A 57,671-nucleotide genomic window follows, 5' to 3' on the forward strand; every position below is an offset into this window, starting at 1 on the left:
GATTTCAAGATACAGGGGTTAGAAAAATGGGTCCAATTGGTGAACAGTACATTATGAATTTATTGTTGTAAATACATCGGGTAGAGGGGAAAATTGATAATTTGCAAAAGAAACAATGAAGGTCAGGACTGTTTTTTTGATTACGGAGCAGGTTTCTTTAATATAATACTGTTTGTTTTAATATCCTAAATGAAAATGTTCAGCGTTAAGAGTGTAACAGAGAAAGTATTTGCTTGTAATGACGATGTAACCGGGGGGATAAAATTGAGTGAAAAAAAGCCGAGATTAGCATTAACTGGTGCAATTATTATACTAAGTATTTCAATATTATTTGCAGCGTCTAGCATTTCAAGTGCTATTAGAGATGCTTCCAGAAACAATGTAGAGCACGGACAATATCAATTAGAAAGATTTAATAGTAATTTTGAAGACTACATACGGATAATGGAAAACAATATAAATAATTAGTCGAAACAAATATAATTTTAATTAACGGGAGCAGTTGCTCAATAAATAGCAGTGTTTCTTGCACTAACGGAGCAGTTTTATTGAACAAGAATTAAATCTAAATACTGTATAATCAAGGTAATACACACTTTGCTAAGGAGAGATAAAAATGGAAATAAGACAATTGAATCGAATTGATGCTGAAGAATATCTTTCTATAAGGCTTGAAGCACTCCAAAATAGTCCGTATGCGTTTGCATCTAGTTATGAAGAGGAAAAAAACCAAACAGCAGAAAAGTACAAAAATAGGTTTGAAACTCCAATACACACATTTACTTTTGGGGCTTTCGAAGAGTCTCAACTTGTTGGGGTTGTTACGTTAGTAAAGGAGCAACTATTAAAGTTGAGCCATCGGGCAAATATTGTAGCGATGTATATCAAACCAGAAAATCGTGGAAATGGAATAGGAAAGGCTCTAATCTCTAAAGTAATTGAAAAGGCATATAATCTAGAAGGCATTGAGCAAATTTATTTAACTGTTGTAACAACTAATGTTCCTGCTAAAAAGTTGTATACTTCTAGTGGGTTTGAGGTATTTGGGAAAGAGAAAAGAGCATTGAAATTTGATAATACATATTATGATGAAGAGCACATGGTTTTATTTCTTTAAATATATTGTTCTTGAACTAAAGGGTAGCGATAGCTGATTAAGAGTTATCGCCGTTCCTTATTGAAGTAACGGAGCAGTTTAGTTAGAGAAGAAATGCTTTATTTTATTGAATAAATAGAGTGTTTTTTATAATAAATACCGAAAACATTCATAGTTAATTTGAATGTAGTATGACAAAGTAATCCGTAAGTATCATGGAGGAAGAGATGAAGAAAGTAATAAACATGATTAATCCAAGTTCGAAAGTGGCTGGCGTGTCGTTAGTTGATTTGAAAAAAACAGAAAATGCACTTGGTGCTATTTTTCCAGATGAATACAAGGAACTTTTTTTAGAAACGAATGGAGCAAATTTTGGCGATTGGACTTTGTTCCCTATTCAAATTAATGAACAAACGGCATTAACCATTGATATAGTAAAACAAAATCAGAACAGACCCAAAAATCTACCGAGTGATATGGTTTGTATTGGTGAAAAAATGAGTGGTGACAAACTTTGCTATCGAATTAGGAAAAGATTTATGCAGGAACTAATTTATACTTGGAATGACAAAACTGGGTTAGGCAAATATGCGTCTTTATCATTAAGTGAATTTATTGATCGGCATGTGCCGAAAGTGAATACTAATAAGCCTAATAAACTTGGCACTTTTATGGTTGAAAGTGGAGAGCTAATTGTTACTGACCCATACTATAAAGTGGATGAAGAAGCTGAGTTGCAAATCGTACTTTTAAATGTGAAAAATGGTAATTGGACAGCTTCCATTTCTTATACTCCTGATGAAGTTGTTAAAAACTTATTTGTATTTTATGGGGAAAAGAAACCAAGTGGAAAATGGCATGTTTGCGATAAACAGATTGGAGTTGACTCTGCACAAGCAGGAATTTTTGATTTTAAAACATTTGGTAGAGACGAAGCCATCCAATTTGATGAAGTAGTTGCTTCAGATGCACAGGGGGGAGTTGTCTCAGATGGTGCGGTTTCAATGTCTGGTTATGGTGACGGAATGTACGAGGTGAAAGTAAAATATAACATTTCAAAAAAGGTTGTTGGAGTGATGATTGACTTTGTAGATGAGGAATAATGCTATTAACCAACGATCAGTGAAATACACCTTTGTTTATTCAGCTAACGGAGGTGTTAGCACAAGAAGCTATCGCTGCTCTTGCTCAAAGGAAAGGCTAGGGGGAGATCTTATGGAGGATAAAAAAAAAGCTTTAATTATAGTAGATGTACAAAAAGCTTTCGATGATAAGAAATGGGGAGAACGGAACAACCCAAATGCAGAAGAAAATGTTAGTAAGATACTACAATTATGGAGAGAAAAAGGATGGTTAGTAATACATATACAGCATACTTCTGATAATCCTGATTCAGTATTTCATCCGAAGAGTAAGGGGTTCGCTATAAAAGAAATCGTTGAACCTATTGATAAAGAAGTGATAATAAATAAGAAAGTAAACAGTAGCTTTATTGGTACAAATTTAGAAGAGGTTCTAAATGAAAATGAAGTAGCAACAGTTGTAATCACAGGTTTAACTACACCTCATTGTGTATCAACAACAACAAGGATGAGTGGTAATTTAGGTTTCGATACATACCTGATTTCAGATGCAACAGCTGCCTTTGGTATGAAGGACCAAAATGATACATATTATGATGCAGCAGCTATTCATAATATATCTTTAGCTACATTGCACGATGAATTTGCCACAATACTTACTACAGATCAATTTATAAACGAGTTTTTTAAATAGGCTTATGTCACTAAAGGAGAGCGATAGCTTGATAAAGGTTATCGCCTTTATCTTGTTGAAGGAACGGGCAGAAGAGTTGAAGAAGAAGGTAATATATTTATTATGTAGAAAGAAAAATAAATAAAAATATTGTGAGGCTAATCAAATGAACCTAACGATCATCAAAAGTGTGAGAACTAATAATTTTGAAGACGAAGCTATCATGCAAAAGATCACAGAGATGTGGAAAGAGGCATCAAGTGCTTTATTAAATCAGGATGAGGTTACATATGGTTTGTACCATGAATACGAGAGTGATTATAAAGGGGATTATACAGTAAGCGTAGCAGTAGAAAGTAGTAATAACGTAAATACAATTAAAATTCCAAACATAAGTAAATATGAGATTTTTAAAGTGGATTCATTGGATGAAAATGGAATACTTAATACTTGGAAGCAGATATGGGAACGAGAAGAGAAAGGGGATTTAAAGAGAGCTTATTCATTTGATTTTGAAAAATATAATCCTAATGGTCAAATCGAGATTCACATAGCTACTAAATAGCCTACTAAAATTAATAATTAACGGGTGCGATAGCTGATTAAGGGTTATCGCCTTTCCTTATTATTGAAGTAACGGGGCAGGTTATTTCAATAATCTTCTAGGGGTTAGAATGATCAGTTTCGTTCGACTAATTATAATATTGTGCATAAAATCACCACCACTTTAATCAGCGTTAAGTAATAATAATGGTATTATCTAGTAGATCTTAATAATATGGAGGTTTCATTATGCAAGAGGTTTCTTTGGTTCTGGCTTTTGGTGCAGGTCTATTAGCTTTTATCTCTCCTTGTACTCTGCCACTATACCCCTCCTTTATTTCTTACATTACAGGGGTCTCAGTACAGGAGTTAAAAGAAAATAAAAAGTGGAAATTAACACTTGTGCACTCAATAAGTTTTTGTTTAGGGTTTTCTACTATATATTACATATTAGGCTTTTCTGCCAGTGCTTTGGGATCCTCCATTCTAGGATATCAACAACTAATTCAACAATTAGGTGGAATTCTTTTAGTATTAGTAGGTTTATTTTTAATCGGGTTTATTCAACCTACAGCTTTACTAGCAGAGTATCGAATAAAATATAAACCAAATAAAATCTCTTATCTTAATACTTTTGTAATTGGTTTAGTATTTTCTGCAGGATGGACGGCGTGTATAGGTCCTATATTTGGAACTATAATGTATACGGCGATGGCTAATCCAACACAAGCTTTCTATAATATTACAGCTTTTTCATTAGGGTTCTCAATCCCTTTTATATTAATGGGTTTAGCTATAAGTAAAATTAAGATCTTGACGAAGTATTCAAATATAGCAATGAAAATTGGTGGTTGGATTATTATTATCTTAGGAATTACAATTTTCTTCAACAAAATGTATTACATTAATATTTTGGGGCAAAAAATTCAAAATTTCATTTTGAGTCTATTTTAAATATCCCTCAATGTAGAGGTGTTGTTAAATGCGTAAGAAAAGACTTCTGATAAGAACAAGTATTTTATTAGTCATTACTGTAGCTTTGTCTTATACATTCTATTTTAATTTCACTCAAGATAGATCGGTTATACGTACTGGAGATAAATCTATAAATTTCATTTTAGAAGACCTTGAAGGCCAATACTATAATCTATATGAATTAGAAGGGAAAGGGGTATTTATTAACTTTTGGGGAACTTATTGTCCTGAGTGTGTAAAGGAAATGCCCCTTATGGATCAAATGTATCAAGAATATAAAAGTAAAGGGATTGAAGTACTAGCAATAAATGTAGGTGAAACACAAGTAGCTGTAGAAAGATTTACTAACAGGCTTGGTCTATCATTTCCTATTTTGATTGATTATCGAAGTGAAGTCGTTGACGCCTATGGCATTAGTCCTCTTCCAACTACTGTTTTAATCGATGAAAACGGAATAATAGTGGATGTTTATACTGGTCCTTTAACTGAAGAAATCACAAGAAATATGATGGGGAGCATAATAAAACAACTCCTGAACAACAACGTAAACAATTAGAACACATCAAACAGCAAAGTAATTCAACAATATTTGTTGCAGAACAAGAAAAGGGAAAATTGGAGGTGCAGGGCTATCAATCCTCCACAATGATTTGGTAAAAATTATAAAATGCATTGACATAACGTTAATTTATATATAATTGTTAATATGTAAAATAATTAGAAATTAATACATTGGGATAAGGAAAAGATATATTATTTTTTAAAAGGGAATGGGTTAAAACCTTGACGCCATACTATCACGGTACATTAAACCACTGTTCTAGCAACGTGAAGAGTAGAAAAAATATAAAACTAGGTGATGAAAGATGATTCGAGCAATTGTAGTAGATGATGAAATGTTAGCCATGGAGTTTATGAAGAGGAAGTTAAATGAATTAGGTGGAGTGGAGGTAGTAGCAGCTTATACAGACTCAAAAAAAGTCTTGAAAGAAATGCATTATTTGGACTTTGATGTTGCTTTTTTAGATATCGATATGGGTGGAGTAAACGGTATTGATTTAGCCGAGCATTTAATTAACTATAACAAGGATATTCAAATTGTCTTTGCGACCGCTTATCAAGAATATGCTATCAAAGCATTTGAGTTAAATTCCATAGACTACCTACTAAAACCAATTAGAAAGGAACGTCTTGTTAGAACCGTTGAACGTTTGCAAAAGAACAACATACACCAAAACCTAAAGAGGAAGGAAGCAGCAACTCTGTCTGTCACTTCACTAGGCGAACTTTTAGTCACTTTTTCAGGTGATTTGATAAAATGGAAAACGGCCAAAGTTAAAGAACTTTTCGCCTATCTTCTTACTTATCATGAATCTTATGTCGACCGGGATATATTAATTGAGCATCTTTGGCCGGGATCTGACTATCATAAAGCAAAAATTTATCTACATACATCAATCTCCTACTTGCGTCAACTATTAAAAGGATTCGGATATGAAGAGGTCATAATGTATCAAAATAATAAATATAAATTAAAATTAGGCCGGTTTATTTGGGACCTACACTTATTTGATTCTGTGGAGAAAATACAACAAATTACATCAAAACACGAGATTGAAAAAATAAAAAATATTCAAGATGCTTATAATGGAGATTATTTGCAAAATGAAGGGTACGATTGGGCGAAAGAAAAAGCAGAATGTATTAGAAGTGAGTACATAAGACTGTTAGAAATGCTATATGATTATTATTCAGTTCATAATGAAAATAAAAATTGTATCAATATCCTTAATAGGTTACTTAAATACAACCCTTATTCTGAAACCTACATCAGGCAACTAATGATAGCTTATATAGAGTTGGGAGATCGGGTAGAAGCTATAAATCTTTATCAAGATTTTAAGAATAAATTAGATGAAAATCTAGGTATTCTTCCTGACAAATTAACTATTTCCCTATATGTGTCTATTTTAAATTAAAGATTGACAGGCCCTATTCGTGGTCTAGTCAATTTTTTTTATTAATATTTATAAGAAATTTTTAAGAGGTCTTCTATATACTATGAACTAATTGAAAAAATTGTGGAAATAAGAAACATAACGTATGACATAAAGCCGTTTGTAGGAAGGCAATGACAGGCAAAAATACGAAAAACAAGATGTTAGATAACATAGTAGATCCTAAGGAGTGTTAATGTGAATAGTAGATTGAATAGACTACTTTTATTAATAGCTTTGTTAATAGCTTTATTTCTCCTCCCAGTATTGCTTTGGTTTATTGAGAGAAATGATCCAATTAATGTGGCGATTATTAATAAAACAGTACCAAATGAAAGTTTTCAAAAACACTTTGGTGTAACTTGGATTTTAAATCATCACAAAAAAACCTCAGAACGTTTAGATCATACAAAAGATTATTTTGGTTTCATACCGGATGAAACCAAAGAGGCGTTCAGTATCAATCAGTTACCTAGGAGTTACGATGATGTAGATCTGATTTATATTGCAGATACATATGGTGTATATGAAGATGATTTTTTCGGGAAGGAAAATCAAGAGCATCCTAGCCAAAGTTCTTCCCTAATATATGGAGGACTGTCTGTGGAAGAGTGGACCCCCATTAGAAAGCATATTAACACCAAACCGAGTACCTTAATTGTAGAATATAATTCCTTACCTTCTGCTACCAGTACGGTAGAACAAGATATGAGCAATCAACTCAATATTAGCCGTACCGGCTGGACCGGACGTTATTTTAAGGAATTAAACCCAGAATTGAACCATGATATCCCACAATGGTTGATTGACCATTATCAAGAGAATTGGGAGTATCATGGCTCCGGGTTTGTTATGGTAAATGAAGAGTCAGAAGAAATTCTTGTATTAAAAGGAGAAGAGCATTTTAAAGGGGAAGGGGTTAAACTTCAATTTACTGAAGCGGGACAACAGGTATTTGACCTTAAGCAGAGTACTCAATACACAGATTGGTTTGATATAGTAGTAGAAAAAGACTCATCAGAAGTGCTTGCTTATCATGAATTGGATTTAACAAACGCAGGAAAAGACATTCTCCAAAAACAGGGGATTCCACATTCTTTTGCTGCCATTATTAGACATGAAAAAGCCCCCTCCATAAATTATTATTTTGCCGGCAGTTATAACGACTTAATAAAAACGACTAGTTATTACCAATACAAATGGCTTACTAGTATTCTGAAATGGATTAACCTACTCTCAGATTCCCCAGATGCTTTCTTTTGGGATACATATGCCCCTATGATGAAGACAATAATAAATGAGGAAAAAATACTAAGTGATAAAAAAAATACTCGTACTTCTGAAACTGTAACAGAGAATCAATTAGATTATTCTGCTAAGATTAATGGGGACAGTTATGAGGTGCTAGTAAATGGATCGTGGGAGAAATTGTTAATTAAAGGGGTTAACCTCGGGATGGCAAAACCGGGGACGTTTCCTGGTGAGGCAGCAATTACTTATGAAGAATATATGAGGTGGTTTAAGCAAATGGGAGAAATGGACGTAAATACCATTCGAATCTATACTCTTCACCCACCTGATTTTTATAATGCACTAAAAGACTATAATGAAGGAAGAAGAGATCCGCTTTATCTTTTCCATGGTATTTGGATAGACGAAACTCCCCTCGAGGAAACTTTAGATGCGTTTCATCCGTCTAATATTGAAGAGTTTCAAAATGAGATGAAGAAAGTCGTTGATGTTGTTCATGGAAATGCAGAAGTCCGTGCTAAACCAGGGCATGCACATGGTTGGTATGATGCAAACATCTCTCAGTATCTCATCGGATGGATTATTGGGGTAGAGTGGTATCCTCATATGGTAGAACAAACGAACCACACTCATACTGGTATAGGTGAATATGAGGGGCGGTTTATCACCACTGAAGAGGCTGCTCCATTTGAATATTGGCTCGCAGAACAAATGGATTTACTATTAACCTATGAGGCAAATGAATACCAATTTATTAGACCTGTAAGCTTCACTAACTGGGTTACAACAGATCTCCTAGAGCATCCTGCCGAACCGAGCCCGGAAGAAGATATGGTTGGGGTAAATCCGAATGTAATACACATGGAAAAAGAAGCACGTGTAACGAATCAATTTGCCTCATATCATGTATATCCTTATTATCCGGATTTTCTCAATTATGAAGAAGAGTATATAAAGTACAAAGATCATCGTGGAAATTACAATAACTATGCAGGTTATTTGCATGATTTACATAAATCTCATGACATACCTATTCTAATCGCAGAATTTGGAGTGCCAAGTTCTAGGGGGTTAACTCATGAAAACCCATTTGGATGGAATCAAGGGTTTTTATCTGAAAAAGAGCAAGGTGAGATAGTAAAGAGCTTGTTTGAAGATATAGTTCATGAAGGTTTGCTAGGTGGGTTGGTATTTACTTGGCAGGATGAATGGTTCAAACGAACGTGGAATACAATGGACTATGATAATCCTGATAGAAGACCTTTTTGGTCAAACGCACAAACAAACGAACAACAATTTGGTCTCCTGAGTTTTGATCGTCATAAAATTAAAGTTGACGGACAGTCAAATGATTGGAAGGATAATACCCTGTTGTATTCACAAAATGGTGAGCTTCTCGAATCGTTATCTGTGGACCATGATGAACGATATCTATATCTAAAGATAGAAGGAGGAAACGAATTAAAACAGAAAATATTCAAAGATATCACACCTATGATCTTATTAGATACTATACCTAGACAAGGAAATCATCATTTTAAAGAAGTCGAAGACGTTATAATTGATTCAGGGATTGATTTTGTTATTGACCTTCAAGGGAAAGAACAGTCAGCAGTTAAAATCGACCCTTATTATGACTCTTTTAAATATGACTATTGGTATGAGTTCAGTAACACACCGTACCAAGCTACAAAAAACAGTGGAGAATTCAACCCTATTTATCTAGCTTTGAATCAGGAAATGCTAATTCCCAATCAAAATAAAGTAGTGCCTTTTAGTTACTACGAAACGGGGAAACTCAAACATGGTGTAGGAAACCCTGAATCTGCAGATTACAATTCTTTGGCTGATTTTTATGTGAATGAGACATTGGGAATCATTGAATTAAGGATACCTTGGATGATGCTGAATATAACCGATCCGAGCAGCCTTGAGGTTATTGATGACCTCTTTATCCATAACGGTGCCGAAGGAAGGCTGACAATAGAAGGAATAAATGTTGGGGTCCTTCTACTAGAAAACAATCAAATTATTGATTCTTTTCCTACAATGGAAGAGGAAGAGCTACCGAAGTTGCATAAGTATTCTTGGGAAGAGTGGGAAATCCCTGAGTACGAAGAAAGGTTAAAACAATCCTATTATTATATCCAAGAAGCTTTTAAGACGATAAACTAATCCATATGGACTGCAGAGTATACATATTCTGCAGTCCTTTGAATATTTACGTGGGAATTTGAAACGAAAACGTTGATCCTTTTTTGGGTTCACTTTTTACATTGAGACTATGACCATATAGTTGGTTTAATCGTTTGTTAATGTTAATAAGTCCCACTCCTTTGCCTTCTTTGTGGGAAGGATTGAAAAGTGAGTTCAAGACATTTTCTTTCATTCCAACACCATTGTCTTCAACTGTAACTGTAACGTTATTCCCCTCCTTGAGAATACTAATAATTATTTCCCCTTCCTTTGAACCATTTAAAAATCCATGTTTAATCGTATTTTCAATGAGCGGCTGGATAGTTAAAGGGGGAATAGGAGTTTCCATTAAAGCATTTTCAACTTCATATGTTACTTTAAAACGATTGTTAAAACGTTCGTTCATTATAAATACGTAAGCTCTCACAACATCCAGTTCATCTTTAATAGGCACCGTTTGATCAAGGTTATTGAAGCTGTAACTCATTTGTAGATAATAGCAAAAAACTTCAAGTAGTTCTTTTGTTCGTACCGGGTCTGTTTCTATCAGCATTAAGATTGTATTTAAAGTATTAAAGAAAAAATGAGGTTTTATCTGAGCTTGAAGCCAGGCAGCTTCTAAACGAATTTGTTCATCAATTGATTTTTTTAAATTTGTTAAAGATTGTACTCGAGCATGCAGCTCTATGGCATCTACAGGTTTAGTAACATAGTCGTTTGCCCCTGACACAAAACCCATATAGACATCTTTTGGCTGATTACGAGCAGTCAGTAAGACCACAGGCAGCTCTGAAATCGTATAATGTTGGCGTATCCTTTTCGTTAATTCGTATCCAGACATATGGGGCATCATTACATCAGCTATAATTAAATCCCATTTTTTGTGAAGTAATGATAAGACAGATTGGCCATTTGTGACTGTGGTTAACTCATATTCATCCTCCGATAAGATACTTTTTAAAACTGTAATATTAACAGGGTCATCGTCCACAGCAAGGATTTTGGGCTTATTGTTCACCTGCTTATTGATAAATTTATCAGGAAGATCGCCTGTTATCACGCTCTTTACAATAGAGGGAGCTTCAACAGCCGCTGCTGTTTTGTTGTCTAGAGGTAAAGTAAAGGAAAAGGTTGAACCTTTCCCAGGTATAGATTGAACCCACAAAACACCTCCGTGCATTTCTACAAGTTGTTTACAAATACTTAGCCCGAGTCCAAGTCCGCCACTTTCATGATAATAAGAATGGTTTCCTTGTTCATAGGGTAGGAAAATTCTTGATTGCATCTCCTTATCAATCCCTATTCCAGTATCTTTTACAGCGATAATTGCATAAGTGTTGCGTTGGCTCACTTTAACAGATATTCCACCTGTATCAGTAAATTTCACGGCATTATGAAGGATATTAAATAGGATTTGGTTCAATCTATTAGGATCAGCTAACACCAGGGGGAATGTTTTTGGAATTTCCAGCTCAATATTAAGGGGTTTTTCTGTGGTCATGATCCTTTGCATTTCCACTACCGATTCAATAATTGGCTGGAGGTTAATAGTTTTTATATTTAGAGATATTTCATGCTGTTTTATTTTAGTGACATCGATTAAATCATTTAATAAATAAGACATTCGCCGCCCAACTGTTATTAATAAACCAAGTTGTTTTTTACTTTGCGAGGTCAACTGTTTTTCTTCCTTTGTCACAATGCTTTGTGCAATGTTAATCATACCATGGAGTGGATTTCGTAATTCGTGCGATGTATTCGCTAAAAATTGATCTTTTGCTACATGCTCTTTTTGAAGTTGATTTACAAGCGAGACATTTTTATTACTCGTGTGGAAAAAGTGTATCAGCCAATAGGTTGAAAAAAGTAAAGAAGCAGCTATTAAATCTATTGGGTAATAATTAGGGTCAAAAATGGTTGCCCATTGATCCGGAAGTAGGGCTGGATTTTGTTTTAATGTTGACCATAAGATACTTGAGCCTAGACTAATAGCAGAAAGTAGAAGGAAAATGGAATCTTTCTCCCCTCCCTTTATCACTTCAAAAAATAAACTGGCAATAATAACAAAGGAGGTTATTAAAACAAAAAATAAGAGAAAAGACCATGGTTGAATGCTAGCAGCCGGAAATAATAAAACAAATAAGCTGTATATTGCACAAAAAATAAGATGAACGTTAATAATTCTAATTGGTCTTTTTAGTTCAACGAGTTCTTTCACAAATAACAAGAAGAATATGGACAATCCCGTATAAGAAAGATAAATCAAGTTAACTAACCATTCGTAATTAATTGATATCCAGTTTGCTAAAATACGATCATCGCTTACTACAATAGAAATCGTAGCAAAAATGCAGCCAATTGAAAAATACAAAATCATTTTATTTTTAGGGTTTAATAAAAACATAATTGTTGCATAAAAGCTCAGGAATGCAATATGAAGAGCTACAATTAATTGCATAGAGAGGGTAAAGTAATGATCATACATAATTGCCTGTTCGGTTCCAAATCTTATGGGCTTACGTATCCCGCCTTGAAATGATTGATTAGTAATTTTATAGGGAATTAACAAGTCAATCATCCCATTTTCATCTGGACTCACACTGATGATAGTTGGAAGCATAGCCTTTAATTGCTTGTTATCTGTTTGTGTCTGGCCTTGTTGAACTATTAATTCTCCATTAGAATACACTTCAAATTCTGAACGGATTTGACGAATTTTTAAGGCGTACGTAGTTGTTTTATGGGGAACATGGATTTTTAGATGATACGTTCCAGAATGTGAGCCCACTCTTTCTTTTTTATTGATAGTTGGGGCTTTTAATTTTTCTCGGTTTTCATGTTCAATCTCTTCAGGCGTTAGAAAAACTTCAGGATAGTAAGACCATTCACCACTTAATAAATAAATTTCGTGATTTGAAAAATTAAAAGAAGATAAATCCATTAACCCGTCTTCTATTAATGGCTGTTCAGAGAAGATTGAATTTTGAAACCACACAATGCGTAGAGATGTGATAACGATAAAAAATAAAAACAAAATAGTATATAGATTTGTTTTCTTTCTTTTCATGGGGAATTTCACCCTTGCTTTAGAATGTTTAATTATATAGCGATCGGCTTAATATAAAAATCTACCCAACAATTTATATAAAGTAATAATATTTTCCAATATATGTTTCTATTATACCGTAAAAAAAAAGCAGGACCATCTTTGGTCCTGCTTTTTTAAGTGGTTAATAAGTGAAATGTAAGAGAAGTGTTAGAGCCCATATATAGAATGATCCATAGAATTTGACTTCTGTGGAGGGAATATAATGGATATTTTAGAACTGTTCATAGCCAGTTTGCTTTTATTTTTATTGTTTTTGTGGTTTTTTGTAAGGCCCATGTCTGTGTTAGTTTCAGGATTATTTAAAAAGAAAAAAGAACGAACTTTACACTATGGTACGGGGGTATCTGTCATCGTTCCATGTCATAACGAAGCCGATACCATAGAAAAAACGGTTGTATCAATACTTAATCAGAATCTTAAAATACCATTGGAAGTAATACTAATTGAAAACAACAGTACAGATAATACGTACTTTGTTATTCAACAATTATCAACAAAATACCCTCAAGTGGTCCCTTTATCCATTGCAACGCCGCGGGCGCATAATCCGATTAGTTTCTCATTAAATCACGGAATAAACCATTGCAAATACGACATTGTGGTAAGACTTGATGCTGATACAGAATTAGCACCGACTTCAATTCAGAAGGCCATAGCACCAATTATTAATGGGGATGCTTCAACGACTGCTACAAATATAAGATTAAGTAATCTTAAGGAAAATTTATTGACTAGATTACAAGGGTTGGACTACTATTTCTCAATGGAATTGGATAGACGGAGTCAAAGACTCTATAATGGTGTACTATGCTGCAGTGGGGCAATGCAAGTATTTAAATTATCTGATCTAAGAGAAATTGGAGGATATAACAACCAAAAGGACATGGGGGAAGATATGGAAATTACCTTTCGGATGCACGACAAAGGAAAGGTTGAAATGACCCCGGAAGCAATTGCTTTTACTGATGTACCTCATACTATAAAATCTTTGATACATCAAAGAGCGTGGTGGATGAAGATTGGTATCGTCACCACCTATATGCACAAAAAAAAGATCGGTAAGAAGTATGGGAGAAAAGGCATGTTTGGTTTAGTGGCCTTACCCATTAAAGTCTTTACGACTTTCCAAGGATTGATAGGGGTGGTCATTAAATTAATTGGGGCTTTAATACTTTCCCAAACTAATACGGGGGGAGATTTTATTAGTGGATTTTTATGGTTTTCGATCCTGCATATAGGTCTAAATTTATTTAGCTTATTGACCATAGCTCCTGTTACACACAGTAAACAAGGGCTAGGACAGTGGTATCTCCTACCAATTTATTCGTTAATCTACCAGCCTTTCTTAGCGGTTATAAGAGCATATGCCGTCTTACAAGGGATTTTATTAATCTTAAGAATGAAGAAAATTTATCCAAGTACTACTTCTGCTGACTATGTAAAGTGAAATAGAATCTAGTAAGAATTCATCGAAACCAACCTGACACAGGTAACTGGGGAATATATATTTGGTTATGTTGATAAAGACAAAGTTCCAGGAATAGATTGTATATATTATGATAGTTGTGCTACGTAATTTCTTATAAGGAAACTCTTTGGTAAATAGTATTAGACTCACTAAAGGTGCTTGAGATTCATGGTTATGAATGACCAATTCACGTATACTTTTATAACGAAAAGGTTCTTTTAAACAATCTTCTTAATGGGATTGTACTTTAGTATTTTTATATTATCAATCAGACATTACGATCTCTCCTATGTTGTGGACAAATACACTTCCATAAAAAGTTTAGCTTCATATGATGTAGTAGAATTAGAAGCTTAACAATCGAGGGGTGGAATTATATGACACATGGTAGAACGCTTAACTGGAGTGGTTATACTTGGAATGTTAAGGATTCTTCTAGTAGTAAATGGGGACCTGGACCGAATTATTTTTCAAGTAGTAACGAGAATGTTTGGGTCGATAATGAAGGAAGACTTCATTTGAAGATAACAAAGCGTAAGGGTAAATGGTATTGTGCAGAAGTATATAATATCCAAACGTTAGGTTATGGAACATACCGTTTTTTTATTGATGGACGTCCTGACAAATTAGATCCGAATATCACGTTAGGTTTATTCACTTACGATAGCATTTCTGCAGATGCGGCAACAAATAACAACCGGGAAATTGATATTGAATTTGCAAAATGGGGAAACTCTAATGCATTAAACTCTCAATATGTTGTTCAACCATATACGAAGTCTTCTAATATTGAACGATTTCAAACATCCCTCAATGGATACCGCTCAACACATACCTTTAAATGGACATCATCGGAGATAAAGTTTATGTCCCTTCATGGCCATTATTCAACACTACCCAGTCCGCTAGAATGGTACCTTATTAAGGAATGGTCATATAATGGAGAGGATATTCCTAATACAAACAATGAAAAAGTGCGCTTGAATCTGTGGTTAATGGGCGGCGGGGCTCCTTTAAATCAACATGAAGCTGAAATTATTATAACTAAATTTGAATTTATCCCGATGGAAAATTAGAAACAAACAGTCATTGTATTTGGTTTTTCATCCTAATATCACTTAATAACAGACAAAACCTTCCAAACATACAGTAGTGAAGGTTTTTTTGCATGCTTTTTATAAGAACTTCAAGACGTTTTTATGTAATATCTAAATCCTGGACATTGATACTCATAATTTAAAAAAGCTGTCGTGGATAAAGAAACAGATTATGGAAGCTTATCGCTATCTTTCTTTGTTAAAGCTAAGGTAGCATCTTCCCTACAACCTCAGTTTTCGTAATTTAGTCGAAATAATAGAAGAGGGAGGCTATGCGTTAGGTATTAACCTCAATATGGACTTGAGAAGGCCAAACTCCGCCCAGTCTGGCCAATACGAAATTGGATGCTTAATTAATTTGTTTGGAATTGGACTGTAATCTAGTCTATACAAGTGGTTTATGCAATAGAATGTGATTTGCAGATAAAGCTTGATTCCATCCAAACATGTATTCATTTGACTGCAGATCTTTGACTTCAGTTTCTAAACCTATTTATGTTTGGTGTTGTTCATTATCACCTTTTTTAGTTAATATTTTAAAAACAAAAAGTTTCTTTCTTAGGGGTTTATAAATTCTTTATAGCTTTGATAATAATGAATAGCGAAACCGTCGAAGCTTCGATAATTTTCGTAGGTTTTGGTAACTTCAGATAAAGCTTTCTCTAATTCTTTTGGAGATTGGTTATAAAAGCTGACGTGAGACTCCGGTAACTTTTGAGTTTCAACTCCTACAATTATAGATTTATTTAACTTATTTGCTAGTAGTACTTCCCTGTTTATTAAATGGTTTATACCATTAGCTCCTTCCGCGAAATTCCTGTAAGCCATTATGGTTATTTCATCAACATTTTTAATAATCCAATCACTTAAAACTCCAGAGCCATGAGATGAATTTGTGTAAGAAACGGTATCAAACCAAAAGGGAATGTCAACTCCGAAAACCAATGTATCATCTATAGTATTTTTTAGTTTCATTAAGACATCTTGGTATAATTCTATACTATGTTCTATATCCTCTTCCCATTTGTTAGTTAAATATGGCTCAACATCAATATGAATCCCTTTAAAAGCTTCTTTTGGTGATGCTCCTTTTTCATAATCCATTACCCATTTGCAAAACTTAGCCACTTCTTTTGTTTCATAAATCCAGTTTGGGGAGCCTCCCAAAGCATAGACAACTATGTTGTTAGAATTAGCCTTTTTAATAAATTTCTTATAGTTTTCCACTTCTAATGTCGGGTTAATATAAAGATAAACTGTATTAAAGTCTTGCTGGTTTAAAAAATGGATGATTTGATCTTCATTTGATATAATTTCTGTCGTTTCCCATATCCAAATGGCTCTAGTGTTGTCCTTAGCCGAGAATAATACCTCAAAACATTTAAATATTAGGAAGGAAAATATGAATATTAAAAATAATTTTTTTATTGCTGGACCTCCTAACTGTATTTTACGTAGATAAAGTACAAATAATTGTAGTTACGCTCGTGTACGCTACTTGACACGGTTCATCTATGGACATACTCCTTTAAAGGGTATGTGATGGAGAACAGCACCTTCCCTCTCCGTGGTAAGTTGTAGCGAAATTTTGTCTTTAATCTCTGCCCTTTTGTTAGAAATACTAGATTTTATTTATATTTATGAAAGGGCGCCCTAAATTATACTAATTTCACCATTGGAAAGGAAAAATACTCAAATAACCTAATCTCTACCGAAAGTATCTGTTTAGGCAAGATTTATAATGAAAGTCATCAACTCTACTTCTAAAGTGATGATTGCATAAAAGAAAAAATAGACGAGGTGTACGTACTTTGGTATCACCTTATAAAATAACATGGCGCGAGGGATGCTGTTGGAGTATACATAAAGAGCAGGAGACGGTGATCAAGTTGCCGGCTGGGAATATTAGGAATGATGTGCAGGACATATGAGCTTCTTATGTGAATTCTTGATAATTGTATAGACATATAACAATTAAACCCTTATAATCATTAAGGCTATTTAGCTTATTTTTAATTTTAAAAGCAAGTCTAATTACAGACATGAAAAATCCATTTAGAACGTGATAGAATTCATCATCCAGTAATACTCACCAGATCGCCTTCAAAATTGTTGTCAAGAGTAGTGTCTGCTAGGAGAACCGATGTTTAAATTTTTGGTACAAACCTAGAAGAAACTATGAAAGTGAGGTAAATCTATGAGCCTTAAATATATCAATGATGCAAATTTGTTAGAGTCTTACCGAACAGCAATCCAACTTAAATTAGACGATGATTTTGTAAGCCTACTTAAAGAGGAATTAGCTAGAAGAAATTTGTTGCCAAATGATCATATTTCTAATTAAATCTAACTCATTTTCTTTTAACCTTCTACCTAACTTAGATTCAAAATACTCAATTAAAGCACTTACTTCTTCTTGTGATTCCAATTGAACCCCTCCTAACTACACATATTATATCTCTGGATACAAATTTCGACAATTAATAGCCCAACCTATGTTAATTCAAATTTATTGCACTTCACTTATGAAGCGCTTAGAGAAATGATGAAGTAGAAGGTGGTTAAGGTAAATAAAGTTTAGTCTTTTTAAGTCCAACACATACTGTAATATCTTCAATTTTTTAAGTGAGTTTGATCAAAAGGAATATTTATCAATATGTTAAAGAGAGCGTTTATTAATTCACTATCTAGCAACATGGAAGAGTGTGTATCGAACGATCAATCAGGGCTAGAGGATCCTAGTAACGTGACTCCATTGTTAAATCGACATGTCGTTTGGTATAGTGTTGTCTTTTTTTGAAAGGGTCTTACATGATGCTAATCATCTTAGGCTGACAACAATGGTATCCTTATTTCTTTAACAAAGTATGTTAGATTGGACTCTAGTACAGAGAACATTCCCGTAAACTCCCTCTTGAAGTACATCTAAAAAGGGGAAAGTAAATTCAAGAAATATGTCTAGTATTAATGAATAATTTCTTTATAATCCCTACCTTTGATGTAACCTTTAGTTTCTTTTTAATATTGTAGATATTATTGTTAACAGTATGCACACTAATATAAGCTTTCTTTGCAATATCTTCTGTCGAACACCCATGGTACATATAGTAAACAATTGCTTTCTCTGTTTGGTTAAATGTTGTAAAGGGTTCATGGGTAAATATTGGTCTGTCTTCTTTTCTAACCTTTTTCTGCACACACTTCAAAAGGGGGTCTTGAAAAGCCAGAGATATATAAGGGTAATATAAAACCGCTAATTTTAGTTCTTGATCAATATTCTCCATATTAGCAGGGATAATACTTGCCTCGTAATTCTTTAGAATGGATCCTAAGAGATGCATTTCTGTATCATCAATCATCCAGACAATTAGGGTGTTATCATCCAAGGGAACTTCCTTTATATACGAGATGAGCTGTTTCTGAGGTAGACAAGTGATTGAAACGTTTTGTGATGACGCTGCAAAGTAACGTCTAATGGCGGGGGAGAGTGATCGATTGGTAGTAATAAGGGTGATGTGTGGCAGGTTTTGACTTGCGGTCAAACTATTCAACTTCCTTTCCTTCCTTTCCGGTAAATCTTAGCAAAAAATCGACTTTACATGAATTTTAACCCATTTTACGCAACCTAAGAAATATGCCAAAAGTTGTGTATTCGTGTTAGGTCTAATAATGTATACCATGTAAATAGTGTTGAATCAATTAAATGGTTCACCTATAATGGTGATATGAACAGAAGTGTAATGAATCTTGCGCTTTTTCTCTCCTGAAAATAGCCTGTACGCAGTATCTAGCTGTATACAGGCTATTTCTATAATATAAGATCGATTAAGAAGGCCTCACATCTTTGATATTAAGGATGAGGTTGCTAGTATATATTAAAGTAAACTATATGCTGCTGCATAGGTACCAACAAATAACGGGAGTTATCTTGGGCCCTGTAGGACGTTCTTGAAACATGAAATCACATCCTTTATGGCTTAATAGTAATAGTTTGTTAGTTGACAGGTTGACTAATGTAACGGAACTCGATCGTTACACCTGGATCCTTGTTATACTGTTCGCAGGGAGAACACCAGCTGATGTCCTCATAAATTTCAAACCATCCATTAGAGACCATCTTATCTAGCTGATATGCGGAACAGTATGAGCTAGACCGTCTCCTCGATAGCAACAACAAAATCTTCCGTTTCGTCTGCAGTCAATCTTAAGGGGCGTGGTCCAATGGAAGGCATGCAAAACTAAAAAAGCTGAGGGAACATCCCTCAGCTATTTTCTTAAAAGTTCAACAAATTTATTCAATCCATCTAAAAGAATTAGATTCTGATTACATCTATGACTGTCACTGCAAATGTAATTACCTCTATTTGTATACGTTTCTTTTCCAGCTTTCACTTTAGACATGAACAACCCAATATCTTCATGGTGGTTACATAATGAACAAATTCCTTTGTTATTCTCCTGAAAACTCCCTTGTATCCCCTTTAATTTTCCATTGTAATCAACAATAAGAAATTTTCTTTCTGAACGAATATCATACCAACCTAAATAAGAGATTTCCTTGAAATCTATCTCTTCAAGAGGGGGACCCTTCAATTTCTTAGCTTTAGGAAATAGTTTTGTTATCGTTTTTTCCGTAATATTTTTAAATGGGGTTACATAATATTTTAGTTCAGATAAAAATGATTCGGCTTGATAATCTTTTTCGATAGAAACTACCTTATTTAATAAAGCCTTTTGGCTTTCATTTATATTAGGTAATAAAGTATATATTTTATCTAGTGAACTTAATTTTAAGGCATTCAGAACTCCTTGATCCTGAGTGGTTAAATGAGCATGAACAAGGTTTTTTATTTGAAACTGAATAAAGTTGTATTGGTCATTTCTTATGAAGGGTACATTCTTTATTGTTGAATTTATTTTGTTTGTCATTTCTCTCAGCTCCTTATTATATAAAAAATGGAATTGATAATAAGGTGCAAAACCGCTTATCAGAAATGAGGTGGCGATGAAGTTGCCTTCACCTCATGCAAAGTATCGCCGTTCTAACAAGAGGCTTTGCATGAGACGTTACAAACTTTGGCTGATGTAAAAACATTCTCGCCATTTTTATATCACCTCCTGTAAACCTAAAAGTATTATACAATATCTTGTATTCGGTTTCATACCTTATTTCTCCCCTAAAAGGTGCAATCCTTTAGGTGTCGTTTGATAAAAGGGAAGTTCATACTGTCTTTGAAGAGCAGATTCCTTCTAAAAAGATTATTGAAAACTTACATCTCTTTTACCGTATATCTTAGCAAAAGCACTTACGAGCTTATCGTTTAATTCAAATATAGTTTGAGGATTTTCTAATCCTTTCAAATTAACGTTTCCGATAATGGAATTCACTACTTCAATGTAATGGTCCATATTTGTCGTCATGTTTTAAGACGTCCTTTGCTTAGTTGTTCACATCGTACTAGCGACAATAATAAATATTAAAACTCCCAAATTTCCATTTGAGTACGCGGAACAGATTTAACTATTACAGTATTAATCTGTACGATGTGAAAAAAGGGAATGGTTGCAAATGTGGTACTGGATATTTTACAAAGAGAGAATGATGAAATACGGAAAACGATTACACTTTATTCAACCATATTTATATAAGTATGGCATGAAAACTCAAGATAGGTTCTCTGCTGCCACTTCAAGTTGGTCCGTACCGTCGGGGACTTATTATTTCCGTTGGACAAAAGCAAATGATAATTCAACTTTAATAGGTCGTGCTACTATTACTAACTAATCTTGAAAAGCCAAGGAGTTGCTATTGGTTATCTTATATATTTAATATTAAGACCATTAATCACACCTATAATTCTCAATGAAATAAATGAATCTACAATGATTAAATAAAATTAAAAAGTACAGACAAAAGGATTAATGAACTAGGCCCCTTTTGTCTGTATATTTTTGGTCTTTAGTTTTTAACGCCTTCTATAGGAGATCTATATAATCATATTGAAATGAAGTGTACAAAGATGAACAATCTCCTTAGTGCAAACAGCTTATCTCCCCACCACTCAATTAATGAAGTAACCAACTTTTTAATAGAAACCTCAGTAAAACACGAAGGTGAATATGATGGTTTAATGGAACTAATAAAAGTGAGGTCTTGGTAGATATCAGCTAAAAGGAAATTAATGTTAAAATAATAAAAAAGAGTATTAATATATACAAGCAGTTGAAAACCGTATTCTAAAATCTATTACTATACAAGGAGATAAAGAATGAGAAAGAAAATGTTTATAATCTTATTAGCCCTGGTTATTTTGGTCCTCGTTGGAAATTGGAATGTAGATCAAGAAAATGCTGATAAAGATGCTCAATTGGGTATTGAAGAAAGGTTACTTATAGCGAATGAAGAAATAAAAGATTTAAAACAACAAAACGCTCATTTAAAAGAAGAAAAGGAGCGAATAGAAATAAAGCTCAAAGATGTGATAATAGAATTAAATGCTGAAGATGAAATTGTATATCAGGAAATTTATTAGAATAAAGGAAAGAGATGCTTTATAAATTCATCGCTTTCCTTCTTCAACGAACGGAGCAGTTTAGTTGAAGAAGGAAAGATATAATATGTTATAAATTGTCCAATAAGAAACTTAGGTTTACGGGAGGTGCAAATGATTAAATTAATACATAAAAAGTCTGATACTGTAATCATTGTAATACACGAAATTTATGGGATTAACCAACATATGAAGATTTTTTGTGAGTTTTTATCAGAACAGAATTTTGATGTTTTTTGTCCTAATTTATATGAACGTGATACTCCCTTTGATTATTCTCAAGAGGAAGTAGCTTATCATCATTTTATGGAGAACGTAGGTTTTGAAAATGCATTACATAAAATAAAAGATGTTTTGTCAGATATTAAAAATGAATACAAAAAAATATATGTCATCGGATTTAGTGTTGGTGCCACTATAGCTTGGTTATGTAGTGAGGACGAATCTGTTGATGGGGTAGTGGGATACTATGGTTCACGTATTAGAAATTATGTTGCCATATTACCAAAATCTCCAATAATGCTATTCTTTCCGCAAGAGGAAAAATCATTTAATGTGGATGAGTTAATTTCAACTTTGGATAAAAAGAATATTAAGATATATAAATTCAGTGGTCAACATGGATTCAGTGACCCGTACTCTTCAAAATATAATGAGAAGTCAGCACAAAAAGCATATAGACAAATGATGGATTTCTTTCAAAATATACATTATCTCAACTGACTCCTTATTGAAGAAACGGGTAGCGATTGCTGAACAAGTAGCAGTCGTTTTTCTACTAAACCAGCTAATAGTTTGTCAACATTTTTCAATAAAAAAGTTAAAATATAAATGATATACTAAAAATGAGTGCACCATATAACCTACCATTTCTCACCACTTGGAAGGTTTTGGACTATTTAGTTAGACGTAGTGATTACACTGCATGAGCAAGGGTTGATTCTAGAGGATTATATTGCAAAAGAATTAGAGGTTAATGTTGATGAACAGCTTATTAAATTTAAGGAACTTAATGGTTGGATATGGGTTAAAAGGCTAACTAACTCAGAAGAAGGTTGGGTACCTAAAGAAAACGTAAAAGAAGTAAGTGATCACTAACCAAAAATGTTGCTAACAAGTTCTTAAATTTAATGGAAGGATTTGTTGACTTGGTTCTTGGTGCTTCTTCAAGCAGGATTGTGAAATAAATTTATTGGTTTTATATGGTAAATGCAATAGACAATATAAGAATGTATGTTCTATAATTGACTAAGATTAAAAGGAGGTGGAGGATGTGAGACCGAACCTAACAAAAGAAATTAGTATTAAAGATTTCGATAATTACTATTGGTTAAAGGAAGAATTACAAACGTTTTGTAGGGAAAATGGAATAAGTGCATCTGGTTCAAAAATAGAAATTTTTGCTAGGATTAAAACTTATCTTCTTACAGGAGAAATTAAAAAGCCAATTAGGAAAACAAAAATAAACAAAAAGATAGAAAATAAATCAGAATTAAGTCTTGAAACAGTTATTACTGAAAACCACCGTTGTAGTCAAGAGGTAAGAGCGTTTTTTAAGACAATCATCCCTAAATTTCATTTTTCTACTTATATTCAAAATTACATTAATAATAACATCGGAAAAACATATAGTGATGTTGTAGTTGCTTGGAATGTGGAAGAAGAACGAAAAAAAGACCCTACATATAAGAAGAACATCGCTCCTCAATTTGAATATAATCAATTTATTAGTGATTTTTTTGCTGACCCCCAAAATAAAGAGAAAACTCGGAAAGAAGCGATTGAAGCCTGGAATAGAATCAAAAGACTTCCAGGAAGTAATAAGTATAAGCCCTAATTAACTCTCTAAGTTAAGACATATAGATAAATCTTACCTTGTGAAAAGATACACTTAAACTAATGGGGGCTTGATAATTGAACAAGGAATATGGTAAATCAAGAAGGAAAAGGGAGTGTTTATTTGGCTCTATGGAAAGGATATGTTATTACATTTGTTGAAATAGTAATCTTTTTGTTTATTGGTTTTATTCTTACAGAAAATGTATTAAGCGTAGTATATGAAAGTGTTGGTATTTCTTATTTAGGCAATGTGGGTAGTGTTATCTTTGGTCTTTCTTTTTTATTATTTTGTTTATATACGTTATTTAGTACTTATGTATTATCTAATAAAAATCTACTCTTGAACGACCGGATTACTTCTCTTACTTTTTGGATAGTGTTTGTTTGGTCAATCTATTCTGTATTTTCTCCTTTTGTGAGGGGGGAAATTTAAATTATTTAAGTAACGTGCGATTGCTCAATAAAGGGTAATCGCTTCTTCTTGTTGAAGTAAAGGGCAGGGTAGTTGAATAAGGTATTGAATTTTTTAGTCTTTTAATTGAAATTAGAGTATAGAGTGGAGAATACTATTATGAAATGTAAAGTTAGGAGTCGAAGTATTTTTTATGAAGTTATTGGTGAAGGTACTCCTATATTAATCCTTCATTCCTTGGGAACAGATCACCGTTCTATGAAGGCTTGGGTAGAACCTATTTTCAAAGATATTAATGGGTACAAAAGAATTTACATAGATCTACCTGCACACGGAAATAGTGTTATTGATGAAAAACTTAGGTCAACGAATGATATGCTTTTAAATATATTGGATTTTATAGATACCGTATTGCCTAATAAGATCTTTTCTTTAATAGGTTTTTCTTTTGGGGGTTATTTAGCTCAAGGGATATTGCATTTAAGACAAAATCAAGTAAAGAGTATCTGTTTGCTTGCCTCTGCCCTTCATTTAAAGGAGAGGACATTACCTGAAAAAGTAACCTTAGAAAAAGATGATGGTATACTTACTGATTTTAATTCGGATATAAGGAGTGCTTTTGAAACACTGTTTGTATACCAAAATAAAGAGAACCTTGCCTGTTTTTTGAGAGAAATTCAACCTGGACGATTATTAGCTAACAGAGAGTTCTTAACTTCAAATTGGAGGGAAAAGGGGTACTTTCTCCCTGAAGAACCTTTTCATGATGTTTCAGAGTTACAGCATCCAGTTTTAATTATTCTTGGTAAACAAGATAATATCTGCGGGTATAAAGATTATGGTATTTTCCTCAAGAAGTTTCCTAATTCAACCTTTGTTGTATTAAATAAAGCAGGACACATGCTTCCTATTGAAAAACGCAAAATCGTACAGCAACTAGTTGAAGATTGGTTAGTATAAATGAATTTGTTCTAATCTGCGATTGCGTGCGTTAGCAGATTAGAGCTAACTTGACACAGGTACATTTGATATTGACCCAAATACATATTTTGGATCCTCAGAAGTTGAAAGAAAAAACATAAACGATGTAACGGTTGAATTAACGGATTACACCCATCATCAAGGTACTAATGATAACAAACAAATTAATGTAGAATCCTAATTAATGCGTCTCCTGTTTTTATTACAGGAACGCATTTTTTTATAATATATAAAAGGAAAGTTAGTGTTAAATTTAAAACAACAGTTATTAAAGTAACGGGTGCGATCCTTAAAGAAGCAGGGACTGGCATGCAAAAGGGAAAGATCTAGCAAAGTTAGTTGAAATAGCAAATCTAAAAGGAGAAGAGAAGGTATTAGATATAGCAACTGGTGGGGGCCATGTAGCTAATGCGCTAGCACAAGATGTGGAAAGTGTAGTTGCTTATGATCTTACAGAAGAAATACTTGAAGCAGCTAAATCATATGTAGAATAAAACGGAAATGTAAATGTTCATTTCGTTCAAGGTGATGCAGAGAACTTACCGTTTGATGACTCTGAATTTGATGTTATTACATGTCGCATTGCTGCCCATCACTTTCCTAATTTATTATCCTTTATTAAAGAAAGCTATCGAGTTTTGAAGAAGAATGGACAGTTTTTATTGATTGATAATATCGCTCCAGAGAAGGAAAATTTTGATAAATTCTATAATAAAGTTGAGAGTATCATAATAAATTCCGCATAAAAGTAGTAGATGGTCAAGTCCACTCCTTTGTAGGAGAATCGATTCTTCTTAAAGCTGTGAAGCATTTTGAGAAGTAGTTACACATATAAAAGACGTCCTATTTTGAACTGGACGTCTTTTTGTTAGTAGTATGGCTTGCTCAGAAAGAGTTGAACTCAAACATTATGAATTTAGTACTATGTTACTCGTTATTTAACCTCGATGCCCAACCGTTTCTTCCAATCGATCGCTTTGTTTTCCAGAGCTGAAGGGCTTTGGAATATGGGGGCGATCGACACTAAATGGGATGGCTGGTGCTACGCTAGGTTGGCCTAACTGAGCCCACATACGTTCCTTGCTACCATCGAATGTTCCAGTTGATACAGATCCCATCTTCACACCATTGATTTCAGCATCAGAATCAATCCAATACGTGCTATCATCATAAGCTGGATCTTGATCCTCTGAAATTTTAACTAAACGTTGGATATTGATTTTGCCAAATTCGTTATCTAATAGGTTCTGTGCACGATCCAAGCGATTATGAGTAGAAAGGTACCAACTCCATCTTTCATTTGATGGGTCCGATTCAAGAGTATCAAACTGCTCCATGCCAGGAAGGATATAATGATTTGTATGAGCCATTGCCTCGTCTACTACCCAATGTGCGGCTGAATGATTAGCAGTTGTTTCAACCCAAGCAGCTTCATCACGATCAGCCACCGCATAGACAGAACCAGAGGCACGCTGAAGGTTCTCGATGTAATCAACCCCATCTTTGGCATTAGAAGCCGCTTCTAAAGCTAGACGAATCACAACTAAATTTCCATAGCCGCTGCCAGTGTCCCATGTTGATAAGACATTGTTTCCAACAGATACTCCATTTTCGTTGATCCCCATGGCAATACCTGTTGAGCCAGCACTCGTAATTCCAATATACGTATAACCATTTTCAGGTTCTACTTGAACGACGACCTGTTTAGAGCCTCTATTTGCATCGCGAGTTTTGTGATAATACGCATTTCCGCTTTGTGTAGCAGCACCAGTGGCTAACATAGTTGTGCAACCATCTCCCATAACCTCTTCTTCTAATGCATTAAAAGCTAGTAAATCTTCATATCGAACGTTAGCGTATGTAGTCATTGCTTGTAATTGTTCAAGAAGCTCAGGGTTTTCCACTGCTAAAAAGTCTTCATAGTCGCTAGCAGCATTAATAAGATCCTCTTCTGTTAAATTGGCCAGAGGGGCCATTGTTTGGAAGAGACTAATATTTTCCTTGATTTGCTCTTTAGCCTGTTTCCCGTATTGCTCACCGATTTCTTTAGGACTACCTTTTAGCGTAATGTTTGCATCATTACCCTCGGCTTTAGCTTCAAAAGAACCAAAGGCTCCAAATGATAGAAGTACAATTAGTGAAAATAGTAGAAACTTAATTCTCATTGTCCGCATCATCTCCTATAGTTTTATGATAAAGCTACTGCTCAAAAAGCACCTCCTTCTACTTGGACTAAATAACTACTTTCTGTGCTTACAGTCATGTCTACTTTAATGGTAACGATAATAGAAGACGATTGTAACCCACTAAACGGAGGATTTTTCTGATTTTTACCGTGGGTGATTAATACCATATAATGTTAAAAAAACTAACGACTGGTAGGGTTAATGACTTATAGAAAAGAACGTAATCTGACGTGAGAGAGTAGTTCTTAGTTACTTCTGATAGATGGTCCGCAAAGGTTAAAGGAGGTCCAACCCGCTTATATGCAAGCTAGTATCTGCATTCAGTACATTAGGAATTTCCCTAATCCTGTGTTAAAATAGTCTTACGGGGTATACGTATGAGGAGGATGGTTATGGAACCTAAGAAAACAGTCCAACCTAATAAGCAACAAATATTAAACAGACTAAAACGTATTGAAGGCCAGGTGAGAGGCATTCATAATATGATTGAAAATGATCGTTATTGTGTAGATGTTCTGACACAGATATCAGCTATTCAAGCTGCTATTAATAAAGTCTCCTTAGGGCTTGTAGAGGATCATACTCGTCATTGTGTGGCAGGTGCTATTAAAAATAATAATGGCGAAGAGGCCATTGATGAGTTAATGGGTGTTATGAAAAAGATGCTTTAATGAATCACGTAATCAGCATCAACTCAAGATATCAAAGTAAGAGCGAACAGGGGAGAGAGAACGCATATCTGTTCTGAGAAATTACTTGATATATTTTTATTACTTGAATACTATACCCGTGTATAGTATATTGGTGTTGAGGTTACTTATATCATTACTGGAGGTTATAAATATGACACAAGAAACACTAACAGTTAAAGGAATGTCTTGCGGGCATTGTGTAAATTCAGTTGAAGGAAGTGTAGGCGAATTGACTGGGGTAAACTCTGTCAAGGTTACTTTGGATAAAGGTCAAGTTGAAATCTCTTATAATGACAATGAAGTGAACCTTGATAAGATTAAAGAAGTCATTGAAGATCAAGGGTATGATGTTGTATAAATAGCGAGTTGAGAGGATGATCGTGCTTACTAGTGGAGCACGATTATTTTCTCAAAAAAATATACCTATATGGGGTATAGAGGTTAGGTGGGATTTACGTTGGAACAAAAAGAAGTTTCGTTAAATATAGCGGGCATGACCTGTGCGGCCTGTGCCAATAAAGTGGAAAAAGGATTATCAAGAATGGAGGGGGTGGAAGAAGCTAACGTCAACTTTGCCCTTGAAAGAACAACGATCAAGTATGATTCTTCTGTAGTGGATACAAAAGAATTTGAAGCTAAAATAGAAAAGCTAGGGTATCAAGTGATTCATGCCAAGACAGAGTTTGATATTTCCGGCATGACCTGCGCTGCTTGTGCCAACCGTATTGAGAAAAGAATGAATAAACTTGAGGGTGTGTCAGCGGCCAACGTCAACTTTGCGTTAGAGACTCTATCGGTGGAATATGATGATCGTGTTGTAAAACCAAATGAAATGAGTGAAGTCATTAAAAAATTAGGCTTCAGTTTAATTCCTAAGCAGGAAACGAGAGAAACGGTCGACCATAAAGAAAAAGAAATAGATAGACAATATGGGAAATTTATTTTTTCGGCGATTTTAACCCTACCATTGCTATGGACGATGGTAACTCATTTTGAGCTGACTGCTTTTTTATATATGCCAGGCATGTTCATGAATCCATGGGTGCAATTAGCGCTGTCCACACCTGTTCAATTTATCGTAGGAGCTCAGTTCTATAAAGGGGCTTACCAGGCTCTCAAAAACAAGAGTGCCAATATGGATGTATTAGTGGCTCTTGGTACGAGTGCGGCTTATTTTTACAGCATTTATTTAGGATGGGAATGGATGAGAGCTGGCAGTCAAGGAATGCCTGAACTCTATTTTGAGGCTGCTGCGGTTATCATTACCTTGATTGTGTTAGGGAAGTTGTTTGAAGTACGTGCAAAAGGTAGAACAAGTCAAGCGATTCAAAAACTGCTAGGCTTGCAAGCAAAAACAGCTCGAGTTATTCGAGACGGAGAAGAAGTAGAACTTCCTGTTGAAGAAGTGATGGCAGGAGATACAGTCGTGATCAAACCAGGAGAAAAAGTCCCAGTTGATGGTGAGATTTTAGAGGGGCGATCTGCGTTAGATGAATCTATGATTACTGGTGAAAGTATTCCGGTTGATAAGAGTATTGGCGACCCGGTAATTGGAGCTACAATCAATAAAAATGGATCGATTAAAGTAAAAGCAACTAAAGTAGGAAAAGATACAGCTCTTTCTCAAATTGTTAAAGTAGTTGAAGAGGCTCAAGGATCAAAAGCTGATATTCAACGTATGGTAGACAAAGTATCAGGAATATTTGTACCAGTCGTAGTGGTCATTGCCATTGCTACGTTTTTGATTTGGTACTTTGTCGTTACACCAGGAGATTTCCGTTCTGCGCTAATTCCGACGATTTCTATTTTAGTCATAGCTTGCCCGTGTGCCTTGGGGCTTGCTACACCAACCTCCATTATGGCGGGTTCTGGGCGCGCTGCGGAAATGGGATTATTATTTAAAGGTGGAGAACACTTAGAAAATACACAGGTGATTCAAACCGTTGTATTAGATAAAACAGGAACCGTTACAAAAGGTCAACCGGAACTTACGAATGTTTCTGTTTCAGGTCGCTTTGATGAAAAAGAAGTATTGTATTTCGTTGGTTCTGCGGAGAAAAATTCTGAGCATCCCCTAGCGCAAGCAATTGTAAATGGAATTAAGGAGAGAGGGATATCCCTTAGTGATTCAAGTGACTTTGAAGCAATACCTGGCTATGGTATTCGTGCTATTGTCGATGATAAGGAAATTCTTGCAGGAACAAGAAAGTTAATGAATCAACACTCAATTCATATGGAGAATGCAGACTCTTTAATGGCGGAGCTTGAGAACGAAGGTAAAACAGCGATGTTAATTGCCATAGAGAAAGAATTTGCTGGAGTCATTGCAGTTGCAGATACAGTAAAGGAAACGTCAAAAGAAGCGATCAGCCGAATGCTTGATCTAGGGCTTGAAGTGATTATGCTTACTGGCGATAATGAGCGCACAGCAAAAGCAATCGCCAAACAAGTCGGTATTTCTAACGTAATTGCTGAAGTCATTCCAGAACAAAAAAGTGCAGAAATTGAAAAGCTTCAAAAGCAAGGAAAGAAAGTCGCTATGGTAGGGGATGGGATTAATGATGCCCCAGCGCTGGCTGTAGCAGATATTGGAATGGCTATTGGAACAGGGACAGATGTAGCAATCGAAGCCGCAGATATTACGTTAATGCGTGGCGATTTAAACAGTGTAGCAGATGCCATCCACATGAGTAGAAAAACGATGAGAAATATTAAACAAAACTTATTCTTTGCCTTTATCTACAATACAGCAGCTATCCCCATTGCTGCTATTGGGCTGCTGGCACCTTGGGTAGCAGGTGCTGCAATGGCGTTTAGTTCGGTTTCAGTTGTCTTAAACGCGTTACGGCTGCAGAAGGTGAAATTTACTAAGTAACATAGGAGGAGCCTATTATGAGCAGTAAAAGAAACTGGGCGTTAGTGGGTGTTGTCTATGTGGCGCTTGTTATGGTGGGATATGGTTTTATCACCGGGGAAGACCCGTTTGAGAGAGGGGATCTGCACGATGATCATCCGCAAACAGAGACTGAACACGGAGAACATTCATGATCTTAATCTCATGAAAGCAATACATGGCCAGTGTATAATTGGATACAAATCAATAATGTCTAGTAGCTGTGGTCTGAATAAGACCCAGCTACTTTTTTTTGCTGTTTTTTAAGAGGCATTCCTTTCTTCATACTTTCTAAATATTTACCCTTTATACTTGATCATTATATTAATATATGAGGTGTAATAATTGATGCAAATAGATACCAACTTATTTTGTAAGCTTAATAGCAGACAGGATATCACTCTTCCAAACTCAATAAGAAGTAAATTACTTATCTTACCTGGAATGATTGTAACGATTCGCTTATTGCCAGGAACCAATGATATAAAAATCCAACAAGACTCAGTCTCTACATTCGATAATAAAATGGTTGTTAGTGAAAATGGATCGATTCGTATACCTTCAGAGATCATTAAACGAGCACGGATACGTAAAGGAGATCGGTTTCATATCTTTATTGCAGAAAATGATGAATCGTTACTACTAAAGAAAGTGAATGTTTAGATGCTGCATATAGTGCTTTTGTATCTAATTCCACTCTCCTTTTGATCTTCATACTTTCTAAATATTTTTCGTTTATATTGATTTTGTAAGAGACCGAAAAACCATTTGTAAAAGGGGTAATGAAAAATGGGTAGAAAGCTTACTGTAACCGGGTTGGCGGCAGCTTTAGCAATCGTCATTGCAGGCTGCTCCAATGAGTCTGTTGATCATTCGACAATGGGCCATGAAGAACCGCAAGAAGAAAAGGAACAAACCATTCAAGCAGAAGTAAATGAGGATGGAGAGAAGGTCTTCGATCTTAGGGTAGAAGAAACCCATTGGATGTTCAATGATGAAGTGATGGATGATGCATGGACATACAATGGAAGCTTACCTGGTGAAGAGATAAGAGTGCAAGAAGGAGACAAAGTACTTGTAAATGTAGAAAATGCATTGGATGAACCAACGGCTCTGCATCTTCATGGGTTCCCGGTTCCAAATGAAATGGACGGGGTGCCTGGCATTACGCAAAATGCTATTATGCCTGGTGAAACATTCACTTATGAATATCAAGCAGACATCCCCGGAACCTATTGGTATCACTCACATCAAGATGGTGCTAGACAAGTGGATAAGGGGCTCTATGGGGTTTTTATTGTAGAACCGAATGACGGGGAAACGTACGATGTTGATGAAGTCGTTGTAATTGATGAATGGTCTTCTATGGGAATGGGAGATATGAATCACGGAAGCATGGACCACGGGAGTATGGACCATGGAAAGATGAATAATGAAGAAATGGACCATGGAGGTATGAATGATGGTGGTATGACTCATGCAGAAATGATGAATCAAATGTATGATACGCCTTTAATTAATGGGAAAACGGCACCTCAAATTGAAGCTGTTCAAGTTGAGGAAGGTGATAAAGTTAAACTCCGCTTTGTAAACGCGGGACTCTTTACACAAGTCGTTTCTATACCTGACCATTCATTTAAAATAACTCACTATGATGGTCAGCCTGTAAATGAACCAGAGACTATTAACGATACATCATTTCGGATTGCTCCTGCTGAACGTTATGACATTGAAATAGAAATGGAAAATCCTGGCGCGTGGGGAATTCAAATTTTTGCAGAAGAGAATCAAAAAAGATTAGAAGCAATCGTTCCGGTTATTTATGAGGGATATGAAGAGCGTGATCTACAGAGCTCTGAAACAAGTACTTCCTTCTTTGATATGACCTCGTACGGGGAATCAAAAGAGGTGGATTATGGTACGGTTACAAAAGAGTACGATATGATCCTTGGAACGAATGACAACGGTGAAACCTTCACGATTAATGATAAGCAATTCCCGGATCATGAAAGCTATGAAGTGGAAGAGGGGGACGTTGTGAAGTTAACGATTGTAAATGATACAGACGTAGATCACCCTATGCATTTACATGGTGAATTTTTCAGTGTGATGTCAAAAGATGGCTCTCCAATTTCTGGCTCGCCTATCGTTAAAGATACGTTAAACGTAAGACCAGGGGAAGAGTATGAAATTGTATTTGAAGCGAAAAATCCTGGGATCTGGATGTTCCATTGTCATGAATTTCATCATGCAAATGCAGGAATGATGGCAGAAGTGCGATACAAAGGATATGAACCTGATTTCACTCTAGACCCGAGTGTTCCAAATAAACCTGAATAAGCTTGTAAGAGTCACCCGAATAACGGGCCTGATGCCGCTTTCTGATAGGGTCTGTTGTGCTTATAATCAACCTGTTCTTCCATTTAGTTGTAGATTGTCTGCAAACTTATGCTTTACAAGGAGTTATTATGAGTGATTTAACGATATTATTAGGGTTAAGCAACTTGTTTTAAGCGGTCAGAGAGTAAGTTAATAAAAAAGAGGAATTCCAGTTATAGGAATTCCTCTTTTTTATTTATAGGCTATTTTAAATACCTTAATAGTGATGATGTAAGCACTCTTCTGCATGCTCCTTGCAGTGACATAAGTGTAAAAAATATTGACATATTTAAAACAGAGCACATATACTTATATATATAACTATATAACCATATAACGAAGAGGGATTCGCAACCAATTCCAGATAGAAAGGCGGTGGTGTCTGTTGACTCAATTTCATGATAAGAAGCCCATTTTTTTACAGGTTAAAGAAAAAATCGAAGACCAAATTTTTAAAGAACAACTAAAAGAGCATGAACAAATTCCGTCAACTACGCAAATGGTCCAATTTTATAAAGTGAATCATATTACGGTATCCAAAGGGATTAATTTGTTAGTGGAAGAAGGCATTGTATACAAGAAGCGAGGTGTAGGGATGTTTGTAGCTGAGGGAGCAAAAGAAAAGCTAGTTCAAATTCGAAAGGGAGTCTTTGCGAATCATTATGTCTCACCAATGCTGATAGAAGCAGAGAGATTAGGCTTATCAGAGAATGACATCACAACCATTATGAGGGAATTAAAGGAGCGTGATCATTTTGAATTTTGATGTGGAAGTAACAAACGTCTCGATGAACTATAAAGACTTTGAGGTGCTTAAAGATCTTTCTTTTTCACTTGAACAAGGATTAATCTATGGACTAATTGGTCGAAATGGAGCTGGTAAAACGACCTTGCTTTCCTTATTGTCCTCATTTATGGAACCTTCATCAGGTACGATAAAAATAGGAGGAGAAGACCCGTTTGAAAATCGTAAAATCATGGCAAATGTGAGTTATATTTATGAAACAGATTACAGTTATGAGTATGAAAAGGTAAAGGATTATTTTGATTTTTCTGAGCGTTATCGACCTAACTTTGATCGTCAATATGCAATGGAATTAGCGACACGTTTCAAGCTTCCACTAGATAAACCAATTCATAAATTTTCTAATGGAATGCAATCTGCATTAAATGTCACACTCGGACTCGCCAGTCGCTCGATGGTAACCATTTTTGATGAAGCGTATCTTAGTATGGATTCCCCAACAAGGGAAGTGTTTTATAAAGAAGTGCTGGAAGAGCAAGCCAGATATCCAAGAATCATGATTCTATCTACGCACCTGGTATCTGAAATGGAATATTTATTTGACCATGTCCTAGTGTTGGATAGTGGATACTTGTTAATAGATGAACCATATGACAAGATCATTAGCCGGGGTGCCTCCATTACCGGTGATTCTAGTCAAGTCGATGAGTTTGTGAAAGGAAAGAATCAACTAAGTACACAACAACTTGGAGGCACAAAATCGGTGATGACTTATGGTGAGATCAGTGAGAGCGAGTACAATCTAGCGGAGAAGCTAGATCTAGAAATTGGTCCTGTTTCTCTCCATGAATTATTTATCCATTTAACGAATAAGGAGGAGGGCGATCATGAGAGCAAACGATAATCCGTCAAAATTATCTTTAGATTTATTTTACATTCAAATGAAGTGGTCTCTTTGGTACATTCCGATCACCTTTATCATTTACCTCATTATTGTACAGTTTGTTCCTGAGGTAGAAGAAATGGGTTTAAGCTTTATCTCATTTTTTTATGAACCATCTAAAATTTATATGCTCGTTATCGGGATCATCTCTTGTTTTGCCTTTTTAGGTTACTTTGTAAGAAACGGTCTCACTCGTAAAGATTATTTTATAGGTTCAGCAATCGCCGCTACTGGAGTAGCATTTAGCTTGATGATGATTTCAGCCATTTTAACAGGTATTCTATTGTGGATTGGAACCTTTACAGCATATTCTCCGTTAAATGGCCATGTTGCTTTTCTTGATACGAATTCATTTTGGATAGCGCCTGTTGTTTCACTGAGTTTGATTATATTATGCTACTATATTGGTGGCTGGATTATTGCTGTAGGGTTCTATCGATTCGGAGGCTGGGGTGGTTTCGGGTTCATTTTGATCGCGATTTTCTATATGTCTATAGCCGATTTGTTATGGACAGGAGAAATCACCCACCCATTAGCAAACTATCTTAATATGTCAATGCCAAACATGTCATTAGGTGCATCGATTTTTGGCACATTGATTTTAATTGGAATTGGCTTATTGCTTATTCGTAAAGTAACGAAACGAGTAACGATTAAGTTGGAATAGAAAAAAATGAATTTAATAGAAGTTAATTTGTAAAATCGGCACCGGGAGATGAGTGCCGATTTTTATATTATGAGTCCATTTGAATCCATAATAAAACGCGCTTAAAAAATAAGGGCGTAATCAAATTAATTATTAAGATCATTAAGACCTGGGGCATGCTCATTAGGCATATCAGGCATTTCTGGAACTGGATACCCTTTTGGCGGGGCTGTGACTGATAATTCGCCCCCATTTCTACTTGGAGTGGTACCTTGGAAGATCTCCCCCATACGTGTATCATCTAAGCGGAAGTTGAATTGTGCATTATGGAAGCCCATCTCTACATACTTACGGCATTCAGGGTATTTATTTAGATCATAATTGGGAATCGGAAATAGTTTACCCCAATCGACACCTAGTGTTTCTAATGCCTTTGCAAACGCGTTCTGATGGGCATTATCTCTCACAATTAAGAAAGCAATGGTTTCTCTTAGTGTTTTATTATTGCTCATTTCGTAAATTCTTGACTTCTGAAGAACACCGGTAGACTCAAGTACGACATTGTTTAGGAGATTGGCGACTAAATTTCCATGGTCATAAACCCACGAACCATTCCACGGGTTACCGCCTGCATCAACCGGTAGTGAAGACTTAGCTCCCATAATATAATGATGTGGATTTGCGCCAGCTTGGATGACATCATCTAATGGAGCACCATCAGAGGCCTGATTGCCGGGCATATCACCACCAGATTCATTTAAAAGTTGATTAATGGTCGATTGAACGAGTTCAACATGACTGAGTTCTTCTAAAAATACCCCTCTAATAAGGTCGCGATATTGTTTCGCTTTTCCTCTGAAATTGGCGCTTTGGAAAGAGAACTGCATCAACGTTCTCATTTCGCCAAATTGACCGCCAAGAGCTTCTTGTAGCACCTTAGCAGCATGAGGATCTGGCTTATCTGGTACAATCATATTAATTAAGTCTTCTCTGTAAAAATACATCTAAGTCACCCGCCTTTTTATTAATCCTCTATAGCATGCCAAAAAAGAGGAGAGGTATTCTGGGAAGGACTTGCTAAAGGATTTATAGAATCAATAGACGTAATGCATCTAATTTGCGAACAGAAAGGAATGAACATCCATGAAACAAATAAACGAATACATAGATTCAGTCTTTCATAAACAAGATCAACTTATGGAGGAAGTGATTTCTTCGATTAAGGAAAATGGGATGCCTTCGATTTCCGTATCGCCTTCTTCTGGAAAGTTTCTCAGCATGCTGATCTCACTTTCTGGGGCGAAGGATGTCCTTGAGATTGGAGCTCTTGGGGGCTATAGCGGCATATGGATCGCGAGAGGCTTCGGGAGTGAAGGGAAATTAACCTCCCTTGAATTAGAGGAAAGTTATGCAAAGTTGGCACACAGCAACCTAACAAAAGATGGCTTTGGTGATCGGGTTTCTTATTTGACTGGGCCAGCATTAGAAAGTCTTAAAAAGCTTCATGGTGATCAGCAGACATTCGATTTCTTCTTTATTGATGCTGATAAAGAAAACTATGGAAATTACCTTGAGTATTGCATTAAGCTGGCAAATCCCGATGCAATCATCGTTGCAGATAATGTTCTTGCGGGTGGTAGTGTAGCTGACGAGGCCGCTAAACCTAGACAGTATACTGAGTTTATGAAGCAATTTAATGTCACGGTAGCGAATCACCCTCAATTGGAATCCATTCTCGTTCCAATCGGCGATGGCATGACGGTGACACGGGTAAAAAAATAAACAGACATTTAAACGAAGATCCCGATGGTATAGACAAAGGGATCTTTTGTTTACATTTATCGGCAGGGGGACAAAAAATAATGATCAGAATAGAAACAGAAAGGTTGATCATAAGGCCGTTTACAGAAGATGATATTCCTGCTCTTTATACGATCTTCTCTGATTCTGAAACGATGCACTATTACCCAGCGCCATTTAGCTATGAAAAAGTAGAAGATTGGGTGAAAAGAAATCAACTGAGATATCAAGAGGATGGTTTTGGGTTGTGGGCCGTTTGCTTGAAAGGGCATAACGAGCTAATAGGAGACTGCGGGCTTGTTTCCCAAGTGGTAGACGGGATAAGGGAAGTCGAAATTGGTTACCACATTCATAAAACCCATTGGTCAAAAGGATACGCTACAGAAGCAGCTAAGGCCTGCAGAGACTACGGTTTTCATCAATTAAATATCAATAAATTAATGAGTATAATTGATCCTAGGAATGAACCGTCGATTCGGGTGGCTGAGAAAATTGGTTTTACGAAAGAAAAAGACGTGTTCATCTTTCATAAGAATCATGAGATCTACTCAACTTTAAAAGATGAACGATACAAATAGAAGGGTGAAGGTCCTATGGAGACGAATCTAGTGATTAAAAAAATGCTCCCTGAAGATTGGGAACACGTAAAATCAATTTATTTGGAGGGGATTGCGCGTGGACATGCTACTTTTCAACAAGATGCCCCTTCCTTTGAAGAGTGGGATTGTAGTCATGATACAGAGGGTCGCCTAGTTGCTCGTTTAAATGAAGTCGTAGTAGGATGGGCGGCACTGAGCCCTGTTTCAAGCCGTTGTGTGTATGCCGGTGTGGCGGAAGTGAGTGTATATGTTGGCGAATACCATGAAGGCAAAGGGGTGGGCCGATTCTTGCTGGAGTCCTTAATTGAACGGAGTGAGCAGAATGGGTTTTGGACCTTACAATCTGGCATTTTTCCAGAAAATAAAGCAAGCCTTGCTATACATAAAAAATGTGGGTTTAAAGAAGTGGGCCGGCTTGAACGGATCGGCAAAATGAACGGTGTATGGCGTGATACGATTTTGTTAGAAAGACGCAGTCAGGTAGTAGGACTCATGTAGTCATTTCCAATGTAGGAAAAAAAGGTACGTGACTAGGCAAACAATAGAAACTCATTTATAAGGTTTCTATGTCAAAAACAGTAGTAGAACGTACAGGTGATCAAAAAATTTTTTATCGAATCTTTCTAAAAAAAGAAACAACCGTTACAATATCAACTAATGATAGTTTGGAAAGAAGGATTCATAATGGTCATGAAAAAATTAAAGCTTCGTACTGTGATCTTACTGCTCGTTTGCACGGTGGTTTTGTTATCCTTGTTCATAACTGACCTCCTAGTCTCAAGGTCGATCAATGAGAACAGTATGCGGTATGAAGAAGAAAAGGCACTTACTACAGCGCGGATTGTCGCTGATTCTGACATTGTTCAGAACGGCTTACTAAATGAAGAGGCCGATGTGGTGCAGGAATACGCCAACGGGGTTCAGGAGTCAGCTGATGTGCTGTTTGTAGTCGTATTAGACATGAATGGCATCAGGTACTCACACCCTAACGCGGAGCTCATCGGCGAACCATTCGAAGGCGGCGATGAAGCTGATGTATTTTTAAATCAAGAGTACAGTTCCATCTCAGAAGGGACATTAACGACCTCCCTCAGATCCTTTACACCAGTCTTGAACGAAGCTGGGGAACAAATTGGAGCAGTGGTCGTTGGAATTTCGCTTGAGCATATCCAGCGGATCATTGACCAGAATCACAAAAATATCTTATTTGGATCGCTGCTTGGATTGATTGCAGGATTAATAGGAGCCTTATTTATTGCGAGGTACATAAAGAAGACATTATTTGGACTTGAACCAGAGCAGATCGCAAGTATATTAGGCGAACGAGATGCGATGTTGCAATCAGTCCATGAGGGAATCATTGCTGTTGATCAAAAGGGCGAAATAACCCTTGTGAATAAATCAGCTAGAAAGTTATTAAAGAAGGCAGGACTATTTGAAGAACCGATTGGTAAAGAGATTGCTGCATTCCTTCCGATGACAGGGCTTGAACGGGTTTTAAAGACCGGCAAAGCGGAGCTTGGTGATGAGCTGACGATTAATGAAATGACTTTTATTGTGAATCGTGCTCCGCTGATGGTTGAATCTAACGTTGTTGGAGCAATCTCAACCTTGCGTGATAAAACGGAAGTGAAGGAGCTTGCGCAGCAATTAACAGGAGTGAAACTATACGTCGAAGCACTACGTTCGCAATCGCACGAGGTGAAAAATAATCTCCATGTTATCTTAGGGATGTTGCGGATTGGAGCGTATGATCAATTAAAGGAATTCATCCTAAAATTAGTCGACCACAAAGATCATGAAATCAGTCAAATTCAACATGTGCAAGATCCAGTCTTATCAGGTTTTCTTTTAGGTAAACTAAGCTATGCAAAGGAATGTGGTGTGACTTTAACGATTAAGAGTGATACACCTATACGCAAACCAGCTAAAGCAGAAACCATTCATGAGGTCATTACAATCCTTGGTAATGTCATCAATAATTCGATCGAAGCTGTTGAGGGTTCCCCATTTAAAAAAGTAGAAGTAAACCTTTCGATACAAAGAGACACATTGCAAATGAAGGTGAAGGATACGGGGCCGGGGATTGAAACTGAGCAACTTAAAGAAATATTCAGCAAAGGCTATTCAACAAAAGGAGATGGCCGCGGTTACGGTTTAGCTAATGTGAAAGAAAGCATAGATGAGCTCTCAGGTCACTTGACGATTGATACGGTCGTAGGGGCAGGAACCACGATCATGATTGACATACCTTATCAAACAGAGGAGAATGACGGTGATTAACGTACTTATTCTAGACGATGATCCAATGGTAGCAGCATTTAATAAACAATATTTGCAGGAAGTTAAGGGGTTTCACCTTATCGGTCTGGCAAAATCATTTGATGAAGCGAAGCGTCTTTTAGAGGAAAATGAAGTGCAGTTGTTGCTTCTTGATATTTATATGGCTGGGAAAAACGGACTTGATTTGCTGCAATATATACGTAAAGAGACAGAGTATGATGTCGATGTCATCCTCGTGACCGCCGCTGATGATGTAGATAGTATTCAAACGGCATTGAGATACGGGGCAGTGGATTACATTATAAAACCATTTGAATTTGAACGGTTTAATAAAGCGCTGACCACCTACCGCGAAAAACACAGCATCCTCAGTGCTCAGCAGTCATTACAACAAGAGGAGTTGGATGCAAGAATTCTTCATCAAAATGAGAAGAAGCATATGTCTCTTCCAAAAGGGCTAACGCCTAATACATTGCAGGTAATTGTAGCTGCAATCATTGAAAAAGAAAGTGAATCATTTACAACCGATGAAATTGCAGAAGCCGTTCAAATCTCACGTGTTTCGGTGAGAAAGTATATTAAGTATTTAAAAGAGATCGGAGCCCTCGCTGAAAGAATGACTTACGGGGCGATTGGGAGACCTTTTTATGTGTATGTAAACAGAAATTTAACGAAATCGACCTTTCAAGATTTAGTGTAAGCAGCCTTTGTGGCTGCTTTTTTTAATTACAAAAGGTTACTTATCTTTCATAAACTATTCGACTTAATGGGATCCGTATAGACTTAGGTTTAAGATCATTGAAACCGATTACACCAAGGAGGAATACTTCATGACTGAAAGCAATCTTCGTGATAGAGCGATTCGATTACATAGAGAAAATAACGGAAAAATTGAAATGGTGAGCAAAGTAGACATTCTTACTGAATCTGACCTAAGTCTTGTTTATACACCAGGAGTAGGCGATGTGTGTAAGGAAATTGAGAAAAACCCTCAAGAACTGAATTCACTCACATCAAGGGGAAATTCAGTAGCCGTTGTCACAGATGGAACCGCTGTCTTAGGGCTTGGTGATATCGGACCCGGAGCAGCGATGCCTGTAATGGAGGGCAAAAGCATGTTGTTTAAAAAGTTTGCAGGTATTAATGCCATCCCTATTTGTTTAGATACAAAAGAGGTCGAGGAAATTATCGCTATTGTGAAAGCGCTCCAACCGACTTTTGCCGGAATTAATTTAGAGGACATCTCCGCACCGCGCTGTTTTGAGATTGAAAAACGATTAAAAGAAGAGTTGGATATCCCTGTTTTTCATGATGATCAACACGGGACAGCCATTGTTGTGTTAGCAGGGCTTTTGAACAGTTTAAAAGTGGTTAAAAAGCATATGAACAATGTCAAAGTAGTCATAAACGGAGCAGGAGCAGCAGGGATCTCCGTTGCAAAGTTACTACTTGAAGCAGGCTTTCGTGATTTGACCCTTGTCAGCTTAGAAGGGGTTGTTTGTGAGGGAGAGTCATGGCTGAATCCAAGTCAAAAAGAAATGGCGGACGTAACGAACAAACGCCATGTTAAGGGAAGTTTAAGAGATGTAATCGCAGGAGCAGATGTGTTTATTGGTGTGTCAGGACCGGCTGCCCTAAAAGCAGAAGAAGTCGAAATGATGGCAGAGAACCCTATTATCTTTGCGATGGCAAATCCAATTCCAGAAATATATCCAGAAGAGGCTCTTCGTGCAGGAGCAACAGTGATCGGCACAGGCCGTTCTGATTATCCAAATCAAATTAACAATCTATTAGCATTTCCAGGGATCTTTAGAGGAGCTATTGATTCAGGAGCAGCAGATATTACGATTGAAATGAAGATTGCTGCAGCCTACGCGATTGCTAAAGTCATTCCAGAAAGAGAGCTCGCTGCAGATTATGTGATCCCGCATGCACTCAATCAAGAAGTGGCAAAAGTGGTTGCAAGAGCGGTAGAAGATGAAGCACTTAAAACGAATAAAAAGGTTATGCAAACTAGCTAAAAGGTGAGCAGAGTAGAGAGGAGTTTAGGAGATGGGAGAATCAGCTAAGAACCTTCAATCAAGGGAATTGTCGACCAACGAACTGAAAGTGTATGAGAAAAAAAGAAAAGCACAAACGACGGTTATGGGGCTGCCCCTGTTTTGGTTTTCAATCTTTTTAGCTATTACACTGGTAACGGTCTATACAGGAAATCTACCAGCTGGCATGATTGGCAGTCTGCTGGTGATGGTCGTCTTAGGGGAAGCGCTTGGGTGGCTGGGTGATCGTCTACCGATTATTAAGTCTTACTTAGGCGGAGGAGCGATTGTTGCTATTTTCGGCTCAGCTTACATGGTGTATGCGGGGTTATTGCCTGAGAGTGTGATAACTGGTGTAGACGAGTTTATGACAACCGGTGGATTTCTTGATTTCTATATTGCTGCCTTAATCACAGGTAGTATACTAGGAATGAATTCAAAAGTATTAATGAAGATTGGTGTACGTTACTTTGTGCCGATTTTTGGTGCAGTGATCGGTGCGATGTTGATTGCCGGTATCGTAGGATTTCTCATTGGCTTTTCCGTTCAAGATGCAGTCTTAGTCATTGCTCTGCCGATCTTAGGAGGAGGTATGGGGGCTGGTGCGATTCCGATGGCGCAAGTCTATTCAGAGTTTTTAGGAAATCCCCCGAGCTATTATATTTCGATCCTTGTACCAGCATTAGCGCTAGGAAATGTATTCGCGATTATTTTTGCAAGCTTATTAAACTCACTTGGAAATAAAATGCCGTCCTTATCTGGGAATGGCCAGTTGATTCCAGGTTTTAAAATCGAGGAAAAGAAATCTAGCTTTGATATTTCTAAAATGGGCATAGGTCTCCTAGCTGCTCTATTATTCTTTGCTTGTGGACATCTTCTAGGAGCGTTTATACCGCTTCACCCTTATGCATTGATGATCATTTTAGTCGCATTAGTGAAAATACTAGATCTTATACCTGAAGCGGTAGTAGAAGGAGCAAGCCAGTGGTATCAATTTGTCGCAAAAACATGGACACTTGCTTTGTTATTTGGAATCGGTGTAGCTTTCACTGATCTTAATTCAGTCTTATCCGCATTAAGCATGCAGTATATCTTACTTGTTGCTGGGGTTGTCTTCGGTGCTGTTTTAGGTGCAGCATTACTTGGACGTTTAGTTGGATTTTATCCGATCGAGTCAGCGATATCAGCAGGTCTTTGTATGGCAAATATGGGCGGAACCGGGGATGTCGCCGTTCTATCTGCAGCTAAACGAATGCAATTAATGCCTTTTGCACAAATAGCTTCAAGACTTGGTGGAGCACTCATTCTTCTCTTAGCCGGGTTGATTATTCCACTGCTCGTCTAATAGTATCTAGTAAGTTTAAGAAATTTCATAGAAGGCTTGCCTGAACTTTTTCAGGCAAGCCTATTTTATTTACACAATACTGTTTTAGCCGATGGATGACATCTGCTTGAACATAAAGCTGATTGCATGAGGGGGGCTATTTCTCATACATGATCGCTATGGTGAGATGACTCATATAAACACATTAATACCATTTCCATGTTTGGATAGGAATGGAAGAAGGTATTGAGAAAGGTTAGGATCTTTAGAAGGGGTGATGGATATGAGGAAACTCTTTAAAGGTGGTACCGTTCTCACTTTAGATAAGAAACTCGGAAACTTTGAAAAAGCGGATATTCTGATCGAAGGATCAATTATTGTTGATGTGAAGCCTACGATAGAGGCAGAGGATTGTGAAGTCATTGATGCAACGGGTATGATCGTGATGCCAGGGTTGGTTGATTCGCACAGACATACATGGGAGTCGATTATTCGCAATATTGGGGCAGATTGGTCATTACAAACCTACCTCAGTAAAATCTATTATGGAGGATATGGATCCTTACGCCGTCCACAAGATGATTATATTGCTAATTTGGTAGGCGCACTGGAAGCTTTAGATGCCGGAGTCACAACGATGCTCGATTGGTCGATGATTATCTCACCTGATCATACAGAAGAGATGATTAGAGGCTTGGATGATGCTGGGATCAGGGCCGTTTTTGCGCACGGTTGTCCTGGTGATACCGAGTATTGGAATGCAGAAAGTACGATTGATAATGCCGATGATGCACGCAAGATCAAGGAGAGACATTTTTCATCCCGTGATCAACTGTTAACGATGGGCCTAGCCATTAGAGGACCAGAGTTTAGCGCGTGGGAGACAAGTGTCAAGGAGATCAAGTTAGCCCGTGAATTAGATGCTGTATGTAGCATGCATCTTGGATTTGGGACATGGGGCTCCACTGCTCGTTCGATTGAAAGGTTAAATGAAGCCAATTTATTAGGCCGCGACTTAAATTTCGTTCATGCGAATGCAGTCAGTCCAGAGGAAATGAGGCTATTAGCCGAAAAAGGCGGCAGTGTCTCGGTCACTCCTGAAGTGGAAATGATGATGGGGCATGGCTACCCAGCAACAGGATTGGTACTTGAAAATGGCGTGAGGCCAGCACTAGGGGTCGATGTGGTCACCTCTACAGGAGGAGACCTATTTGCCCAATTGAAATTTACGCTACAAGCGGAGCGAGCAAGAGTCAATCAACAGCAACTAGACAAAGGAGTCATGCCTGGACCAGACCTTCACCTCTTAGCTCAGGATGTGCTAGAGTTTGCGACAATAGAAGGGGCTAGGGCTCTTATGCTTGAAGATAAAGTCGGCACATTAACGCCAGGAAAACAAGCCGATCTCATCATGGTCCGCACAACCGATTTGAATACCTTCCCTATTAATGACCCTATTGGTACAGTGGTTCAATGTACAAATCCAGCCAATGTTGATTCCGTTTATGTAGCAGGTAAGGCTGTCAAAAAAGAGGGGAAACTGCTTAATGTAGACTTAGAAAGCCTGAAAAAGCGTGCGAATGAAGCACGGGATCACCTTTTAAAAGAATACAGCGAGCTTGTTCATCAACAATAAGAAGAAGAGGCTGGGACAAAAGTGATTTAACTAAATGAAAATCCGAATAGTGATAGATGTGGACATAAGCCGTTCCTGAAATAGACTTCGCTTTCCGCAGGAAGCCGGAGAGCCTCCTCGTGCAATGGCACTACGGGATTTCACCTTTGGCTTTATCATCCTGCAGGAGCCTACGTCTATTTCATCCACTCATTCATCGCTTTATTCGGGATCCCAGTTAACTACTTTTGTTATGTCCCAACCTCTTTGTTTGCTTTATTTCTTCATTAATAAATACATAAAGTAAGGTGCACCAATCAAGGCCACCATAATCCCTGTTGGAATCCCATTAGGTTCGACTAAGTTTCGTCCGACCGTATCCGCAACTATTAATAGCCATCCGCCAAGCAGGACGGCTACTGGAATAAAGAGCTGGTTGCGAGGTCCTACAAGGGCTTTTGCGATATGGGGAGCCATTAATCCGATGAACGCAATCCCGCCCGTAACCGAAACCGCAGATGAGGCAAGCGCGACAGCCGTTAAAAGAAGAACAAAGCGTTCACGCTCCAATCGAATACCAACACCAATGGCAGCTGGTTCGCCAAGCCCCATGATGTTCAGCCGGTTTGCTTTATAAAGAGTAAACGGGATTAACACAACCAGCCAAGGGAGAATCGCCCAAATAAACGGCCAGTCGGCACCCCATACATTTCCTGCAAGCCACCTCGCAATAAAATCGACTTTAAATGGATCAACAGATGAAATGAGCAAGATCATTACACCTGATAAAGCCATCGAAAATCCAACCCCCGTTAAGACTAAGCGCACAGGCTCAAGCCCAGTCTTTCGGTTATACGAGAATAGGTAAATCGCAATCGCTGTGAGTAGGGCTGCGACAAAAGCAACGACCGGTAGTAAGAAGACAAAGCTGCCATCACTTACTGGGAAAAATAAATAAAAGACGGCCACCCCAACCCCTGCACCCGAGTTGATCCCGATGATACCAGGATCAGCCAAATCATTTCGCGTGATCCCTTGTAAGATCGCACCTGATAGAGCAAGGGCCATTCCAGCGAGCAAGGTGATGATGATCCTTGGCAACCGGACGGAAAACAAAATAAATTCCTCTTTAAATTCGCCTTGACCAATTAAGGTAGGGAGGATGCGGTCATACGGGAGAGGGGAAGGACCGATTCCGGCACCAATCACAAAGGTTCCCACAATCAGAGCGGATAAGATCGCGATAATGAGTCGTTGTTTTCGAATAAGACTAGGATGAATCATACAAATGCCTTCCCTTCTTTTCGTACAATAAAGAGGAAAAATGGTAGTCCGATAATCGCCACGATAGCTGCTACTGGCGTTTCATAGGGCGCACTGATCGTTCTGCCGACTAGGTCTGCAAGTAACATAAATCCAGCACCGAAGATCACGGACATCGGCAACACATAGCGATAATCGGTCCCAACGACCGTACGCACGATGTGGGGGATCATTAAGCCAATGAACGCCATATTTCCAACAAGAGCAACGGCGGCCCCTGCTAGCACAATGATGACTAGAAACAGCATCACTTTAATTTTCGTTGTATGCTGACCAAGCCCGACTGCAACTTCTTCACTTAAGCTGAGGATCGTAAGTTGTTTTGATAAGAAGATCGCAATGAGAATTCCTACTACTATGAAGGGGATGACAATTTGAAGCTGACCCCAAGAGGTACCAATCAATCCACCAGCGGTCCACATTGAAATGTCCTTAGAAATTTTAAAGAAAATGCCAATCCCTTCAGCAATCGCTGTTAAAAAGGCAGTGACGGCAGCACCAGCTAAGACAATTCGAAAAGGAGAGAAGCCACCTTTTCGAGCAGCCCCAATACTCAGTACCATTACCGTACCAACAGCGGCTCCGATAAAACAGGCAACCATCAATCCAAAGTAGTTCGCAGCAGGAATAAAGGCAAGCGTAATCGCAAGTGCGAGGTTGGCGCCAGCTGTAATGCCAAGTAGTCCTGGATCAGCTAACGGATTTCGTGTCAATCCTTGAATGATGGCACCCGATACGGCAAGGGCTGCTCCAACAAAAATAGCAGCAGCCGCACGTGGGAAGCGGATCTCACGCAGCATCGAAAGTTGATCTCCGGTTGCACTCGTCACGAGTGCCGCCCATACTTCACGCACGGTTACTTCAGCCGCACCAAAGACCATCGACATAAAAAAGAGCGCGACTAAGCCCACTGTTGCAAGGAGAAACAGGGATAATTTAGATGTCATTAATCGATTTGTATGTATCATGGCTCTCATCTCTTCTTATATAAAGTAATAGGAGGAATCTACGAAGATTCCTCCCAATGGATTAGTTGCTACCTAGAAAACTCTCTGTGAAAAAGTCTAATTGGAAGTCTAGCGTGATCGGATCATTGTAATAAAACTCAGATGCATTCGCTGTGAAGACACGCTCATTCGCTACAGCAGGAATGTTCTTGTATGTTTCTGTTTCTTGATAAGCCGTATCGACCCCATCAGAGCTAACGATCATATAATCCCCTGCGTATTCTGGTAATACTTCAACTGATAGTGCGTAGTAGCCTTCATTTAACGCCATTTCTTTCACTTTCTCAGGCATCTCAAGCTTCATTTCTTGATAAAGAATTTCTGTTCCACGGCCCCAGTTATCGCCAAATACATAAAGCTGTTTATCAAAGTTCTCCATGACGGTGACCGTTGCATCTTCCCCAATTTTTTCTTTTACTTCTACGCCAGCAGCTTGTGCACGCTCTTTAAAATCATCGACCCAAGCTTGTGCTTCTTCTTCTTTATTTAACAACTTACCGATTTCAACATGCTGTGATAGGTAATCCAATTCACCATACGTATACGTAACCGTCGGGGCAATTTCACCTAATTTATCAAGGTTATTGCTTGTTGGAGCAGCAATGATTAAGTCTGGATCAAGCTCGATGATTTTCTCTAAGCTCTCATCTGTTACTTCCTCAGCATCTTCAATATAAGGCGCGTAACGCTCGTTCATTTTGGCCCAAGAATCGACACCGACAAGATTCACATCGAGTGCCATAACACTTCCTGCATTAAAAGCGGCTAAAACAACGACACGCTGAGGGTCAGCTGGGACTTCAATCGGGCCATTTTCTGATTCATACGTAAACGTTTCTGCTTGTTCTTCCTCTGCTGTTGCTGTTTTCTCTGAGTTATTGCCACAAGCACTAATAACTAGCACTAAGAGCATAAGGAACGGAATGATGACTGTTTTTTTCATGGTTGGTTTCTCCTTTGATTAAGTTATATGTGACACACATTGGTTTATTGGTGATAGGATCTCGGCCGATGAGGGCATCAATGCCGAACACCTTTTGCAATACGTCATTTCGAATCACTTCTTCACATGAACCTGATTGAACGATCTCACCATCTTTTAGGGCAATGATATGATCAGCAAAACGAGCAGCTTGATTCAAGTCATGAAGCACCATCACGATCGTCCGACCTTGTTCTTTGTTTAATTGTTGCAAAAGCTCAAGGACTTCTAGCTGATGCGCCATATCGAGATAAGTCGTCGGCTCATCCAGAAAAATGATCTCGGTGTCTTGAGCCAGAGCCATCGCAATCCAAACGCGTTGACGTTGACCACCGGATAAGGCATCGACCGAACGATACTTATAGTCAATCGTTCCTGTGACGGTTAGAGCCCAATCAATTTTCTCAATATCTTTTTTTGTTAGTCGACCAAATCCTTTTTGATAAGGGAAGCGACCATATGAGACAAGCTCGGCAACGGTTAAACCGCTTGCACTCTCAGGCGTTTGCGGCAACGTAGCCATTTGTTTGGCAAGCTCCTTCGTATTTTTCGTGAAAATACTTTCGCCATCTAAAATGACGTTACCAGATTGTGAGGAGATCACCCTCGTAATCGCTTTTAACAACGTCGATTTTCCGCAGCCGTTCGGGCCAATAATCGTTGTGATCTTCTTATCAGGAATCTCTGTAGTCAAGTTTTTCACAATCAATTTCTCACCGTAACCAATACTCAAATCATCTGTATATAAGCGGTTCATTGTATGTATCCTCCAATCCCTCCGTCTAACTGAAAACAATTATCAATATCATTTATGAGTATTACTATAAAACCAACTGAGAAAGCTGTCAATTGTTTTTTGTGAGTAGAGTAGGAGAGGATGATTGAAAGGGAGAGTGCTCATGCGTAGAATCTGAAAGGGATTAATACATGCAAGTTTGTGTCGTGGGAAACGAAAAAGAGAATGCAGTAGCTGCATTCTCTTTAGTCATTATTCCTTCGTTATCTCCAAAATGAAAACAGCCCAATAGCATCAAGAAATACGATGATGATCGCAAATGGTGTTACATATTTTAAAAGGAAATACCAAGCGATAAATAGCTTAGACCCCACTGAAGAACCTTGTTTTAATTCATTAAATAGTGTCGTTTTAGACATTTTAAGTGGAACAAACAATGAGATTAATAGGGCCCCTAAAGGCATTAAGATATTACTCGCTAATTGATCAGCTGCATCAAAGAAGGTCCGGCCGAAGATCTCTACATCTGCCATCACTCCAAATGATAAACAAGCAGGAATGCCGCATATAAATGCTGATAGTCCTATTATCCAGCTTGCTTTTACGCGTTTGGTCGAATCTTTTTTCACTCGTGATGCAACGATGATTTCTAGTAGTGAAAATGCCGACGTAAGTGCTGCGAACAAAAATAACACAAGAAAGGCGATTAATAAAAATTGCCCAAATAGCATCTGTTCAAAAATTGCTGGAAGGACGACAAAAATTAATTGCGGACCTTCACTCGGTTCAAGACCAAATGTAAACACTCCAGGAAAAATAATTAACCCAGCTAAAAGAGCAACAAAAATGTTCATGATCCCAATTGAACCAGCTGCGAGCGGCAAACTTTGCGTTTTTGGCACGTAGGAACTGTACGTAACCATAATCGAGATCCCAAGTGATAAAGCAAATAAAGCCTGTCCGAGTGCAAATAAGATCGTCTCTGATGTGATGCTTGATAGATCAGGCATCAATAAGAATTGTACACCCTCCATCGCTCCCTCTAGGGTAAGAGATCGGATGGCGATAATGATTAGCAGGATAAATAATGCAGGCATCATCAGTTTACTTGCTCGCTCAATTCCTTTTTGAATTCCTTTAGATACAACTAGTACTGTAAATAAGATAAATAGTAATTGTGCAGCCAATGTCGCATATGGATTGGCAATACTATTTCCTAATTGAACCCCAAGTTGATCAACACTTAAACCAGATAGTTGCCCTGTTATGGCGTTGGCTAAATAGATCAAAATCCAGCCACCAACTACGCTATAAAACGTAAGAATAATAAAGCATGTGATGACACCAATCCAGCCTGTTGCTACCCATGTTGATTTTGGAGCTAGCTCTTTGTATGTTGATATGGCATCTTTTCCGGTATGACGACCAAGGATGAATTCACCTATTAAAAGCGGCAAGCCAATTAACAGAGTAAACAAAATAAATAATAAGAAAAAGGCGCCTCCACCACTCGTTCCCGCTACATAAGGGAATTTCCAAATCGCTCCAAGACCGATTGCTGTACCTGCCGTCGCATAAATAAATCCTATCTTAGACGACCATTGTTCGTTTTGCGTTTCCAACCCTTTCAACTCCTACTTCTTTACTTTACTGTTTTAAAATAAAAAAATTTTCAACCTACTTATAGTAACAAAGCCACACTGCCAGAACAACCGGAAATTTCTTACCATTCTAACTATTATTTATAGAAGAAAGAGCGACTACCATATTCAGTAATCGCTCGTTGTGTATTCTTATGATTAATGTCTTATTCTTTCCAAAACAATTCATCTAATGTTTTATCTAATGTCTTACAGATAGCAAGGCATAAATTTAACGTAGGGTTGTATTTCCCAGCTTCAATAAGACCAATTGTTTGTCTTGTGACGCCCACTTTTTTAGCCAAGTCTTCCTGGGAAAGGTCATGTTCAATACGAGCCATTTTTAATTTTATATTTTTCATCCCATCACTTGCCTTCATCTTCATCTAATTGCTGTTGATTGATTTGATCACTCTTCTTTTTGGCAGCCGTATGAGTTACCCATATAAATAAAATAAAAAAAGGAGCGTAGATAATTAGGGAAACACCAAATACGAGAGCAAAATAATTAATGGCTTGCTGGGTGCCCTCTGCATAGTTGATGGCACTGTTCGTTGCGAAAATGAGCGCAAAGATAACACCAAAAGCAAGACCACCATAGAAATTCTTCTTGCTTCTTTTCATTTTACTATGGGTATCATGTAATTCTACTTCATCCGAATAGATCCCGAGTGTCGTAGCTCTGACTAAATAATAGATAGAGGCACCAAGCAGAATGAGAAATTCAGTTAATACGACTTGCATAGTTACTTCGATTGTCATAAATTTTACCACGACTGAGACTAACGCGATCAGCATCACAAGATGATAAATTTCTCGGTAAATCTTATTTTGCATATTCGTCACACGTTCATCGACAGGCTTCTTCTTCCATAACGCCAACTCAAACACCTCCAGAATTTGTATATTGTTTATTGTACAATATATTTTATATTATGCAATATATAATTAACATTGTGACGAATATATTTTACAAAATTAATATTAAAGCTTTTTAGAACAAGATGCTCAATCAGGCATGCGTCAGCAAAAGGAAAAAATCAAGCTGAGGTGAGCGGACAAAGTGAAATAGCAGCGGTGGTATTTACCCGAACAAATTTATGCCTGATTCGAACAAGGTAGCGAATAATTCAACGAAACTCAGTGATAATTCAACGAAACTCAGTGATAATTCGACGAAACTTAGCAATAATTCGGCAAATGGAGCAAGATATTGGAAAATGTTGAAGGCCTCATGATTGGGTGGCCTTGTATGAAGTTATGAAATTATTAAAACTGCAATTAGTACATTATTAATGATAAAAAAAGCGAACAGTGTCTGGCACTGTTCGCTTTTCTACCAATATGAAGTAAGGTTTCGGTAATCAACCCTAACGTCATGCTTGCAACAAAATCAAAAAATGTCATTTGTGAAATTTATTTTTTTCCTAATATTCTACAAAGAGTGTAGACGATGATGAAGGTTATTACACAACGAATCATCATTTCTGTAAAAGACAGAGGAGTTCACCTCTATTATGTATAGAAGGACACTTTTTCCAAAGAGGGGAAAACGCCAGTAATAGGCGTCTTCCTATTTTTTATTGATTAGTACGGTTGTTGTTTTGGTGCTTCTTGTTTTGTCCAGTCATTTTGTTTACTGCATTTTTTGTTCCGTCAACAGCACTCATTGCAATGTTTTCTGTTGCTTCTAAAGCATTATGCATGGTCTCAAATGCAGAACCTGCTGTGTTCTTAATGCTTTGAGCGACATTATGATTTTGCTGCTGGTTGTGGTTGTTTTGTTGTTGATTTTGATTTTGATTTTGGTTTTGGTTTTGGTTTTGTTGGTTAGCCATGATGATCTCACCTCCTGCTATCTATAGGATGTGAAATTTGGTGGTTGTTTATCCCATGTTAAGGTTTAATGCTAACGAGATGATTTCCATTTTCCATAATGGACCATTTGTTGAACCAATTTATATTAAAATGTTTTAATATTCTTCTCTCAGTGTAAAGAACAATAAGCCAAAAAAAATACAAGGAGGAGATAAAGATGGAACATGTCAAAACGTTACTCATCAAAGGAGTAGCAACACTAGTCCTTTTATACTTGGTACTTGGTCTAGGGCTTGGAATGGCGTTTGAATATGTCCTGTTCATTACCCTTGTGTTAGGTATAGGATCTTATATAGCAGGGGATTTAATCATTCTGCCTAAAACGAATAATAAGATTGCCACCGCATCAGACGGGGGATTGGCATTTGTTGTTATTTGGCTAATGGGTATAGCATATGGTTATTCAATTGGAGCCATGGCCATAACAGCTCTTGTCGCCGCTGCTGTTATGGGTGTATTTGAATTTTTCTTCCATTCCTATATTGCCAAGAAAGAAATAGGGAGGAACGGTTCAGGAAGTCCAAAATGGAAGACGGAAATTGAATAGAGCTATTAAGTATCAGAGTAATAAATCTCTGATGCTTTTTTGTATGATGTTATCGCAATAACAAATACAATTATGAAGTGGGAGATAAAGTTCCCATTAGTAGAAGAAGAGGTCTACAATATTCTTCAAATGGGAAAAAAAGAGATGATTTAAGGAAATTAAGTGGTGAACCAAGCTGTTGTAGGCAGACAGCTTGTTTTTTTATGTGAAATGGTAGTAGTGGGGCATTTATTCGAACATGTTTATTGATGATTCGGAAAAGGTAGCGGTTAATTCGTTCAAGTTTGCAATTAATTCGAGCAAATGGAGTAATATATTAGAAAATGTGTTAATTGAAATTTGATATGACTAAGAAAGCATTTGAAGTGAAAGGGTTGAGATTATTAAAATGGGTGATACGTTAATGGCCTTATTTTAAGCTGTTTGAAATGTTGAAAAGCCCCTCTTTCTCAAGAGTGGCTTCGCAATCGTTAGTATATGAAACAAACGAGGAGGGATGGTAGTTAGAAAAGGTCAGTTAGCCTCTTGATTGGAACCAACTAGACCCGGCCAGCTACACCATTCTCAGGTGACGATTATACCTCTACTGCAACGATATCGTCACAACAGATTTTAATAATCCTCACTTTATCTCTTCTCTCACAGCGCTTGTGATGATGGTCTTTATGATCATGACACTCAGCTCTTGCTAGAAAAACTAAATCTCCACGAGTATCAATAAACTCGCCAAATACAATCCCGCCACCTTTTAGATACACCTTTACTTCTTCACCACGTGAGATATCTTTAAAAAAGGTATCGCAATTGCACCCATTTTTATCTCGTCCATAACCATAAGAATCCGAATATCGACAACAGTTATTGTTCCACATTGTTTTTTCCTCCTTTTATTTGGAAAGTCACTTACACGATTACTATATGTAAGAAAAGATACTCTGCTTGGGTGCATGCCAGTCATTCATAGAATCCCTCGTAATTTTCCACTGCTGCCCCTCTAAAGATTGTGCTAAGCCATGGAAGCTGGCTTTATTTTGATGATTCCAGCTAAATGGTTGGATAAAGGCTCAACTAAAATCTTTTTCAATCCCACCCATTTCTCCAAAACGACCCCCTCCACATCCATCAAAATCTCATTTTGCTCTAGGACAAAACGTCTTTTTGACCTCTTTGCACCTCTTCATTTTGCCTTTTTACTAAGATGCTCTTTCTTGGACTGTGCGGTACGCTATGGCTATCAAATGAGAGGAGGCAAGCATCATGAAGGCGCATTTCCACACAGAAGACTCGTTTCAAAAAGCCGTGCAGCTCCATCTAGCATTTTCTTCAAATCAGTTCACAAAGAGTGAGCGCATCGCACTGGATCAATTGATTCGCTCAAGCAGCAAAAATCATGGTGTATCGGATGAGAGAATTTGTAAAATGGTGCAATCCACGCATAACCGAAAAGGAGGGATTTCCAGATCGACCTTTGAACGCATGCTAAGGAAAGCTCAGAAGCTAGCCATCATTGAGATCCATCACACGATTCGAAAAGAAGGAGGTAATGGACATAGCATCTATCGCTTCCAACCGTTCGATAGGGACTGAATGCTAGAATCTATAAGGCCTCACCTATTCTCTTTATCACCTCATCATTGCTGTATCGACTCCCTACTCCCACAACCAACAAACTAAATTCCAACCAACTAATCTAGGAGGATTTCGATGAATTACGAACAACAACTGAATGCATTTTATGATCAATTAGAAACCGAGCCGCTTAGCACAGCTGGAATTGCCGTTTGGCATGCGTTGATGCAGGTGTACAAAAAAGCAGGGTGGAAGAATCCCTTTACAGTGGCGGTCTCAGTCGTGACATTAAAAGCGGGTATCACCGAACGTCATTTTTTCTTAGTGAGAAAAGAGCTGGTGGAAAAAGGCTATCTCACCTATGAAAGTCGAAAAGGAAGACAGGCCGCGATCTATTGTTTAACTCCGTTGACTGAACCTCATTCACACAAAACAGCAGTCAACCGTACCTACAACGCAGACAACACTACAGTCAATTCTACGTCCAACTCTACAGACAACCGTTCCCTATTAGTTAAAGAACTTAATAAAGATTTCAATAAAAATATTAATAAAGACAACAACCCATTTCGTTTCTATGAAGAAAATGGATTCGGTATGCTTTCACCGTTTATCTCAGAATCGATCAATGCCTGGATCATCGACCATACCTTTATAGAGCCAGAAGCAGTGATCATTGAAGCGATGAAAATATCCTTAATGCAAAATGTGAGAACGTGGAGCTACGTGATGAAGATCCTCCAGGACTGGAGTTCAAAGGGCATTCAAACCCTAGCCGACGTTCATGCAGAGCAAGAGAGAAGGAAACAAAAAGTAGCAGCCTACCACATGAAGAAAAAAGGAGAACAAGCCCATGAAAACGCTAAGCGCACATCTACCCCCGACTATTCAAGCTATGATTTCGGATTCTAATATCGTTAGGACCTTTAGTTGCCAAGGATGCCATGAAAAAATTACCGTCCGTCGTGTGATCATGCCATTTGGACCTGAAAAGGGGAGTGAACAAGAATTAACCTACGGCTGCCGCTGTGAAGATATAAAAATCGCAAATGATGTGATTAAAAGAAGGAAAGTGCTCGAACGAAAGCGAATCTATAATTTGTTCGACCGCGAAAGTCTGATGAACCCTGATCTCTTTGAAGCGAGCTTTGAGACCTATACGCCAAGTACTGAAAGCCAAAAGACGGCGATGGATGCGACAAAGCATTATAGCGAAACCTTTACAAAAGACAAGCCTCGGAATCTACTTCTTACTGGCACTTACGGTATTGGTAAATCCCACTTAGCTGCGGCTACCCTCAAACCATTGATTGATGAGGGCTACACTTCCATTTTCATTTCTGTTCCAAAACTCCTAACCAAACTAAAAGCAACCTACAGTAAAAACAGTGAATTCTCAGAGGATAGCTACTTACAGCTCCTCGAAGAAGCCGATTGTCTTGTGCTCGATGATCTCGGAGCTGAGCATGGCAGTGAGAAAGCTGGCAGCTGGTCGATCTCGAAGCTCTTTGAAATTGTCGAGGGCCGAATTGGCAAGCATACGATTTACACGACCAATTTAGGAGGGAAAGCCTTACAAGAGAAGGTCGGGGCACGAAACTTCTCGCGATTGATGCAGCATACGAAAGTAATCACGATGACCGGTCCAGACCACCGCCTAAGCCATTTCACCCAAGGAAGAGGAAGTGATGAAGATGCGTAAAATCAAAATCATGATTGACCCAGGACACGGAGGCAGAGATCCAGGGGCGGTGGCGAATGGATTGGTCGAAAAAGAACTCGCCTTAACCATTGCGCGCAATTTGCGAACAGCTTTACTAAATCACCATAACGTCGAAGTCAGGCTCACCCGTGATCGGGATATCTTCCTCACACTCGAAGAACGAGCCCGACTCGCAAATGCGTGGGGCGCAGATTGCTTCATCTCGATTCACATCAACGCAGGGGGAGGGACAGGCTTTGAAACCTTTATTCATCCGAATGCAGGCAAGGCCACACAAGACATTCAAAAAATACTTCACCCAGAAATCAAAAACCGACTAACATGCGCCGATCGAGGATTAAAGAAAGCCAACTTCGCCGTCCTCCGTCTCACCAAGATGCCAGCGATCCTAACCGAGAACCTCTTCCTAGACCACACCGAAGACGCGAACCAACTAAAAGACACAAACGTCATTCATGCGATCACCCAAGGACATCTCATCGGCCTACAAAAAGCCCTAGCTCTAAAGCCAATTCCGAAATCAACCGCATCAACAAATACCAAACCCAACACAACGACCCCCACCTACCGCCTACGAATTGACGGCAAGCAGGTCGGAGCCTACCAACAAAAAGACAATCTCATCGAGCACATCCAACATCACTTACATGCAGCCAAAAAAATCGAATTAGAACGTATCTAGAAAGGATGAACGAAAAAATGAAACCACAAAGAGAACACTCAGTCCGTGCCTACGAGCTACTATACGACCTTGAACATACCCTAAAGAAAATCATCCACCTAACCCTGCCGCTGCAAATTAAGCAAGACCCAACTTACTCGAACCTAGTCAACATCATCATCCTAAACAAT

General features: G+C 37.5%; 58 protein-coding genes and 1 pseudogene (1 of these 59 running past the window's edge). 42 read left to right on the forward strand and 17 right to left on the reverse strand.

Annotated elements, in window-relative coordinates; all coding sequences use genetic code 11:
* Window positions 1-264: 264 nt before the first annotated feature.
* The 9 genes from RYX56_RS18740 to RYX56_RS18780 all read left to right on the forward strand — a co-directional run bounded on the left by RYX56_RS18740 (window position 265) and on the right by RYX56_RS18780 (window position 9,792).
* A complete protein-coding gene (locus RYX56_RS18740; RefSeq protein WP_317123573.1) occupies window positions 265-468 on the forward strand; it encodes a hypothetical protein in 204 nt (67 codons plus the stop codon).
* A gap of 148 nt (window positions 469-616) precedes the next feature.
* Window positions 617-1,117 carry a GNAT family N-acetyltransferase gene (locus RYX56_RS18745; RefSeq protein WP_317123574.1) on the forward strand — a complete coding sequence of 167 codons (501 nt, stop codon included), beginning with the start codon at window positions 617-619 and terminating at the stop codon, window positions 1,115-1,117.
* A gap of 206 nt (window positions 1,118-1,323) precedes the next feature.
* A complete protein-coding gene (locus RYX56_RS18750; protein ID WP_317123575.1) occupies window positions 1,324-2,199 on the forward strand; it encodes an SMI1/KNR4 family protein in 876 nt (291 codons plus the stop codon).
* Between the two features lie 112 nt (window positions 2,200-2,311).
* Complete coding sequence (locus RYX56_RS18755; RefSeq protein ID WP_317123576.1) at window positions 2,312-2,872, forward strand: cysteine hydrolase family protein; 561 nt, start codon at window positions 2,312-2,314, stop codon at window positions 2,870-2,872.
* A 145-nt stretch (window positions 2,873-3,017) separates the two neighbouring features.
* Window positions 3,018-3,416, forward strand: a complete 399-nt coding sequence (locus tag RYX56_RS18760) for a GyrI-like domain-containing protein (protein WP_317123577.1) — start codon at window positions 3,018-3,020, stop codon at window positions 3,414-3,416.
* Between the two features lie 227 nt (window positions 3,417-3,643).
* Window positions 3,644-4,348, forward strand: a complete 705-nt coding sequence (locus RYX56_RS18765; RefSeq protein WP_317123578.1) for a cytochrome c biogenesis CcdA family protein — start codon at window positions 3,644-3,646, stop codon at window positions 4,346-4,348.
* A gap of 28 nt (window positions 4,349-4,376) precedes the next feature.
* The gene (gene resA / locus RYX56_RS18770) at window positions 4,377-4,925 is read left to right on the forward strand and encodes a thiol-disulfide oxidoreductase ResA (RefSeq protein ID WP_317123579.1); all 549 of its coding nucleotides are present in this window, start codon (window positions 4,377-4,379) and stop codon (window positions 4,923-4,925) included.
* A 310-nt stretch (window positions 4,926-5,235) separates the two neighbouring features.
* A complete protein-coding gene (locus RYX56_RS18775) occupies window positions 5,236-6,348 on the forward strand; it encodes a response regulator (RefSeq protein ID WP_317123580.1) in 1,113 nt (370 codons plus the stop codon).
* 216 nt (window positions 6,349-6,564) lie between these two features.
* Window positions 6,565-9,792, forward strand: coding sequence for a glycoside hydrolase family 113 protein (locus RYX56_RS18780; RefSeq protein ID WP_317123581.1), 3,228 nt, complete (start codon window positions 6,565-6,567; stop codon window positions 9,790-9,792).
* 46 nt (window positions 9,793-9,838) lie between these two features.
* Here the strand turns inward: RYX56_RS18780 and RYX56_RS18785 are convergent, their stop codons facing one another.
* Entirely contained in the window at window positions 9,839-12,880 is a 3,042-nt protein-coding gene (locus tag RYX56_RS18785) for a hybrid sensor histidine kinase/response regulator (protein ID WP_317123582.1), read from the reverse strand.
* A gap of 244 nt (window positions 12,881-13,124) precedes the next feature.
* Here RYX56_RS18785 and RYX56_RS18790 point away from each other — a divergent pair, with 244 nt between their 5' ends.
* Together RYX56_RS18790 and RYX56_RS18795 are read left to right on the forward strand one after the other, a co-directional pair.
* Complete coding sequence (locus RYX56_RS18790) at window positions 13,125-14,369, forward strand: glycosyltransferase family 2 protein (RefSeq protein WP_317123583.1); 1,245 nt, start codon at window positions 13,125-13,127, stop codon at window positions 14,367-14,369.
* A 398-nt stretch (window positions 14,370-14,767) separates the two neighbouring features.
* A complete protein-coding gene (locus RYX56_RS18795; protein ID WP_317123584.1) occupies window positions 14,768-15,466 on the forward strand; it encodes a glycoside hydrolase family 16 protein in 699 nt (232 codons plus the stop codon).
* A 579-nt stretch (window positions 15,467-16,045) separates the two neighbouring features.
* Here the strand turns inward: RYX56_RS18795 and RYX56_RS18800 are convergent.
* The gene (locus RYX56_RS18800; protein WP_317123585.1) at window positions 16,046-16,714 is read right to left on the reverse strand and encodes a hypothetical protein; all 669 of its coding nucleotides are present in this window, start codon (window positions 16,712-16,714) and stop codon (window positions 16,046-16,048) included.
* 970 nt (window positions 16,715-17,684) lie between these two features.
* Between RYX56_RS18800 and sda the strand changes: the two genes are divergently transcribed.
* Entirely contained in the window at window positions 17,685-17,831 is a 147-nt protein-coding gene (sda, locus tag RYX56_RS18805) for a sporulation histidine kinase inhibitor Sda (protein WP_317123586.1), read from the forward strand.
* On the opposite strand, the gene RYX56_RS18810 is transcribed toward sda, so the two are convergent.
* The 4 genes from RYX56_RS18810 to RYX56_RS18825 form a co-directional block, all read right to left on the reverse strand.
* The gene (locus RYX56_RS18810) at window positions 17,787-17,915 is read right to left on the reverse strand and encodes a hypothetical protein (protein WP_317123660.1); all 129 of its coding nucleotides are present in this window, start codon (window positions 17,913-17,915) and stop codon (window positions 17,787-17,789) included. The two genes, sda and RYX56_RS18810, sit on opposite strands and share 45 nt — an antisense overlap.
* 517 nt (window positions 17,916-18,432) lie before the next feature.
* A complete protein-coding gene (locus RYX56_RS18815; RefSeq protein ID WP_317123587.1) occupies window positions 18,433-19,038 on the reverse strand; it encodes a LuxR C-terminal-related transcriptional regulator in 606 nt (201 codons plus the stop codon).
* 715 nt (window positions 19,039-19,753) lie between these two features.
* Window positions 19,754-20,416 (reverse strand): FusB/FusC family EF-G-binding protein, encoded by a 663-nt coding sequence (locus RYX56_RS18820; protein WP_317123588.1) that lies wholly within the window; start codon window positions 20,414-20,416, stop codon window positions 19,754-19,756.
* A gap of 330 nt (window positions 20,417-20,746) precedes the next feature.
* Window positions 20,747-20,908, reverse strand: coding sequence for a hypothetical protein (locus RYX56_RS18825; protein ID WP_317123589.1), 162 nt, complete (start codon window positions 20,906-20,908; stop codon window positions 20,747-20,749).
* Between the two features lie 848 nt (window positions 20,909-21,756).
* Between RYX56_RS18825 and RYX56_RS18830 the strand changes: the two genes are divergently transcribed.
* The 6 genes and pseudogenes from RYX56_RS18830 to RYX56_RS26550 form a co-directional block, all read left to right on the forward strand.
* The gene (locus RYX56_RS18830; RefSeq protein ID WP_317123590.1) at window positions 21,757-22,020 is read left to right on the forward strand and encodes a hypothetical protein; all 264 of its coding nucleotides are present in this window, start codon (window positions 21,757-21,759) and stop codon (window positions 22,018-22,020) included.
* Between the two features lie 132 nt (window positions 22,021-22,152).
* On the forward strand, window positions 22,153-22,761 hold the full coding sequence (locus RYX56_RS18835; RefSeq protein WP_317123591.1) for a dienelactone hydrolase family protein: 609 nt from the start codon (window positions 22,153-22,155) through the stop codon (window positions 22,759-22,761).
* Window positions 22,762-22,950: 189 nt separating this feature from the next.
* Window positions 22,951-23,136 (forward strand): SH3 domain-containing protein, encoded by a 186-nt coding sequence (locus RYX56_RS18840; RefSeq protein WP_317123592.1) that lies wholly within the window; start codon window positions 22,951-22,953, stop codon window positions 23,134-23,136.
* A 175-nt stretch (window positions 23,137-23,311) separates the two neighbouring features.
* Window positions 23,312-23,875 carry a DUF6434 domain-containing protein gene (locus tag RYX56_RS18845; protein WP_317123593.1) on the forward strand — a complete coding sequence of 188 codons (564 nt, stop codon included), beginning with the start codon at window positions 23,312-23,314 and terminating at the stop codon, window positions 23,873-23,875.
* 573 nt (window positions 23,876-24,448) lie between these two features.
* The gene (locus tag RYX56_RS18850; RefSeq protein WP_317123594.1) at window positions 24,449-25,249 is read left to right on the forward strand and encodes an alpha/beta fold hydrolase; all 801 of its coding nucleotides are present in this window, start codon (window positions 24,449-24,451) and stop codon (window positions 25,247-25,249) included.
* 530 nt (window positions 25,250-25,779) lie between these two features.
* A pseudogene (locus tag RYX56_RS26550) lies at window positions 25,780-26,016 on the forward strand (class I SAM-dependent methyltransferase); the annotation flags it as partial.
* 192 nt (window positions 26,017-26,208) lie between these two features.
* Here RYX56_RS26550 and RYX56_RS18860 read toward each other — a convergent pair.
* Complete coding sequence (locus RYX56_RS18860; protein WP_317123595.1) at window positions 26,209-27,435, reverse strand: C45 family autoproteolytic acyltransferase/hydrolase; 1,227 nt, start codon at window positions 27,433-27,435, stop codon at window positions 26,209-26,211.
* 413 nt (window positions 27,436-27,848) lie between these two features.
* Between RYX56_RS18860 and RYX56_RS18865 the strand changes: the two genes are divergently transcribed.
* The 9 genes from RYX56_RS18865 (at window position 27,849) to RYX56_RS18905 (ending at window position 35,775) form a co-directional block, all read left to right on the forward strand.
* On the forward strand, window positions 27,849-28,127 hold the full coding sequence (locus RYX56_RS18865) for a metal-sensitive transcriptional regulator (RefSeq protein ID WP_317123596.1): 279 nt from the start codon (window positions 27,849-27,851) through the stop codon (window positions 28,125-28,127).
* A 172-nt stretch (window positions 28,128-28,299) separates the two neighbouring features.
* Window positions 28,300-28,506 (forward strand): copper chaperone CopZ, encoded by a 207-nt coding sequence (gene copZ, locus RYX56_RS18870; RefSeq protein ID WP_317123597.1) that lies wholly within the window; start codon window positions 28,300-28,302, stop codon window positions 28,504-28,506.
* A 99-nt stretch (window positions 28,507-28,605) separates the two neighbouring features.
* Complete coding sequence (locus RYX56_RS18875; protein WP_317123598.1) at window positions 28,606-31,023, forward strand: heavy metal translocating P-type ATPase; 2,418 nt, start codon at window positions 28,606-28,608, stop codon at window positions 31,021-31,023.
* Window positions 31,024-31,040: 17 nt separating this feature from the next.
* Window positions 31,041-31,196 (forward strand): hypothetical protein, encoded by a 156-nt coding sequence (locus RYX56_RS18880; RefSeq protein WP_317123599.1) that lies wholly within the window; start codon window positions 31,041-31,043, stop codon window positions 31,194-31,196.
* A 193-nt stretch (window positions 31,197-31,389) separates the two neighbouring features.
* A complete protein-coding gene (locus RYX56_RS18885; RefSeq protein ID WP_317123600.1) occupies window positions 31,390-31,704 on the forward strand; it encodes an AbrB/MazE/SpoVT family DNA-binding domain-containing protein in 315 nt (104 codons plus the stop codon).
* A gap of 126 nt (window positions 31,705-31,830) precedes the next feature.
* Window positions 31,831-33,381, forward strand: coding sequence for a multicopper oxidase family protein (locus RYX56_RS18890; RefSeq protein WP_317123601.1), 1,551 nt, complete (start codon window positions 31,831-31,833; stop codon window positions 33,379-33,381).
* A 421-nt stretch (window positions 33,382-33,802) separates the two neighbouring features.
* Window positions 33,803-34,186 (forward strand): GntR family transcriptional regulator, encoded by a 384-nt coding sequence (locus tag RYX56_RS18895; protein WP_317123657.1) that lies wholly within the window; start codon window positions 33,803-33,805, stop codon window positions 34,184-34,186.
* A complete protein-coding gene (locus RYX56_RS18900; protein ID WP_317123602.1) occupies window positions 34,176-35,069 on the forward strand; it encodes an ATP-binding cassette domain-containing protein in 894 nt (297 codons plus the stop codon). Before RYX56_RS18895 ends, RYX56_RS18900 begins: the two co-directional genes overlap by 11 nt.
* Entirely contained in the window at window positions 35,053-35,775 is a 723-nt protein-coding gene (locus RYX56_RS18905) for a hypothetical protein (protein WP_317123603.1), read from the forward strand. The genes RYX56_RS18900 and RYX56_RS18905 overlap by 17 nt, the downstream gene beginning before the upstream one ends.
* Window positions 35,776-35,900: 125 nt before the next feature.
* On the opposite strand, the gene RYX56_RS18910 is transcribed toward RYX56_RS18905, so the two are convergent.
* Window positions 35,901-36,758 carry a manganese catalase family protein gene (locus tag RYX56_RS18910; RefSeq protein WP_317123604.1) on the reverse strand — a complete coding sequence of 286 codons (858 nt, stop codon included), beginning with the start codon at window positions 36,756-36,758 and terminating at the stop codon, window positions 35,901-35,903.
* Window positions 36,759-36,897: 139 nt separating this feature from the next.
* Here RYX56_RS18910 and RYX56_RS18915 point away from each other — a divergent pair, with 139 nt between their 5' ends.
* From RYX56_RS18915 to RYX56_RS18950, 8 genes are all read left to right on the forward strand, one after another.
* Window positions 36,898-37,536, forward strand: coding sequence for an O-methyltransferase (locus RYX56_RS18915; protein WP_317123605.1), 639 nt, complete (start codon window positions 36,898-36,900; stop codon window positions 37,534-37,536).
* An 80-nt stretch (window positions 37,537-37,616) separates the two neighbouring features.
* Window positions 37,617-38,132: a GNAT family N-acetyltransferase gene (locus tag RYX56_RS18920; protein ID WP_317123606.1), complete on the forward strand. Its 516-nt coding sequence runs from the start codon at window positions 37,617-37,619 to the stop codon at window positions 38,130-38,132.
* 15 nt (window positions 38,133-38,147) lie between these two features.
* Window positions 38,148-38,651, forward strand: coding sequence for a GNAT family N-acetyltransferase (locus tag RYX56_RS18925; RefSeq protein WP_317123607.1), 504 nt, complete (start codon window positions 38,148-38,150; stop codon window positions 38,649-38,651).
* Between the two features lie 186 nt (window positions 38,652-38,837).
* Window positions 38,838-40,436 (forward strand): DcuS/MalK family sensor histidine kinase, encoded by a 1,599-nt coding sequence (dcuS, locus tag RYX56_RS18930; protein ID WP_317123608.1) that lies wholly within the window; start codon window positions 38,838-38,840, stop codon window positions 40,434-40,436.
* Window positions 40,429-41,136 carry a response regulator gene (locus RYX56_RS18935; protein ID WP_317123609.1) on the forward strand — a complete coding sequence of 236 codons (708 nt, stop codon included), beginning with the start codon at window positions 40,429-40,431 and terminating at the stop codon, window positions 41,134-41,136. Before dcuS ends, RYX56_RS18935 begins: the two co-directional genes overlap by 8 nt.
* 130 nt (window positions 41,137-41,266) lie before the next feature.
* Window positions 41,267-42,457, forward strand: a complete 1,191-nt coding sequence (locus RYX56_RS18940) for an NAD(P)-dependent malic enzyme (RefSeq protein WP_317123610.1) — start codon at window positions 41,267-41,269, stop codon at window positions 42,455-42,457.
* Window positions 42,458-42,488: 31 nt separating this feature from the next.
* Window positions 42,489-43,820, forward strand: coding sequence for a 2-hydroxycarboxylate transporter family protein (locus tag RYX56_RS18945; RefSeq protein WP_317123611.1), 1,332 nt, complete (start codon window positions 42,489-42,491; stop codon window positions 43,818-43,820).
* Between the two features lie 262 nt (window positions 43,821-44,082).
* Window positions 44,083-45,435 (forward strand): amidohydrolase family protein, encoded by a 1,353-nt coding sequence (locus tag RYX56_RS18950; protein ID WP_317123612.1) that lies wholly within the window; start codon window positions 44,083-44,085, stop codon window positions 45,433-45,435.
* A 255-nt stretch (window positions 45,436-45,690) separates the two neighbouring features.
* Here RYX56_RS18950 and RYX56_RS18955 read toward each other — a convergent pair whose 3' ends face one another.
* The 7 genes from RYX56_RS18955 to RYX56_RS18985 all read right to left on the reverse strand — a co-directional run bounded on the left by RYX56_RS18955 (window position 45,691) and on the right by RYX56_RS18985 (window position 51,984).
* Window positions 45,691-46,698: a FecCD family ABC transporter permease gene (locus RYX56_RS18955; protein WP_317123613.1), complete on the reverse strand. Its 1,008-nt coding sequence runs from the start codon at window positions 46,696-46,698 to the stop codon at window positions 45,691-45,693.
* The gene (locus tag RYX56_RS18960; RefSeq protein ID WP_317123658.1) at window positions 46,695-47,684 is read right to left on the reverse strand and encodes a FecCD family ABC transporter permease; all 990 of its coding nucleotides are present in this window, start codon (window positions 47,682-47,684) and stop codon (window positions 46,695-46,697) included. Before RYX56_RS18960 ends, RYX56_RS18955 begins: the two co-directional genes overlap by 4 nt.
* Window positions 47,685-47,766: 82 nt before the next feature.
* Window positions 47,767-48,687 (reverse strand): iron-hydroxamate ABC transporter substrate-binding protein, encoded by a 921-nt coding sequence (locus RYX56_RS18965; protein WP_317123614.1) that lies wholly within the window; start codon window positions 48,685-48,687, stop codon window positions 47,767-47,769.
* Complete coding sequence (locus RYX56_RS18970; protein ID WP_317123615.1) at window positions 48,635-49,483, reverse strand: ABC transporter ATP-binding protein; 849 nt, start codon at window positions 49,481-49,483, stop codon at window positions 48,635-48,637. Before RYX56_RS18970 ends, RYX56_RS18965 begins: the two co-directional genes overlap by 53 nt.
* Before the next feature lie 242 nt (window positions 49,484-49,725).
* Window positions 49,726-51,084, reverse strand: coding sequence for a sodium-dependent transporter (locus tag RYX56_RS18975; RefSeq protein WP_317123616.1), 1,359 nt, complete (start codon window positions 51,082-51,084; stop codon window positions 49,726-49,728).
* Between the two features lie 185 nt (window positions 51,085-51,269).
* On the reverse strand, window positions 51,270-51,464 hold the full coding sequence (locus RYX56_RS18980; protein WP_317123659.1) for a helix-turn-helix transcriptional regulator: 195 nt from the start codon (window positions 51,462-51,464) through the stop codon (window positions 51,270-51,272).
* Window positions 51,465-51,468: 4 nt separating this feature from the next.
* Window positions 51,469-51,984 carry a DUF6773 family protein gene (locus RYX56_RS18985; protein ID WP_317123617.1) on the reverse strand — a complete coding sequence of 172 codons (516 nt, stop codon included), beginning with the start codon at window positions 51,982-51,984 and terminating at the stop codon, window positions 51,469-51,471.
* A gap of 218 nt (window positions 51,985-52,202) precedes the next feature.
* Between RYX56_RS18985 and RYX56_RS25840 the strand changes: the two genes are divergently transcribed.
* Complete coding sequence (locus RYX56_RS25840) at window positions 52,203-52,340, forward strand: hypothetical protein (protein ID WP_369293554.1); 138 nt, start codon at window positions 52,203-52,205, stop codon at window positions 52,338-52,340.
* Window positions 52,341-52,682: 342 nt separating this feature from the next.
* Here the strand turns inward: RYX56_RS25840 and RYX56_RS18990 are convergent, their stop codons facing one another.
* Window positions 52,683-52,940: a hypothetical protein gene (locus tag RYX56_RS18990; RefSeq protein WP_317123618.1), complete on the reverse strand. Its 258-nt coding sequence runs from the start codon at window positions 52,938-52,940 to the stop codon at window positions 52,683-52,685.
* Window positions 52,941-53,137: 197 nt separating this feature from the next.
* Between RYX56_RS18990 and RYX56_RS18995 the strand changes: the two genes are divergently transcribed.
* The gene (locus tag RYX56_RS18995; protein ID WP_317123619.1) at window positions 53,138-53,527 is read left to right on the forward strand and encodes a YndM family protein; all 390 of its coding nucleotides are present in this window, start codon (window positions 53,138-53,140) and stop codon (window positions 53,525-53,527) included.
* A gap of 575 nt (window positions 53,528-54,102) precedes the next feature.
* Here the strand turns inward: RYX56_RS18995 and RYX56_RS19000 are convergent.
* On the reverse strand, window positions 54,103-54,399 hold the full coding sequence (locus RYX56_RS19000) for a hypothetical protein (RefSeq protein ID WP_317123620.1): 297 nt from the start codon (window positions 54,397-54,399) through the stop codon (window positions 54,103-54,105).
* 385 nt (window positions 54,400-54,784) lie between these two features.
* Here RYX56_RS19000 and RYX56_RS19005 point away from each other — a divergent pair, with 385 nt between their 5' ends.
* The 5 genes from RYX56_RS19005 to RYX56_RS19025 form a co-directional block, all read left to right on the forward strand.
* The gene (locus RYX56_RS19005; RefSeq protein WP_317123621.1) at window positions 54,785-55,114 is read left to right on the forward strand and encodes a hypothetical protein; all 330 of its coding nucleotides are present in this window, start codon (window positions 54,785-54,787) and stop codon (window positions 55,112-55,114) included.
* A gap of 117 nt (window positions 55,115-55,231) precedes the next feature.
* A complete protein-coding gene (locus RYX56_RS19010) occupies window positions 55,232-56,008 on the forward strand; it encodes a DnaD domain-containing protein (protein WP_317123622.1) in 777 nt (258 codons plus the stop codon).
* Window positions 55,950-56,798 (forward strand): ATP-binding protein, encoded by an 849-nt coding sequence (locus RYX56_RS19015; RefSeq protein ID WP_317123623.1) that lies wholly within the window; start codon window positions 55,950-55,952, stop codon window positions 56,796-56,798. The genes RYX56_RS19010 and RYX56_RS19015 overlap by 59 nt, the downstream gene beginning before the upstream one ends.
* A complete protein-coding gene (locus tag RYX56_RS19020) occupies window positions 56,785-57,501 on the forward strand; it encodes an N-acetylmuramoyl-L-alanine amidase (RefSeq protein WP_317123624.1) in 717 nt (238 codons plus the stop codon). The genes RYX56_RS19015 and RYX56_RS19020 overlap by 14 nt, the downstream gene beginning before the upstream one ends.
* 17 nt (window positions 57,502-57,518) lie before the next feature.
* Window positions 57,519-57,671, forward strand: partial view of a hypothetical protein gene (locus RYX56_RS19025; RefSeq protein WP_317123625.1) — the beginning only. Its footprint extends 234 nt past the window's final position; only the first 153 of its 387 coding nucleotides appear in the window; it begins with the start codon at window positions 57,519-57,521; its stop codon lies beyond the right edge, outside the window.

Source organism: Alkalihalophilus lindianensis (assembly GCF_032843265.1).
Lineage (GTDB): Bacteria > Bacillota > Bacilli > Bacillales > Bacillaceae_D > Alkalihalophilus > Alkalihalophilus lindianensis.

Bases quoted from the DNA above. Each gene is read 5' to 3' on its own strand.
- RYX56_RS18745 (WP_317123574.1), top strand. From the start codon at position 617: ATGGAAATAAGACAATTGAATCGAATTGATGCTGAAGAATATCTTTCT.
- RYX56_RS18750 (WP_317123575.1), top strand. From the start codon at position 1,324: ATGAAGAAAGTAATAAACATGATTAATCCAAGTTCGAAAGTGGCTGGC.
- RYX56_RS18755 (WP_317123576.1), top strand. From the start codon at position 2,312: ATGGAGGATAAAAAAAAAGCTTTAATTATAGTAGATGTACAAAAAGCT.
- RYX56_RS18760 (WP_317123577.1), top strand. From the start codon at position 3,018: ATGAACCTAACGATCATCAAAAGTGTGAGAACTAATAATTTTGAAGAC.
- RYX56_RS18765 (WP_317123578.1), top strand. From the start codon at position 3,644: ATGCAAGAGGTTTCTTTGGTTCTGGCTTTTGGTGCAGGTCTATTAGCT.
- resA (WP_317123579.1), top strand. From the start codon at position 4,377: ATGCGTAAGAAAAGACTTCTGATAAGAACAAGTATTTTATTAGTCATT.
- RYX56_RS18775 (WP_317123580.1), top strand. From the start codon at position 5,236: ATGATTCGAGCAATTGTAGTAGATGATGAAATGTTAGCCATGGAGTTT.
- RYX56_RS18785 (WP_317123582.1), bottom strand. From the start codon at position 12,880: ATGAAAAGAAAGAAAACAAATCTATATACTATTTTGTTTTTATTTTTT.
- RYX56_RS18790 (WP_317123583.1), top strand. From the start codon at position 13,125: ATGGATATTTTAGAACTGTTCATAGCCAGTTTGCTTTTATTTTTATTG.
- RYX56_RS18795 (WP_317123584.1), top strand. From the start codon at position 14,768: ATGACACATGGTAGAACGCTTAACTGGAGTGGTTATACTTGGAATGTT.
- sda (WP_317123586.1), top strand. From the start codon at position 17,685: ATGAGCCTTAAATATATCAATGATGCAAATTTGTTAGAGTCTTACCGA.
- RYX56_RS18820 (WP_317123588.1), bottom strand. From the start codon at position 20,416: ATGACAAACAAAATAAATTCAACAATAAAGAATGTACCCTTCATAAGA.
- RYX56_RS18825 (WP_317123589.1), bottom strand. From the start codon at position 20,908: ATGACGACAAATATGGACCATTACATTGAAGTAGTGAATTCCATTATC.
- RYX56_RS18830 (WP_317123590.1), top strand. From the start codon at position 21,757: ATGAGAAAGAAAATGTTTATAATCTTATTAGCCCTGGTTATTTTGGTC.
- RYX56_RS18835 (WP_317123591.1), top strand. From the start codon at position 22,153: ATGATTAAATTAATACATAAAAAGTCTGATACTGTAATCATTGTAATA.
- RYX56_RS18850 (WP_317123594.1), top strand. From the start codon at position 24,449: ATGAAATGTAAAGTTAGGAGTCGAAGTATTTTTTATGAAGTTATTGGT.
- RYX56_RS18860 (WP_317123595.1), bottom strand. From the start codon at position 27,435: ATGAGAATTAAGTTTCTACTATTTTCACTAATTGTACTTCTATCATTT.
- RYX56_RS18865 (WP_317123596.1), top strand. From the start codon at position 27,849: ATGGAACCTAAGAAAACAGTCCAACCTAATAAGCAACAAATATTAAAC.
- copZ (WP_317123597.1), top strand. From the start codon at position 28,300: ATGACACAAGAAACACTAACAGTTAAAGGAATGTCTTGCGGGCATTGT.
- RYX56_RS18880 (WP_317123599.1), top strand. From the start codon at position 31,041: ATGAGCAGTAAAAGAAACTGGGCGTTAGTGGGTGTTGTCTATGTGGCG.
- RYX56_RS18885 (WP_317123600.1), top strand. From the start codon at position 31,390: ATGCAAATAGATACCAACTTATTTTGTAAGCTTAATAGCAGACAGGAT.
- RYX56_RS18890 (WP_317123601.1), top strand. From the start codon at position 31,831: ATGGGTAGAAAGCTTACTGTAACCGGGTTGGCGGCAGCTTTAGCAATC.
- RYX56_RS18905 (WP_317123603.1), top strand. From the start codon at position 35,053: ATGAGAGCAAACGATAATCCGTCAAAATTATCTTTAGATTTATTTTAC.
- RYX56_RS18910 (WP_317123604.1), bottom strand. From the start codon at position 36,758: ATGTATTTTTACAGAGAAGACTTAATTAATATGATTGTACCAGATAAG.
- RYX56_RS18915 (WP_317123605.1), top strand. From the start codon at position 36,898: ATGAAACAAATAAACGAATACATAGATTCAGTCTTTCATAAACAAGAT.
- RYX56_RS18920 (WP_317123606.1), top strand. From the start codon at position 37,617: ATGATCAGAATAGAAACAGAAAGGTTGATCATAAGGCCGTTTACAGAA.
- RYX56_RS18925 (WP_317123607.1), top strand. From the start codon at position 38,148: ATGGAGACGAATCTAGTGATTAAAAAAATGCTCCCTGAAGATTGGGAA.
- dcuS (WP_317123608.1), top strand. From the start codon at position 38,838: ATGGTCATGAAAAAATTAAAGCTTCGTACTGTGATCTTACTGCTCGTT.
- RYX56_RS18940 (WP_317123610.1), top strand. From the start codon at position 41,267: ATGACTGAAAGCAATCTTCGTGATAGAGCGATTCGATTACATAGAGAA.
- RYX56_RS18945 (WP_317123611.1), top strand. From the start codon at position 42,489: ATGGGAGAATCAGCTAAGAACCTTCAATCAAGGGAATTGTCGACCAAC.
- RYX56_RS18950 (WP_317123612.1), top strand. From the start codon at position 44,083: ATGAGGAAACTCTTTAAAGGTGGTACCGTTCTCACTTTAGATAAGAAA.
- RYX56_RS18955 (WP_317123613.1), bottom strand. From the start codon at position 46,698: ATGATTCATCCTAGTCTTATTCGAAAACAACGACTCATTATCGCGATC.
- RYX56_RS18960 (WP_317123658.1), bottom strand. From the start codon at position 47,684: ATGACATCTAAATTATCCCTGTTTCTCCTTGCAACAGTGGGCTTAGTC.
- RYX56_RS18965 (WP_317123614.1), bottom strand. From the start codon at position 48,687: ATGAAAAAAACAGTCATCATTCCGTTCCTTATGCTCTTAGTGCTAGTT.
- RYX56_RS18970 (WP_317123615.1), bottom strand. From the start codon at position 49,483: ATGAACCGCTTATATACAGATGATTTGAGTATTGGTTACGGTGAGAAA.
- RYX56_RS18980 (WP_317123659.1), bottom strand. From the start codon at position 51,464: ATGAAAAATATAAAATTAAAAATGGCTCGTATTGAACATGACCTTTCC.
- RYX56_RS25840 (WP_369293554.1), top strand. From the start codon at position 52,203: ATGCCTGATTCGAACAAGGTAGCGAATAATTCAACGAAACTCAGTGAT.
- RYX56_RS18990 (WP_317123618.1), bottom strand. From the start codon at position 52,940: ATGGCTAACCAACAAAACCAAAACCAAAACCAAAATCAAAATCAAAAT.
- RYX56_RS18995 (WP_317123619.1), top strand. From the start codon at position 53,138: ATGGAACATGTCAAAACGTTACTCATCAAAGGAGTAGCAACACTAGTC.
- RYX56_RS19000 (WP_317123620.1), bottom strand. From the start codon at position 54,399: ATGTGGAACAATAACTGTTGTCGATATTCGGATTCTTATGGTTATGGA.
- RYX56_RS19005 (WP_317123621.1), top strand. From the start codon at position 54,785: ATGAAGGCGCATTTCCACACAGAAGACTCGTTTCAAAAAGCCGTGCAG.
- RYX56_RS19010 (WP_317123622.1), top strand. From the start codon at position 55,232: ATGAATTACGAACAACAACTGAATGCATTTTATGATCAATTAGAAACC.
- RYX56_RS19015 (WP_317123623.1), top strand. From the start codon at position 55,950: ATGAAAACGCTAAGCGCACATCTACCCCCGACTATTCAAGCTATGATT.
- RYX56_RS19020 (WP_317123624.1), top strand. From the start codon at position 56,785: ATGAAGATGCGTAAAATCAAAATCATGATTGACCCAGGACACGGAGGC.